At 68.2% G+C, this 57,671-nt stretch carries 39 protein-coding genes (2 of these 39 only partly in view); 20 read left to right on the forward strand and 19 right to left on the reverse strand.

Going from position 1 to position 57,671, the window contains the following annotated elements:
- The 7 genes from CRP45_RS05940 to CRP45_RS05970 form a co-directional block, all read right to left on the reverse strand.
- Positions 1-37, reverse strand: partial view of a 3-oxoacid CoA-transferase subunit B gene (locus CRP45_RS05940; RefSeq protein ID WP_097244113.1) — the 5' portion only. It extends 635 nt beyond the left edge of the window; only the first 37 of its 672 coding nucleotides appear in the window; the start codon lies at positions 35-37; its stop codon lies beyond the left edge, outside the window.
- 1 nt (position 38) lies between these two features.
- The gene (locus CRP45_RS05945; RefSeq protein WP_097244114.1) at positions 39-803 is read right to left on the reverse strand and encodes a CoA transferase subunit A; all 765 of its coding nucleotides are present in this window, start codon (positions 801-803) and stop codon (positions 39-41) included.
- Positions 800-1,393, reverse strand: coding sequence for an RBBP9/YdeN family alpha/beta hydrolase (locus CRP45_RS05950; protein WP_097244115.1), 594 nt, complete (start codon positions 1,391-1,393; stop codon positions 800-802). The genes CRP45_RS05945 and CRP45_RS05950 overlap by 4 nt, the downstream gene beginning before the upstream one ends.
- Before the next feature lie 24 nt (positions 1,394-1,417).
- Positions 1,418-2,758, reverse strand: coding sequence for an MFS transporter (locus CRP45_RS05955; protein WP_097244116.1), 1,341 nt, complete (start codon positions 2,756-2,758; stop codon positions 1,418-1,420).
- Between the two features lie 138 nt (positions 2,759-2,896).
- Entirely contained in the window at positions 2,897-3,949 is a 1,053-nt protein-coding gene (locus tag CRP45_RS05960) for a beta-keto acid cleavage family enzyme (protein WP_097244117.1), read from the reverse strand.
- A 45-nt stretch (positions 3,950-3,994) separates the two neighbouring features.
- Entirely contained in the window at positions 3,995-4,855 is an 861-nt protein-coding gene (locus CRP45_RS05965) for a TauD/TfdA dioxygenase family protein (protein WP_097244118.1), read from the reverse strand.
- Between the two features lie 73 nt (positions 4,856-4,928).
- Positions 4,929-5,903: a quinone oxidoreductase family protein gene (locus CRP45_RS05970; protein ID WP_097244119.1), complete on the reverse strand. Its 975-nt coding sequence runs from the start codon at positions 5,901-5,903 to the stop codon at positions 4,929-4,931.
- Positions 5,904-6,041: 138 nt separating this feature from the next.
- On the opposite strand from CRP45_RS05970, the gene CRP45_RS05975 reads away from it, so the two are divergent.
- Together CRP45_RS05975 and CRP45_RS05980 are read left to right on the forward strand one after the other, a co-directional pair.
- Entirely contained in the window at positions 6,042-7,070 is a 1,029-nt protein-coding gene (locus CRP45_RS05975) for an AraC family transcriptional regulator (protein WP_097244120.1), read from the forward strand.
- Between the two features lie 137 nt (positions 7,071-7,207).
- Complete coding sequence (locus tag CRP45_RS05980; protein ID WP_143861357.1) at positions 7,208-7,918, forward strand: hypothetical protein; 711 nt, start codon at positions 7,208-7,210, stop codon at positions 7,916-7,918.
- Here the strand turns inward: CRP45_RS05980 and CRP45_RS05985 are convergent.
- Positions 7,899-26,078: an amino acid adenylation domain-containing protein gene (locus CRP45_RS05985; RefSeq protein WP_097244122.1), complete on the reverse strand. Its 18,180-nt coding sequence runs from the start codon at positions 26,076-26,078 to the stop codon at positions 7,899-7,901. The genes CRP45_RS05980 and CRP45_RS05985 overlap by 20 nt on opposite strands.
- Positions 26,079-26,809: 731 nt before the next feature.
- Between CRP45_RS05985 and CRP45_RS05990 the strand changes: the two genes are divergently transcribed.
- Entirely contained in the window at positions 26,810-28,645 is a 1,836-nt protein-coding gene (locus tag CRP45_RS05990; protein WP_097244123.1) for an acyl-CoA dehydrogenase, read from the forward strand.
- A 109-nt stretch (positions 28,646-28,754) separates the two neighbouring features.
- On the opposite strand, the gene CRP45_RS05995 is transcribed toward CRP45_RS05990, so the two are convergent.
- Positions 28,755-28,958, reverse strand: coding sequence for a cold-shock protein (locus CRP45_RS05995; RefSeq protein ID WP_040741190.1), 204 nt, complete (start codon positions 28,956-28,958; stop codon positions 28,755-28,757).
- Between the two features lie 157 nt (positions 28,959-29,115).
- Positions 29,116-32,307 (reverse strand): ATP-binding protein, encoded by a 3,192-nt coding sequence (locus CRP45_RS06000; protein ID WP_179830770.1) that lies wholly within the window; start codon positions 32,305-32,307, stop codon positions 29,116-29,118.
- 27 nt (positions 32,308-32,334) lie between these two features.
- On the opposite strand from CRP45_RS06000, the gene CRP45_RS06005 reads away from it, so the two are divergent.
- Positions 32,335-33,039, forward strand: coding sequence for a hypothetical protein (locus CRP45_RS06005; RefSeq protein ID WP_097244125.1), 705 nt, complete (start codon positions 32,335-32,337; stop codon positions 33,037-33,039).
- Positions 33,040-33,044: 5 nt separating this feature from the next.
- Here CRP45_RS06005 and CRP45_RS06010 read toward each other — a convergent pair whose 3' ends face one another.
- On the reverse strand, positions 33,045-33,719 hold the full coding sequence (locus CRP45_RS06010; protein ID WP_097244126.1) for an ArsR/SmtB family transcription factor: 675 nt from the start codon (positions 33,717-33,719) through the stop codon (positions 33,045-33,047).
- Between the two features lie 108 nt (positions 33,720-33,827).
- On the opposite strand from CRP45_RS06010, the gene CRP45_RS06015 reads away from it, so the two are divergent.
- From CRP45_RS06015 to CRP45_RS06045, 7 genes are all read left to right on the forward strand, one after another.
- Complete coding sequence (locus tag CRP45_RS06015) at positions 33,828-35,093, forward strand: MFS transporter (RefSeq protein ID WP_097244127.1); 1,266 nt, start codon at positions 33,828-33,830, stop codon at positions 35,091-35,093.
- 468 nt (positions 35,094-35,561) lie between these two features.
- On the forward strand, positions 35,562-36,386 hold the full coding sequence (locus tag CRP45_RS06020) for a hypothetical protein (protein ID WP_245909938.1): 825 nt from the start codon (positions 35,562-35,564) through the stop codon (positions 36,384-36,386).
- Positions 36,387-36,509: 123 nt separating this feature from the next.
- Positions 36,510-37,898, forward strand: a complete 1,389-nt coding sequence (locus CRP45_RS06025; RefSeq protein WP_425436915.1) for an MFS transporter — start codon at positions 36,510-36,512, stop codon at positions 37,896-37,898.
- 351 nt (positions 37,899-38,249) lie between these two features.
- Positions 38,250-38,729, forward strand: coding sequence for a hypothetical protein (locus CRP45_RS06030; protein ID WP_143861358.1), 480 nt, complete (start codon positions 38,250-38,252; stop codon positions 38,727-38,729).
- A gap of 149 nt (positions 38,730-38,878) precedes the next feature.
- Positions 38,879-40,114 carry a tryptophan synthase subunit beta gene (gene trpB, locus CRP45_RS06035; RefSeq protein WP_097244602.1) on the forward strand — a complete coding sequence of 412 codons (1,236 nt, stop codon included), beginning with the start codon at positions 38,879-38,881 and terminating at the stop codon, positions 40,112-40,114.
- An 80-nt stretch (positions 40,115-40,194) separates the two neighbouring features.
- Entirely contained in the window at positions 40,195-41,322 is a 1,128-nt protein-coding gene (locus CRP45_RS06040) for a metallophosphoesterase (RefSeq protein ID WP_097244129.1), read from the forward strand.
- A gap of 243 nt (positions 41,323-41,565) precedes the next feature.
- Complete coding sequence (locus CRP45_RS06045) at positions 41,566-43,020, forward strand: SDR family oxidoreductase (RefSeq protein WP_097244130.1); 1,455 nt, start codon at positions 41,566-41,568, stop codon at positions 43,018-43,020.
- Between the two features lie 3 nt (positions 43,021-43,023).
- Here the strand turns inward: CRP45_RS06045 and CRP45_RS06050 are convergent, their stop codons facing one another.
- Positions 43,024-43,995, reverse strand: coding sequence for a MerR family transcriptional regulator (locus CRP45_RS06050; RefSeq protein WP_245909939.1), 972 nt, complete (start codon positions 43,993-43,995; stop codon positions 43,024-43,026).
- A 154-nt stretch (positions 43,996-44,149) separates the two neighbouring features.
- Between CRP45_RS06050 and CRP45_RS06055 the strand changes: the two genes are divergently transcribed.
- The 3 genes from CRP45_RS06055 (at position 44,150) to CRP45_RS33690 (ending at position 45,381) form a co-directional block, all read left to right on the forward strand.
- Positions 44,150-44,809, forward strand: coding sequence for a fasciclin domain-containing protein (locus tag CRP45_RS06055; RefSeq protein WP_067783889.1), 660 nt, complete (start codon positions 44,150-44,152; stop codon positions 44,807-44,809).
- Positions 44,810-44,874: 65 nt separating this feature from the next.
- Positions 44,875-45,093, forward strand: coding sequence for a hypervirulence associated TUDOR domain-containing protein (locus CRP45_RS06060; protein ID WP_097244132.1), 219 nt, complete (start codon positions 44,875-44,877; stop codon positions 45,091-45,093).
- Between the two features lie 132 nt (positions 45,094-45,225).
- Positions 45,226-45,381, forward strand: coding sequence for a hypothetical protein (locus CRP45_RS33690; RefSeq protein WP_179830771.1), 156 nt, complete (start codon positions 45,226-45,228; stop codon positions 45,379-45,381).
- Positions 45,382-45,463: 82 nt separating this feature from the next.
- Here the strand turns inward: CRP45_RS33690 and CRP45_RS06070 are convergent, their stop codons facing one another.
- Positions 45,464-45,991 (reverse strand): L,D-transpeptidase, encoded by a 528-nt coding sequence (locus CRP45_RS06070; RefSeq protein ID WP_084482780.1) that lies wholly within the window; start codon positions 45,989-45,991, stop codon positions 45,464-45,466.
- Positions 45,992-46,357: 366 nt separating this feature from the next.
- Between CRP45_RS06070 and CRP45_RS06075 the strand changes: the two genes are divergently transcribed.
- Entirely contained in the window at positions 46,358-47,680 is a 1,323-nt protein-coding gene (locus CRP45_RS06075) for a family 1 glycosylhydrolase (protein WP_097244133.1), read from the forward strand.
- Positions 47,681-47,752: 72 nt separating this feature from the next.
- Here the strand turns inward: CRP45_RS06075 and CRP45_RS06080 are convergent, their stop codons facing one another.
- Positions 47,753-49,240: an alpha/beta fold hydrolase gene (locus tag CRP45_RS06080; protein ID WP_245909940.1), complete on the reverse strand. Its 1,488-nt coding sequence runs from the start codon at positions 49,238-49,240 to the stop codon at positions 47,753-47,755.
- A 409-nt stretch (positions 49,241-49,649) separates the two neighbouring features.
- On the opposite strand from CRP45_RS06080, the gene CRP45_RS06085 reads away from it, so the two are divergent.
- The 3 genes from CRP45_RS06085 to CRP45_RS06095 all read left to right on the forward strand — a co-directional run bounded on the left by CRP45_RS06085 (position 49,650) and on the right by CRP45_RS06095 (position 53,218).
- Positions 49,650-50,054, forward strand: coding sequence for a Fur family transcriptional regulator (locus CRP45_RS06085; protein ID WP_174554798.1), 405 nt, complete (start codon positions 49,650-49,652; stop codon positions 50,052-50,054).
- A gap of 33 nt (positions 50,055-50,087) precedes the next feature.
- Positions 50,088-52,319, forward strand: a complete 2,232-nt coding sequence (katG, locus tag CRP45_RS06090; protein ID WP_097244134.1) for a catalase/peroxidase HPI — start codon at positions 50,088-50,090, stop codon at positions 52,317-52,319.
- A gap of 74 nt (positions 52,320-52,393) precedes the next feature.
- Positions 52,394-53,218, forward strand: a complete 825-nt coding sequence (locus CRP45_RS06095; protein WP_218841087.1) for a hypothetical protein — start codon at positions 52,394-52,396, stop codon at positions 53,216-53,218.
- Positions 53,219-53,233: 15 nt separating this feature from the next.
- Here CRP45_RS06095 and CRP45_RS06100 read toward each other — a convergent pair whose 3' ends face one another.
- Entirely contained in the window at positions 53,234-53,956 is a 723-nt protein-coding gene (locus tag CRP45_RS06100; RefSeq protein ID WP_097244605.1) for a hypothetical protein, read from the reverse strand.
- A 187-nt stretch (positions 53,957-54,143) separates the two neighbouring features.
- Between CRP45_RS06100 and CRP45_RS06105 the strand changes: the two genes are divergently transcribed.
- Together CRP45_RS06105 and CRP45_RS06110 are read left to right on the forward strand one after the other, a co-directional pair.
- The gene (locus CRP45_RS06105) at positions 54,144-54,641 is read left to right on the forward strand and encodes a TetR/AcrR family transcriptional regulator (protein ID WP_097244135.1); all 498 of its coding nucleotides are present in this window, start codon (positions 54,144-54,146) and stop codon (positions 54,639-54,641) included.
- Positions 54,642-54,662: 21 nt separating this feature from the next.
- Positions 54,663-55,016: a hypothetical protein gene (locus CRP45_RS06110; RefSeq protein ID WP_097244136.1), complete on the forward strand. Its 354-nt coding sequence runs from the start codon at positions 54,663-54,665 to the stop codon at positions 55,014-55,016.
- A 126-nt stretch (positions 55,017-55,142) separates the two neighbouring features.
- On the opposite strand, the gene CRP45_RS06115 is transcribed toward CRP45_RS06110, so the two are convergent.
- The 4 genes from CRP45_RS06115 to CRP45_RS06130 all read right to left on the reverse strand — a co-directional run.
- Complete coding sequence (locus tag CRP45_RS06115) at positions 55,143-56,009, reverse strand: SDR family oxidoreductase (RefSeq protein WP_067783096.1); 867 nt, start codon at positions 56,007-56,009, stop codon at positions 55,143-55,145.
- Positions 56,010-56,048: 39 nt separating this feature from the next.
- Positions 56,049-56,774, reverse strand: a complete 726-nt coding sequence (locus CRP45_RS06120; protein ID WP_143861359.1) for a TetR/AcrR family transcriptional regulator — start codon at positions 56,772-56,774, stop codon at positions 56,049-56,051.
- Between the two features lie 81 nt (positions 56,775-56,855).
- Positions 56,856-57,431, reverse strand: a complete 576-nt coding sequence (locus tag CRP45_RS06125; protein ID WP_097244138.1) for a P-loop nucleotide/nucleoside kinase family protein — start codon at positions 57,429-57,431, stop codon at positions 56,856-56,858.
- A gap of 60 nt (positions 57,432-57,491) precedes the next feature.
- Positions 57,492-57,671, reverse strand: the 3' portion of a protein-coding gene (locus tag CRP45_RS06130) for a hypothetical protein (RefSeq protein WP_097244139.1). It continues 48 nt past the right edge of the window; the window shows 180 of its 228 coding nt (coding positions 49-228); its start codon lies off the right edge, out of view; its stop codon occupies positions 57,492-57,494.

Consider the following 57,671-nt stretch of genomic DNA (forward strand, 5'->3'; position numbering starts at 1 on the left):
TGCGGGACCAGCCGCGAACGGTGATTGCAGTAGACATGTCAGCGCTCCTCGGCGACGGTGCGTTTCTCGATGTGTTTGGGTCGCGCTCCGGTATGCACGACGCGGTCGACGAAGATGCCGGGCAAGTGAATCTGTTGCGGGTCGAGATCACCTGCTGGAACGAGGTTTTCGACCTCGGCGAGGCAGATGCGTCCGGCCGTGGCGGCGAGCGGGTTGAAGTTGCGAGCCGACTTGTCGAACACCAAATTGCCCTCGGTGTCGCCGATGAGCGCGTGCACCAGTGCGTAGTCGGCGGTGAGAGCCTCTTCGAGCACGTAGCGCCGATCGCTCCACCGGCCGCCGAAGGTGCGCACCTCCTTCGGCGGCGAGGCGACGGCGACCGAACCATCGGACGCGTATCGCCAGGGCAGGCCACCCTCGGCGACGGGGGTACCGACGCCGGCGGGTGTGAAGAACGCCGGGATGCCTGCCCCGCCAGCCCGCAGTTTCTCGGCGAGCGTGCCCTGCGGAGTCAGCACGACCTCGAGTTCACCGGACAGGTACTGCCGCGCGAACTCACTGTTCTCTCCCACGTAGGAGGCCGTGATACGGCGGATGCGCTTGTCCGCCAGCAGTATTCCCAGACCGTGCTCGTCGGTGCCGCAGTTGTTGGAGATGATGTCGAGGTCGGTGACGTCGCGGGCGGCCAAGGCCTCGATGAGTGCGTCCGGGATGCCACACAACCCGAAGCCGCCGACCGCAAGACACGACCCGGAGGCGATATCGGCGACCGCCTCCGCGGCGGAGGTGACGATCTTGCTCACCGGGCGGCCTCCGCGCCGGCCGAGGCGACGGCCGTCAGCTCGCGCAGTAGTTCTTCCGCGCGCGGCCAGTAGCCGTAGCCGGAGGCTGGATTGAGGTGGCCGACGTCGCCGAGATCCACCATGCGACTCCCCCACGCCTCGGCCATGCCCGCCACCCGCCGATGCGAGGCGAGCGGGTCGGTGGTGGAGGCGGCCACGATGCTGGGGAACGGCAGTCGGCGTCGTGGAATCGGATTCCAGCCACCGGCCTCGAGTTCTTGGAGCGTCGGATGGTCCTGCGGCAGCGGCGTTTCGAGGTCAGGCGGGGTGGCCAGCAGAGCGGCGTGCACAGGTCGGGTGGGCCGCTGCGCCCAGTGGACGGCGATCATGACCCCCGCGCTGTGCGCGACCAGCACCACGGGGCCTTCGACATCGGTGAGGACGCTGTCGAGCGCGGCTACGCGAGCGGCGAGCGAGAGCCGGTCGTGCTCGAGCGGCGCGACGGTGCGGACGTCGTCCAGTCGTTCGGCGAGCAGAGTCTGCCAGTGTTCGGGCACGTGGTCACGCAGCCCTGGCACGATGACGACGGTAGGTTCGGCGGTGTCGTTCATAGTGTGCGGCAATTCCTTTCGAGATCAGTGCGAGGCCGCGGGGTCGACGGCCGCGAGGCGGCGGAGTCCGGCGGGGTAGACGCGTTTGCCAAGCAACAGGGCGGCGATGGCGGCCAGGTAGGCCAGTGGCGCCAGGCGCAGCGCGGTCGCCAGACCGAGGTGATCGGCGAGGACGCCGACGACGAAGGGACCGAGGGCGAGTCCGAGCAGGCTGTTGGCCAGGGTCAGGGTGCCGAAGGCCGACGCACGCACCGACGCATGGGTGAGGTTGGCGACCATGGCCGCGGTGGGTCCCGACGAACCGCCGGAGAAGAAGGCGCCGATACCGATCAGCACCAACTGCACGGGACCGGTTCCGAGACTGAAGCCCACCGCGAGGCAGACCAGTGCGATCGTGCAGAACACGATGGCGGCGGACCATTTTCGGGACATGTCCGCGCGGCCGACCCGGTCGGTGATCATCCCGCAACTCACCATCCCGGCTCCGACGAGCAGCACGAACACCGAGGCGATCGCGCCCGCTCGGTCCGGGGCCAGACCGTAGTTGCGGTTGAAGAAGCTCGGCATCCACGACAGCAGGACCGCGGCGGTGAAGATCTGCATGGCGCTACCCAGATAGGCGCACAGGACAGCGGGGTTGGTGAACAGCGTCGATACCGGTACGCGAAAACCTTTGCCGCCCGGACTTGCTCGCTGCGGCGGGTCGTAAGCATGCCGTGCGAGCTTCGCCTCGGTCACCACGGCACGGAACACCAGTGCCAGGATCAGGCCGAAGATCGCCATGGTGGCGAAGGACCAACGCCACCCGAGCTGCACGGCGATGATGCCGCCCAACCCGACGCCCAGCACCGATCCGAACGAGCCGCCCGCCATGAACGCGCCGCTCAGCGCGGCGTGCGCCCGCGGGGCGAAGGCGCTGAGCACCACGGCGATGCCGACGCTGCCGTAGGCCGCCTCTCCGACGCCGACCAGAAAGCGGGCGGCCAGCATCTGCCCGTAGCCGACGGCGACCGCGCACAGCAGCGTCGCGGCACTCCACAGAACGGCCATCAGGACCAGGCTGCGTATTCGTCCCCAGCGATCTGCCAGTACCGACAGCGGAAGGGTGAGTATTCCGACCATCAGCGCGACGACGCTGGTGAGCGATGCCAGTTGCGAATCCGACAGTGCCCATTCGCTTTTGAGGAAGGGAAAGACCGCGCTGAGGACCTGCCGGGACATGTAGTCGGCCAGCAGCAGACCGAATGCCAGCGCGAAGACCACCCACGGGTACCGGCGAACGGTTCGCGGTGCGCGGGCGGCCGCCGAGGCCGGGGCGGTGACCGTGTGGTCCTGCGCCCCGGTGGCGGTAGTGTGCAACTCCATTGGTGCTCCTACGAATCCGGTGCGCCGAGACGGTGGTGCGGCGCACCGGAGCTGAGGGGAAGAAGGAGGGCGCGCGACCACGGTGACCCGCGCCCCGGAATCGGTCGGTGACCGAAATCCCCGCCCGTAGTTCGAATCTCAGGCGTGGTGGGTGAAGCCGACCTGGCCGGGGCGGCGATTCGGGGCGTAGCCGAGGCGGGCGAGGGTCTCGTCGGCGTCGGCGTAGGAGGTGCCGATCTTGTAGATGTCGCGCGCGTCCTTGGCGGTGGCGACCTCGCGGCCGAGTTCGTTCGCGACGCGGACGAGCTGCTGGATCTGCTGGACCGATGTCATCTTCTGGCCCTTGCGGCCCCAGAGGGTGTCCTCGTTGCCGCAGCGGGTGTGCAGCCCCATGGCGATCGCCATCGCATTGACCGGCAGCACCGAGCGCATGAGGGTTTCGAGGGTCAGGCACGCGCCGTCGGGGACGCGCTGGACGAAGTTCATGATGTTGTACGGGTTCGGGCCGTCGAATCCGCCCCCGATGCCCACCCAGGTCAGGTTCAGCGGGCCGGTGTACACGCCACGGCGGATGAGCCGCTCCACCGTCTCGAGCTGCGGAATGCTGGACAGCTGGAAGTGCGGCTGGATCCCGGCGGCCTGGAGCCTGCGCAGGTGCTCTTCGACCCACTCGGGGCCTGCGGGCACCGTCATCTCCCGATACGCCGCCGCGAGCTCCGGACGCTCCATCGAAGTGCCCGCGATGTCGTCCGCGGTCATGAGCTCCATGATGTTCATCTGGCTGGTGTTGATCGCGATGGTCACCTGGTCCGGTTTCGGATCCAGCTCGGCGAGCATGTGCCGGGTGTCGTCGGACAGCCACTTCGCGTCGGCGCCTTCACCTTCCGGCGCGAACGAGATCGAGCCGCCGACCTGCAGGATCATCTCCGGCACCGCCTCCCGCAGGCCCGCGAGGAGTTCGTTGAACTTCGACAGCCGCTTGGAGCCCTTGCCGTCGAGTTCACGCACGTGGATGTGCAGTACCGTCGCGCCGGCCTCATAGCAGTCCACGGCCTGCTGGACGTGCTCTTCCATCGTCAGCGGCAGGTCCTCGCGGAAGTCGTCCGGCTCCCACTCCGGACCGTAGGGGGCGCAGGTGATGACCAGCTTGTCCTGGTTCTCCGGGAACAACGCGTCGTCGTGGAAATGCATGGATTCTCCGATTCGAGGTCGAATAATGTTGGGAATGAACGTTTTTCAGAAGGGCCGGTCGCCGATGATCCCGGCGCGCTCCATCTTTCGGACCGCGGGCCAGTAGTCCTGGACCGCGTAATGCTGGGTGGACCGGTTGTCCCAGATGGCGAAGCTGTTCTTCGTCCACCGCCAGCGGACCTGGTACTCGGGGACGGCGGCCTGTCGCATCAGGTAGTGCAGCAGTTCCGCGGCACCCGGCGCGTAGTCGAAGCCGAAGCGCACGTTCTCGGGGGTGTGATAGTTGGTCAGGTGGGTGGTGAAGGAGTTGACGAACAGGATTCGCTCACCGGTCTCCGGATGGGTGCGCACCACCGGGTGCTCGGCGTCGGGGAAGCGTTGCGCCAGCTCGAGGCGCTCGGCCTCCGGCATGGCCGCGCCGAAGCTGGCCTCGATGCTGTGCCGCGCCCGCAGACCCGCGATGCGTTCCTTGACGCGCTCGGGCAGTCGCCGGTACGCCTCGGCCATATTCACCCAAATGGTGTCGCCACCCACCGGTGGCGTCTCCACACAGCGCAGCACGCAGCCCATGGGCGGGTTCGCACGCCAGGTGGCATCGCAGTGGTAGGCGTTCTCGTAGTGTTCGGGCGGGCTGTCGAGGTCCTTGTAGATGCGGACCAGACCGGGGTGGTCGGGATCGCTGCCCGCCACCGGGTGGTCCTCCAGCAGGCCGAAGCGCTGCGCGAGAGCGACGTGGTCGGCGCGGCTGATGTCCTGGTCGCGGACGAAGAGCACCTTGTACTCGAGCAGCAGCGCGCGCAGCTCGGCGAACAGGGTGTCGTCATGAGCCGCTCGTGCGAGATCGATGTCGACGAGTTCGGCGCCGATCGTGCAGGTCAGGGGTTCGACCGTGATCGAGCCGCGCACAGTCGAATCACCTACTGGGGCAAAGGTTGTCACGAGTTCCTCCGAGAGGTGCGGTCCGGCTGGTGGCCGGGTGTCAGAGAGTGAAGACAGAGGAGCCGATACTCCGGCCGGATTCCAGGTCGCGATGCGCGCCCACCGCGTCGGACAGCTCGTAGCGCTGGTTGATCTCGATGCGGATGCGCCCCGCCGCGACATGGGCGAACAGCTCGCCTGCCAGTTCGGCTCGCTCGACGGGATCGGCGATGTAATCCGCGAGCGCCGGGCGGGTGACGAACAGTGAGCCGTTGACCGCCAGCCGCATGGCATCGATGGGCGGGGTCGGCCCGGAGGCGGTGCCGAAGCACACCAGCAGCCCGCGCCGCGACAGCGAATCCAGTGACGTGTCGAAGGTGGTCTTGCCGATGCTGTCGTAGACCACCGGCACGCCCGCCCCGTCGGTGAGTTCCCGCACCCGCGCTGCGACATCCTCGCGGGTGTAGATCACCACGTGATCGCAGCCGTGCGCCCGGGCGATCTCGGCCTTTTCCTCGCTCGATACCGTCCCGATCACGGTGAGCCCCAACAGCTTCGCCCACTGCGTGAAGATCAGCCCGACCCCGCCGGCGGCCGCGTGCAGCAGAACGGTGTCCCCTGCGCGGAGCGGATGGATGCGGCGCAGCAGGTAGGCCGTCGTCAAGCCCCGCATCGTCATCGCCGCGGCGGTGTCGAAGCCGATCTCCGCGGGCAATCCGATCAGATGCTCGGCGGGCATTACCCGCTCAGTGCTGTAGGCGCCGAGCGGGCTGCCGGTGTAAGTGACCCGGTCGCCGGGGCGGAAGCCGTCGACCCCGGGACCGACGGCCTGGATCACACCGGCCGCCTCGACGCCCATACCCGCGGGCAGCGGGGCCGGATACAGGCCGCTGCGGAAGTAGGTGTCGGCGAAGTTCAGCCCGACCGCCTCGTGCCGGATGCGCACCTGGCCCTGCCCTGGCTCGCCCACTTCGACCTCCTCCCAGCGCAACACCTCTGGGCTACCGGTCTCGTAGAAGCGAACAGCTTGTGCCACAACAGATCTCCTCTTCATCCCGGCGCGCATCCGCTGATCACGCTCGCTGTGATGAGACCCACAGTAGGTCGCAAGGCGGCACGATGCTTATCCTTGCGGGACAGAAAACTGTTCACTTCGGGACGGCAGGAGGATGCGTTGAAGCCGCTGGCCCGCTATGCCGCGCTGCACGGCTACGTCGAACTGGGCCGCTCGTTGGGCCTCGACCCGATCACGCTGCTCCGCACAGCCGGACTCGACCCGGCCGGCCTGAGCTTGCAGGACCGGTGGGTACCCGCCGCCGCCATCGCCGATCTGCTCGAACGCACCGCTGCCGCCGCCGGGTGCGAGGATCTCGGGCTACGCCTTGCCGAACGCCGCCGATTCGCCAACCTCGGCCCGCTCAGCGTGGTCATCCGCGAGGAACCCGACGTCCGCAGCGCCCTGCGGGTCCTTTCCCGCCACGAGCACATGTACAACGAGTCCCTGCGCACCCGGCTCACCGAGCACAACGGCATCGCCGCCATCCGCCTGAGTCTCGATCTCGGCAGCCCGGGCGAAACCCGGCAAGCCATCGAACTCGCCGTCGGCGTACTGCACGGACTCCTGCGCGGATTCCTCGGAACCACTTGGCAGCCGGCGGAAGTCCGCTTCACCCACCCCGCGCCGCGTGACCGCCGCACGCACCACCGCGTCCTCGGACCACAGGTCGCCTTCGAGCAGGACTTCAACGGAATCCTCACCTACACAACCGATCTCGACGCACCGAACGCCATGTCGGACCCGCAGCTGCGCGCCTACGCCCAGCAGTTGTTCGACTCACCCCGCGACACTCGCGCGGCCACCACGCTGGAACGCGTCCGGGAGCTCATCGAACTGCTCTTGCCCACCGGACGCTGCTCGGTCGACCAGATCGCCAGGAGCCTCGGTGTCGACCGCCGCACCGTTCACCGCCACTTGGCCGCCGAAGGCGAGACCTTCACCACCCTGCTCGACGCGACTCGCGCCGAACTCGCCCGGCACATGGTCACCAACGGCCGCCACACGCTCACCGAGATCGCCGAGCTGCTCGCGTTCTCGTCACCCGGCAACTTCTCCCGCTGGTTCCGTCGACGTCACGGCCGCAGCCCAAGCCAATGGCGCGCCGCCGCGCACAGCTCGGCGGACGGACCCTCTCCCCGCAGCTGAGCAAACACGCAACCGACACGGGACACGGCAGTTCTCCCTGGTCCTGCCGTGCCGACCGCTTAAGCTGTCTGCGCCGCAACGTGCGACAACACTCGAGGTCCATAAGCGCTAAGAGGTAGACGTCCAGGAGGTGCGGAATGCCGGAAGCCGGTCGTCGGTCGCGTCCGATGGTGATCGCGAGCATGTTGCCGCTCGCGGTCCTGCTCGGAACCGGAGTCGCCAACGCGTCCCCGGATGCCACCGCACAAACACCCGCCACGCCGGCAACGCACCACGAGCAGGGGCGAGATCCCCTTGCGTCGCAGAGCTTGATCGTTCTGCTGACCCAGCCGCCGGTCGACACCGCACCGGCAGCGGACACGCGCCCCGGCGCCATCGGCACAGCGAATCCCCTCGCCGACAGCCGGAATCGAATCGAGACGATCGACGCACCGGACGCGCCTCCGGCCGTGAATCAGGAGCAGCTCCAGGCGTTCTGCGCGCAAATCCCCGTCGATCCCCAACGGTGCACCGTCACCACCGTGGACGCGGGCGTCGGCGCGGCGATCGGAGCAGGCATCGCCGCGGGACTGTCCGCGCCCGTCGCGGTAGCCGCCGCGATGGCAGGCGCGGCCGCCGGGTTCATCGTCGGTATCCCGTTCCTGCCGACCGGCTTGGTCGTCGGCCCGCTCCTCGGCGCGGCCGTCGGCGCCACCGTCGTCGCCATCCCCGCCGCCGTGCTCGGCGGGGCGCTCGGAGCGTCGATCGGGGCGCTGGTGGGAATCACCAAGCCCCTCCCGCAAGAGGGCAACCGAACCGAGGAATCCGACGCATCCACGAACGCGGACCTCACTCCAGTCGCGCGTTGAGGATCCGGGCGATCTGAGCCATCGCATCCGGTTCGGTCATCCCGAGGTGGGTCGCATCGATGTCGAACGCCGAGATCTGTCCTCGGACCACCCGCGTCCATCCCTCGTGACCCGCGGCGTCGGATCGCCGTTCCCGTGTCGCGGTGAAATAGAGCATTTCACTGTCCAAGACCGCGGGCCGCCACGCACTCACCGCTCGAATCGCCAGGTTGTAGGCATCGGTCAGGCGCTCGATCCGTGCGGCGTCGACACCGAGACCGCGCCCCAGGTGCCGTTCGATCAGATCGGCGGCCTCTTCGGCGGTCGCCTCGGCGTTCACGAAATCGACGCCGAGGACCGGACCGAGATTGCTGATCAGTTCGCCCGCGGTGACCGCGGGCAACGTCGGCTCCTCGACGCCGTCCACCTCGGCGTCCAACAGGGCAAGCAGTGCGACATCTTCACCGGCGGCGCGCATCTCGACCGCGACGGCGTGGGCGATCACACCGCCCAGCGACCAGCCGAGCACGTGATAGGGGCCGTGCGGCTGCACCGCGCGAATCTCGTCGAAGTAGCGCCGGGCCATGTCTTCGATCGAGGTCGGGCCGGGGACCTCGCCGCCGATTTGCGGCGCCTGCAGGCCGTAGATCGGTCGGCCGTCCGCGAGATACCGGTCGAGTGTGCGGTAGCACCACGACAGGCCGGCCGCCGGGTGGATGCAGAACAGTGGCGGTCGCGCACCGTCGGTCCGGATCGGCAGCAGCACGTCGAAGCCGTGATCGGTCCGCTCGACGGCGGGACCCGAGCGCATGCCGGATTCGATCCGCTTCGCCAGGTCGGCCGGGCAGGGATCCGACAACATCCAGGCGATCGGAACCTCGTAGTCGAGTTCTTTCCGCAACTCGTTCACCACTTGCACCGACTTCAGCGAGTTACCACCCAACGCGTAGAAGTCGTCGTCGGCGCCCACCCGATCCGCGCCGAGTACCGCCGCGAAGGCCCGGGCGACCGCCCCTTCCAGCGGCGACGAAGGCTCCCTGAACTCCCCTACCGCGAGCACCGGCTCCGGTAGCCGGGTGTGGTCGAGCTTGCCCGACGCGGTCAGTGGCACCGCGTCGATCACCATCATCGCGGTGGGCATCATGTAGTCCGGCAGTCTGGTCGCCGCGTGCGCCGAGACGGCCGCGGTGTCGACCGTGGCGCCCGCGACCGGAACCAGGTAGCCGACGAGGTGCTCCACCGCGCCCGCGGAGCGCACCGCGGCGATCGCACGGGCGATGCCGGGGTACTCGGCGAGTACCGCCTCGATCTCGCCGAGTTCGATACGCAGCCCGCGCAGCTTCACCTGGAAATCGGTGCGGCCCAAGTATTCCAACTCGCCGGTGTGGCGGCGGCGCACCAAGTCACCGGTGCGGTAGAGGCGACCGCCGTCACCGTACGGGTCGGCCACGAACCGTTCCGCGGTGAGGCCCGGTCGCGACCGATAACCGCGGGCGAGCTGCACGCCCGCCACATACAACTCCCCGGCGACACCGGGCGGTACCGGACGCAACCGGTGGTCGAGGACGTACGCCCGCGAGTTCCATACCGGTGTGCCGATCGGCATGTTCCCGCTGTCGGCTTCGGTCACCCGATGCGCGGTCGCGCACACGGCGAACTCGGTCGGACCGTACAGATTGTGCAGCGCGATCCCGGGGACCGTTCGCCGCACCGCGGCCACCACCTCGGCGCCGAATGCCTCACCGCCCACCATCAGCGTCCGCAGCGACTCCAGCGACCGCGCGGGCGCCGCGTCCGCGAATACCGCCAGCATCGACGGCACGAACGCGGTGACCGTGACCCGCTGGGTGGCAATGGTTTCGGCGAGATAGGCGGGGTCGGCATGCCCGTCGGCTCGCGCGATCACCATGCGCGCTCCCACGGCCAACGGCGCGAACAGTTCCCACACCGACATGTCGAATGTGGCGGGGGACTTCTGCAACACCACGTCTTCCGGCGTCAGCGCACAGCGTCCGCTGAACCAGCGCACCTGGTTGACCACCGAACAATGCGATATGGCAACACCTTTCGGCCGCCCGGTCGACCCGGAGGTGAACAGCACGTAGGCGACGTTGTCCGGTCGCAGCGGTGCGGGCCGATCCGCATCGGTGACCGGCGTATCCGCGAATTCGGACAGCTCCAGCCCATCGAGGGACGACAGCTCCAGCACCGGTGCCGCGATCGACAGCATGTACGCGATACGGTCGGCGGGAAGATCCGGATCGACCGGCACGTACCCACCACCCGCGGCGTGCACCGCGTACATGGCGGTGACCTGATCCAGGGAGCGCCGCATCCGCAGCGCTACCAACGACTCCGGCCCCACGCCGCGAGATATCAACCACCGCGCCAATCGGTAGACGCGCGAGGCGAATTCCGCATAGGTCAGCATCTCCTTGCCGAATACCACCGCGGGCCGATCCGCGTGCGCCCGCACGGAGCGGGCGAAAATCGAAGCCAGCGTCTCGCCGGGCGGCAGCGGATGTTCCGTCGAGTTCCACTGCGTCAGAACCGCTTCCCGTTCCTCGGCGCCGAGCAGATCCACCTCGTGCACCGGCTGCGCCGGATCGGTCGCCAGTGCGCCGAGCAATCGCAGCAGGCGATCCACGATCATGGTCACCGTCGTCGCGTCGAAGAGGTCGCTCGCGTAGGTCACCGCGCCGGTGACGCCCGCCGGGGCTCCGGTGGGGTCGTAGGAATCCGAGACCGCGATCTGCAGATCGAACAGTGCGGTGTCGTTGTCGGCCGTCATGGCCGACGCGGACAGCCCCTGCAGTTCGAACTCGGCCCCACCGACGTTCTGGAAGGCCAGCATCACCTGGAACAGCGGATGGTGGGCGTGCGACCGCACCGGGTTCAGCTCCTGCACCAGCCGCTCGAACGGAACATCGGCGTGCCCGAACGCGGCCAGATCGGTTCCGCGCACTTGCTCGAGCAGCTGGGTGAAGGTCATCCCCTCGGTCAACCGGGTCCGCAGCACCAGTGTGTTGACGAACATGCCGACCAGATCGTCGAGTTCCGGCTCGCCACGTCCCGCGTACGGTGTGCCGATGGCGATGTCGTCCGTATCGGCCAGCCGGGCCAACGTGGCCGCCAGGGCGGCGTGGAAGACCATGAACAGCGTCGTGTTGTGCGCCCGCGCGACCCGCTGCAATCCCGCGTGCAGATCGGCGCCGACGGTGATCGGTACGCTCGCGCCCGCATGGGTCTGCACGGGCGGACGCGGCCGGTCGGTCGGCAGCTCCAGCAGAACCGGTAGGTCCGCCAATTCGACTGTCCAGTAGTCTATCTGGGCGCGCAGCAGCGAGTCGGGATCGTCTTCGGTCCCCAGCACGGCCCGCTGCCAGATCGCGTAGTCGGCGTATTGCACCGGCAGCGGCGGCAAGCTCGGCGTCTCCCCGGCCAGGCGGGACGCGTACGCGGTCATGGTGTCTCGGGCCAGCGGGGCGAGCGATGACCCGTCGCAGGAGATGTGATGCACCACCACGGCCAGGACCCAGTCGTTCGGCCCGAGTTCGAACAACCGGATCCGCACCGGCGTCTCGACCGTCAGATCGAACGCCGTCGAGACGAACGCCGACAAGGTTTCGGCCAGTTCATGTTCCGCGATCGGGATCGCGGTCACCGGCGCGACCGCCTCGGCGGCGGGCAGGACGACCTGCGTCGGCTCGCCCTCGCCGTACGGGTACACGGTCCGCAGCACCTCGTGCCGGTTCAGCACATCCTCGACGGCCGCGCGCAGCGCGTCGAGATTCAGCTGACCGGACAGCCGCAGCGCGATCGGAATGCTGTAGGCCGCCGAGCCGGGCTCGAGCTGGTTCAGGAACCACATGCGCTGCTGCGCGTAGGACAGCGGAATGCGCTGCGGCCGTTGCTGTGCGGTCAGCGCCACCCGACCCGTGTCGACCCGCGATTCGGCGCACGCGGCCAACCGCGCGACAGTCGGCGCCTCGAAGATCATCGACGCCGGGATGGTCGCGTCGAGCGCGGCCCCGATCCGCGCGGCGACCCGGATGGCCACCAGGCTGTTGCCGCCGAGTTCGAAGAAGTCGTCGTCGGCGCCCACCGGACCGTCGATGCCGAGGACGTCGGCGAAGACGCCCGCCACGATTTCCTGCACCGGTGTCGCGGGCGCCCGGAAGCGCTTGGCCTGGACGACGGGCGCGGGCAGCGCCGCGCGGTCGAGCTTTCCATTCGGCGACAAGGGGATCGCGTCCAGGATCATCACCGCGGCGGGCACCAGGTACGACGGCAGCACCTCGGCCAACGACGCCCGCAGCTGTTCACCCGACAGGCTCGCCCCGGCTTCGGGCACCGCGTAGGACACCAGCAGCACCGGACCGTTGTCGTCCCGCCGCGCCACGGTGACCGCGTACGCCACCTCCTGCCGCGCGCTCAACACCGCGTCGATCTCGCCCAGCTCGACCCGATAACCACGGATCTTCACCTGGGAATCGTTGCGCCCCAGGAACTCCAGCGCGCCGCCGGTATTCCAGCGCACCACATCGCCCGTGCGGTACATGCGACGCCCCGGTTCCCCGAACGGATGCGCGACGAACCGTGCCGCGTTCGCCGCCGGCCTGTTCAGGTATCCGCGCGCCAGCGCGGGGCCCGCCAGATACAGCTCTCCGGCCACCCCCACCGGCACCGGCTGCAACCGGGAATCCAGGACCAGCGCCTGTATTCCCGGCAGCGGCGTACCGATCGTCGGCCGGTCGTCCGGTCCCAGCGCACCCGTCGCCGTTGCGGCGATCGTGGCCTCGGTCGGACCGTACAGCACCTGAAACTTCCGCGCGCCCGCGAGATCGGTGCCCGCCCAACGGCTCACCAGATCCGCGGGCACCTCCTCACCGCCGGACATCACCAGCCGCAAGTCGTCCAGCCCGGCCGGATCCACCGACGCGAGCGCGGCGGGGGTCAGGAAGGCGTGGGTGACCCGCCGCACGCGCAGGAATTCGGCCAGCTCGCCGCCGCCGTAGATCCCGTTCGGCGCAACGACCAGTGCGGCGGCCCGGCTGACCGCGATCAGGATCTCCATCAGTGCGGCGTCGAACGACGGCGACGCGAAATGCAACACCCTGGGCGTGTGTCGAAGCTCGCGGTCGGCGCGCCACACCGAGACCAAGTCGGCGATGCCGGAATGGGTCACGGCGACACCCTTGGGCACCCCGGTCGATCCGGAGGTGAAGATCACGTAGGCGACATCGGCGGCCCGCAGCGGCCGCGCTCGCTCGCCATCGCCGATCGGACCGCTCGCCGACGCGTCGATCCACGCGGCGAGGGCCGGGTCGTCGAGCACGAGCCAGTCCACCGAATCGGGCACTTGGGTACGCGACGACGACACCGTAATGCCCGACGTCGCACCGGAATCCGAGACCATCTGCTCGATCCGGCTCGCGGGATAGCCGGGGTCCACCGGTACGTACGCGGCACCCGTCTTGGCCACGGCCCACCACGCGACAACGGATTCCATCGACCGCGCTGCCGCGACAAGCACCGCATGCTCGGGTCCTGCGCCACAGCCGATCAGGACCCTGGCCAGCCGACTGGACCGCTCGTCCAGCTCCGCGTACGACAACGTGGCATCCCCCGCGACAACGGCGATGCCGTCGCCGTTGTCGCGGACGGCCGAGGCGAGCACGTCCGGCAGCAATCCGGACGACTCCGGCGCCGTCATGGTCCGTGTCCCCACCCGCGACATGAGCGCCGCGCGCTCGTCGGCTTCCAGCCAATCGATATCCCCGATCACCACGGCCGGATCGTCGGCGACGGCTTCCAGCACCCGCACCAACCGTCGGACGATCGCCGCCGCGGTCGCCTCGTCGAACAGATCCCGCGCGTAGCTCAACGTTCCCGAGATGCCTTGCGCCACACCGGCGCTGCCGAACGAATCGGACAACACCAGTTGCAGGTCGAACTGGGTCGCCCCGGTGTCCACATCCGTTCGCACGACCCGGACGCCGGGCAGCGCCAAATCGACCGTCGACACGTTCTGGAACGCCAGGACCACCTGGAACAACGGATGCCGCGCCGTCGATCGCTCCGGGCTCAACGCCTCCACGACCCGCTCGAACGGCACATCCGAGTGCTCGAACGCGAGCAGATCCGTCTCGCGAGCACGCATCAGCAAGTCGGTGAACGGCTCGCGCGTGTCCACCCGGGTCCGCAGTGCGAGGGTGTTCACGAACATCCCCACCAGATCGTCCAGCGCGGGCTCGCCGCGCCCCGCGACCGGGGTGCCGATGACGACATCGTCGCTGCCACCGAGCCGCCCCAATACCGTTGCCAGCGCGGCGTGCATGACCATGAACAGCGACGATCCCCGCGACCGTGCCAGCCCGAGCAGCCGCTCGTGCAGCCTCGCATCGATCCGCACCGGCACCCGGCCGCCCGCCAGCGACGCGACGGCCGGACGTGGTCGGTCCGTTGGGAGTTCCAACCGGTCCGGTGCGCCCGCGAGCGTGGAGCGCCAGAACTCCAGCTGCGCGGACATCAGCGACGCCGGATCGTCCTCGGCGCCGAGCAGCTGCCGTTGCCACCACGCGAAATCCGCGTACTGGACGGCGAGCGGCTGCCATTCCGGGGCGCGCCCGGCCAGTCGCGCGGCATACGCCGTCATCACATCACGCGCCAGCGGACCCATCGACTGACCGTCGCCCGCGATGTGATGGACGACCAGGACCAGCAGGAATTCCGTTGTGTCGCTGTCGAGCTCGAACAATGCCACGCGCATCGGCACGCGGGCGGTCACATCGAATCCGCGCCGGACGAATTCGCCGACCACCACCTGGACCGAATCCGCGGGCACCCGCATCGGCTCCATCGGCACCGCGGGCTCGTCGAGAACGACTTGCCTCGGCTCACTGGAGACTTCCGGATATATCGTCCGCAGGACCTCGTGACGTGCCATCACATCCGCGAGCGCGGCCGCGAGCGCCGCGGTGTCGAGCTGTCCCGACAGCCGCAGCATCACCGGAATGTTGTATGCGGCGGAGTCCGGCTCGAACCGGTTCAGGAACCACATCCGCTGCTGCGCCAGCGACAGCGGCACGGGGTCGGGACGTAAGCCGGGCAGCAGGGGCAACCGGCCCGCACCGCTGAGTGTCCCTGCGAGCGCGGCCAATTCGCCGACCGTCGGCGCCTCGAACACCGATCGCACCGGCACGCGCACGTCCAAGGCCGCACCTATGCGGGCCACCACCAGCGAGGCGCTGAGCGAATCGCCGCCGAGCGCGAAGAAGTCGTCGTCGGCTCCGACCCGGTCCACGTCGAGCACCTGCTCGAATGTTCGCGCGACCAACTCTTCCAACCCCGGCGACGGCGCCCGGTACTCGCGCGCGACGGCAGCCGGTTCGGGCAACCGGTCGCGATCCAGCTTCCCGTTGGCGGTCAGCGGCACCTCGTCCAGCACCACCACCGCGGACGGCACCATGTACCGGGGCAACGCCTCGGCCAGCGCCGCGCGCAACTGCTCGCCCGATACCGCCGCGCCGGTCGCGGGCACGACATAGGACACGAGCAGCGTCGGTCGCCCGTCGTCGCGGCGCGGCACGGTGACCGCGTACGCCACGTCCGCGCGCGCACCCAGCACCGCGTCGATCTCCCCCAGCTCGATCCTGGTGCCGCGCACCTTCACCTGAAAATCGTTGCGCCCCAAATATTCCAGCTCGCCCTCGGCGGTGCGGCGCACGATGTCACCGGTGGCGTACATGCGTTGCCCCGGTTCGCCGAACGGGCATGCGACGAATCGCGTCGCGGTCAATGCCATCCTGGCGACGTATCCGTCGGCGACGCCGGGGCCGAACAGGTACAGTTCGCCCGCGACACCGGGCGGCACGGGCCGCAACCAGGTATCCAGGACTATGGCCGCGACCGTGCCGACCGGCCTGCCGATCGTGATCGCGGCACCCGGTACCAATGCGTCGCCGGAGGTCGCCCAAATAGTGCATTCCGTCGGCCCGTAGACATTGACCATGGCGCGCTTCGGCGCCCACCGCTCGACCAGTTCCGGCCCGACCGGCTCACCGGCCGCCGCCAGCACGCGCAGCCCGCCGAGACCATCGGACGGGACTGTCGCCAGCGCGGACGGGGTCACTATCGCATGCGAAATGCCCTCGCGCCGCATCAGATTCGCCAGCTCGGGCCCGGCGTAGATATCGGCGGGCGAGATGACGAGCCGACCGCCCGATCCGTGCGCCATCAACAATTCGAAGATCGAGGCGTCGAAGCTGGGCGAGGCGACCTGCAGCACCACCGATGTCGGGTCGACGCCGAGCATTCGCCGCTGCGCCGCGACGATCTCGGTCAAGCCGCGATGGCTGACGAGAACGCCCTTGGGCGTTCCGGTCGACCCGGAGGTGTAGCTCACGTAGGCCGTCTGATCCCGCCGGATCGGCCCGCCGCGTTCGGCATCGGTGATCGGCGTGGCAGGGACCGAGTCCCAGGCGTCGTGCGTCTGCTCCGTGTCGAGGACCAGCCAGTCGACACCCTCGGGAAGACCCTTGCCGGTTGACGTATCGGTCAGTCCGACAACTGCTTTCGAGTCCGAGAGCAGAAACTCGATACGCTCCGCCGGCAGGATCGGATCGATCGGCAGGACGGCGGCACCGGTCTTGGCCACGGCCCACACGGCGACCGTCGCCGCGAGCGACCGCGGAAGCACCGAGGCGACGACCCGCCCCCGCCGGGCGCCGTGCTCCAGCAGGATCCGAGCCAGACGTGTGGATCGCTCGTCGAGCTGCCGGTAGGTCATGGCCGCCGCACCGCACCGCACGGCGATGGCGTCGGGTTCAGCGGCGGTGGACGCGGCGAGCATGCGGTCCAATGTCTCCGGAATCGCCTCTTCCGCAACGGAAACCGGCCACAATGGCGCCGATTCCTCGGCGAGCGGCAGCTCGCCGAGGCGCAAGTCCGGGTTCGCGGCGATCCGGCACAGCAGCTCGACGAAACGATCGAGGATGCGGCGCGCCGAGGCGGTGTCGAAGGCGCGCTCGTGGAATCGGAGGACGATCCGCAGACCCTTCGCCTCGCCGTCCTCGGATTGCTTCGGTTCCACGGCCAGGCTCAGCGGGTACGGTGTCGCGTCCACACCGCTGAGTTCGTCCACCCGCAGGCCCGCCGAATCGACGAGTTCCTGCAGCGCTGCCCGATCGATGGGGAACGACTGGAAGGTGATGACGGTGTCGAAGAGTTCGGGCAGGCCGACGCTGCGGTGAATCTCGGGCAGGCCGATATGGTGATGCTCCAGCATGCGGGCGTGCCGCGCCTGAATCCCGCTCAGCAATTCGCGCACCGTCACGGCGGGTTCGAGCGGGACTCGCACCGGAATCGTGGTCAGGAACATGCCGAGCGTCTGATCGACCAGCGGCAACTCGGGGGGCCGCCCGGACACCGCGGCGCCGAAGATCACATCGGTCTCACCGGTCGAGACGCGCAGATTCAGCGCCCATGCCGCGGCCACCGCCGTATTGATGGTGACGGCCGTCTCCGCCGCAATTCGACGAAGATCCGCGAAACGATCCGCCGTGAGTTCGGCCGTGACCTCGGCGGCGGATACGGAGCCCGCCGCGGCGGTTTCGCGGGACACACGGGTGGGCGCCGTGACATCCGAAAACTCCTGCGCCCATGCCGCTTTGGATGCGACGCTGTCCTGCCGAGCCAGCCAGGACAGATAGTCGCGGTAGGAGGGCGCGGGACCGGCGGAGTCGATGTGTTCGGGAGATCCGTAGTAGTCGAGCAGTTCTCGCATCAGCAACGGCATCGACCAGCCGTCCAGGATCGCGTGGTGATTCGTGACGAGCAGGCGGAAGGAGCGTGTCTCGAGCCGGATCATTGTCAAGCGTAGGAGCGGAGGAGCCGACAGGTCGAAGCCCGCCGCCGCGTCCGCCGCGGCGATCGCTTCCGGCGATCCGGCATCGACACCACCGGTGAGATCGATTTCCCGGAAAGGGATTTCGGCATGGTCCAGCACGATCTGGCACGGCCCGCTTACCGTCTCCACGAAGGCGGCCCGAAGGATGTCGTGCCGGTCGACCACGGCCTGGGCGGCACGTCGCAGGCGCTCGCCGTCGACCGCGCCGGACAATCCGATCATCGTCTGGACGGTGTAGTTGTCCCCGGACTCCGGGTCGAATGTCGAGTCGAAGTGCATCCCGTATTGCATGGGCGACAGCGGCCACACGTCGGACAGGCCGCGGTACCGACGTTCGAGCCGATCGAGGTCCTGTTCGGTCAGCGTGACGAGCGGGGGCTCCGGCCTGCGATCCGCCGGCGTGCGTCGCGGTGGTTCCTCGATTGTCATCGGAGCCGCGACGTCGTCCGCCAGTGCGGCGAGGGCGGCAACCGTCTTGGCTTCGAACACCTCTCGCGGTGTGAGCGTGATCCCGGCCGACCTCGCCAGCGCCACCAGCCGCATCGACACGATGCTGTCACCGCCGAGCGCGAAGAAGTTGCTGTCGGCGGACACCGTGTCGAGGTGGAGCACATCGGCGAACAGTTGCGCCACGACCTGCTCCGTGGGCGTCGACGGCGGCCTACCGCCCGCCACGTCGGCGGCGAAGGGGCGCTGCCGCAATGCTTTCCGATCGACCTTGCCGGTCGGCGTGCGCGGCATCTCGTCGAGCCGCACGATCGCCGCGGGATTCATGTAGCGGGGCAGCCTGCCCGCGAGATCGTCGGCGATCGCCGCCACATCCACCACGGAGCCCGGCGCTGCGACGACATAGGACACCAGAACCGGTTCGCCCGCGGGTCCTCGCACCGGGACGGTGGCGACGCTCGCGACGTCCGGGTGTCCGGCGATGTGGGCATCGATTTCCTCGGGCTCGATCCGCAGGCCGTGGATCTTGACCTGCTGATCGCAGCGGCCCAGGTATTCCAGTGCCAACCCGGCGGGTCCGCGCACCCAGCGCACGGAATCACCGGTGCGGTAGATCCGCTCGCCGCGGGTGGATCTCGGATCCGCGACGAAGCGCGACGCGGTCACGCCAGGTCGATCGATGTACCCGCGGGCGAGTCCTGCCCCGCCGATATAGAGTTCGCCCGCGACGCCGACCGGCACCGGTCGCAGCCACGCGTCGAGCACCATCGCCGACGCGCCGCGGATCGGTGCACCGATCGTCACCGCTTCGCCGGGTACGAGCGCGTCCGACCCCGTTGCCCAGATCGTGCACTCGGTCGGTCCGTAGTGATTCATCAGCCGTCGCCCAGCGCCCCACCGGTGCACGGTGTCCGGACCGGTAGCTTCGCCGACGACCGCGAGCGTTGTCAACGAAGGGGTCCGGGAAGGGTCCATCGTGTTCAGCACCGACGGGGTGAGGATCGCGTGCGAAATCCGCTGGGAACGAACGAGTTCCGCGAGGTCGGTGCCGCCGTACACCTCCGGCGGCGCCACCACCAGACAGGCGCCGCTGCCGTGCGCCAACAGCAATTCCGACAGGCAGGCGTCGAATCCCGGCGACGCGACCTGCAACACCCGCGAATCCTTGTCCACACCGAAGGCTTCGACGTGCGCCATGACCAGGTCGGCGAGACCTCGATGGCCGATCTGGACCGCCTTCGGTGTGCCGGTCGATCCGGACGTGTAGATCACGTATGCCGCGTTGTCGGCGGACAACCGGTCGTTCCAGGCCGGATGGGATAGATCGTCGTGAGCGTCCGACGCCGAAGCGTCCAGCAGCAACCAGTCGACCGTATCCGGAAGCCGCTGTGCCACAACGCTGGTGGTAACACCGAGACGCGCACGCGAATCGGACAACAACTCCCCGATCCGCGCGGCGGGATTGTCGGGATCCAACGGCAGGAAGGCCGCGCCGGTCTTCGCCACCGCCCAGATCGCGACGACCAGTTCGGCCGAACGGGGCACGGCCACCGCGACGATCGACTCGGCGCGCGCACCGTGGCCCGCAAGCAGACGAGCGAACGCGTCGGCGCGACGCTCCAGCTCGCGATAGGTCCACGCGGTGTCACCGCACCGGACAGCCACGGCATCCGGGTACCTCCGCGCGCTCCCCCACAGGATGTCGCGCAGCACGAGCGGGTCGGCCGGATCCTCGCCGCGTACCGTAAGCAGCTCCGTGCGTTCGGATTCCCGGCAGGGGGAGATCGCGATGACCTTCCGGCCGGGATCCGTGACGACCTGCCTGAGCAGCAGCTCGAACCGTTCGAGCAGAGTGCGGGCGTCGTCCGCATCGAATCGATCGGTGGCGAATTTCAGTGTCACCGTGTAAGTGCCGGGCTCGTCGGCGTCCGGTCGTCCGTCGCGGCCAGAACGCGGCGGGGTCACCTGCAAACTCAGCGGATACGGCGTCGCGTCGTGCGCGTCGATTTCGACCAGCCGCAATCCGGCGGCGGAAAGATTGCGTGCCAACAGTTCTCGGCCGAGTGGATAGGACTCGAGTACCGTCGCGGTGTCGAACATATCGGTGATACCGACGGCCCGTTGCAGCTCCGCCAGACCGATGTGCTGGTGGTCCAACATCGCTGCCTGCTCGGATTGCACCCGGACGAGCAGGTCACCAACGGTTTCGCCGGGCACGAGCCGGACCCGGACGGGCAGCGTGTTGACCAGGAGACCGACCATCCGCTCGATGTCCGGAAGCTGTGGCGGGCGCTGCGACATCGTATTGCCGAACACCACGTCCGACCGCCCGGTCATGGCGGCCACCAGCAATGCCCACGCCACCTGCAGGGCCGTGTTGGCGGTGACGCCGTGCGAGCGGCCCAGTTCGAGAAGCGCGGCGGTGGTCGCGGCGTCCAGGTTCAGGCCGACTTCACCCGCGTCCGCGGTGGCGGTCCGATCCGGCCCGCCCGCGACCCGCGTCGGACCATCGATTCCAGCGAGCGTCTCCCGCCACGCGGCGATCGCAGCGGCGCGATCCCGAGTTTGCAACCACCGCAGATACTCTCGGTACGAACGCGGGGGCGCGAGTTCGGCGGTATCGCCATCGGTGGCGTACAACGCGAGCAACTCGTGGATCAGCAGGGGCATCGACCAGCCGTCCAGAACCAGATGATGGTTGGTGACCAGCAACTGGAACATCTCGGCGCCGGTACGCACGAGATGGAAACGCACCAGCGGCGGGCGGGCCGGGTCGAACGGACCCGCAGCCGCCGTCGCTAGTCGCCGAAGTGCTTCCTTCTCCTCGGCGATATCGCTGATGTTCGACTCGCTCCACTCGACGCGGGTGTCGCGCAACACGATCTGCCGTGGCCCCTCGGCACTCTCGACGAACGCGGTCCGCAGACTGTCGTGGCGGTCGATGAGCAGCTGCGCGGCTCGCCGCATCCGCTCCGCGTCCACCGGCCCGGCGAAGGTCAGCGCCGCCTGGACGATGTAGCCGTCGTCGCCGTGCCGGTCGTAGATCGTGTGGAAAAGCAGTCCGGACTGCAGGGCGGTGAGCGGCCACACCTCGGTCATCGACGGGTATTCCCGCAGCCAGCAGTCGATTTCGTGCTGCGACACCGTGGTGAGCGGGAAGTCGGAGGGAGTGAATCCGGGTGTGGTGTCGGACCGGACGTGCTCGGCCAGCGCCGCCAGTGCTCGCGCCCACAGCCCGGCGAGTTCATCGACCTCGTCGCCACTCAACACCTGGGAGGCGAACTGCCAGGTCGCGTCGAGGTCGAGTCCGTCGCTGCCTTCCTCGGCGATGGCGTTGATGTCGAGCACGGCGGCCATCGCCATCGCCGGATCGCTCGTCGCGGTCAGCGCGGTGAATTCGGTGGTGGGCGCCCACGGCCCCGAGTGTTCACCGGCGCCCACCCGCCCGAGATAGTTGAAGCTGATCTGGGGTTCGGGCAGCTCTCCGAGCTCGGCACTCCCCTGGGAATCCAGACAGCGCAGCATCTGATAACCGATGCCGTTGTCGGGCACCGCACGCAGCTGCTCCTTCACCTGCTTGATCGCGCGTCCCGCGCTCGGCCCGCCGGCCAGCGCATCATCGAGATCGATATTGTCCCAGTGGATCCGGACGGGGAAGCGGGTGGTGAACCAGCCCACGGTGGCGCTGAGATCCGCGCCGGGCACGGCTCGCTCCTCCCGGCCGTGTCCCTCGAGCGAGATCAACTCTCCGGCGGCCGCCGCCGAACCGCGCCTGCGCCGCCACTCACCCAGTGCCAGTACCAGGGCAGCGAGCAGCGGTTCGTTGGCACTGCAGTGGAAGCGGTCCGGAATGGTGGTGAGCACCGCCTCGGCGATCGCCGCCGGGATGCGCTGACGGACCCGGCCCGCCGTGGCCCCGACGTCACGATCCGGAAGCAGACCGCGCGAGCCGAGGAGCGGAGCGCCACCCGCGAGTACGTCTTTCCACAGTTGGAGCTCCGACCGCCTGCCCGGCGCCTGCACGACGAGGCCGTGCACCCAGCGCCGGAACGACGTGGCGGCCGGGCCGAAATGCGATGCGCTGCTGGAGATTTGCGTCCAGGCCTGCGCGAGGTCGGCGAGGATGATGCGCCAGGACACCGCGTCGACGGCGAGATGGTGGATCACCAGCCACATCAGGTCGGGCCCAGTCCGGTTGCGATCCTGAATCCAGACGGCTTGCACGAGAACACCGCTGCCCGGGTCCAATCGATCCGCGGCCTTCTGCAGGTGGCGGTCGACCTCGGCGGCGTCGCGTCGATCGAGCCGAACGTCGACGAGCGCGGCGTCCGGGTCGACCGCCTCCCGATCGAGCACCTCGAGGTACCGGTCGACCGAATCGCCGCCGCGCAGCACCGCGCGCAACATGTCGTGGCGGTCCAGCAGAGATCCCACTACGCGCACGAGACCGGCTCGATCGACCCCCTCGGGCAGCTGGACGAGCACGGCCTGCGCGAACCGGTCGTAATGACCACGATCGAGCATGGCGCGCATGATCGGCGACAGCGGCATCGGTCCCACGCCCGCACCGGGCAACTCGGCCAACTCGCGGGTGTCGACGGCTTCCGTCGCCGTGGCCGCCAGGCCGGCAACGCTCTTGTGCACGAACACATCCTGGGTGGAGAAACTCAGGCCCTCCGCCTTGGCCCGCGCCACCAGCCGGATCGACAGAATGCTGTCGCCGCCGAGCGCGAAGAAGCTGTCGTCCGCCCCGACCCGCGGCACGCCGAGCACCTCGGCGAACAGCCTCGCGACGGTCTTCTCCCGAGCCGTGGCGGGCGCTCGGCCGACCGGCGCGGTCCCGAATTCGGGCTGCGGCAACGCGCGGCGATCGACCTTGCCGAAAGCGTTCGTCGGGAGAGCGTCCAACGCGAGTATCACGGCCGGGACCATATGCGGCGGTAGCGAATCGCGGGCGAAGCGCTGAAGTTCGAGCGGATCGAGGCGACGGCCGCCGACCGGGACGACATAGGAAGCCAGCACGGTCGTGCCGACGTTGTTCGACACCGGCACCGTGACGGCGAGATCCACGTCCTCGTGTGTGGTGAGCGCGGCGTCGATCTCACTCGGCTCGATCCGGTATCCACGGATCTTGATCTGAAAGTCGCTGCGCCCCAGCAATTCCAGCGTCATCTCGGCGTCGTCGCCGGTCCAGCGGGCGATATCGCCGGTGCGGTACATCCGTTCGCCTTCGTCGCCGTACGGATCGGCGACGAATCGGGCGGCCGTTTCGACGGGCAGCCTGCTGTATCCGCGGGCCAATCCCGGTCCGGCGAGGTACAACTCGCCCGCGGTGCCCTTGGGTACCGGCTGCAGCGTTCGATCAAGCACCATCGCCGAAACACCACGAATGGGGCCACCGACCGTGTGGGCGCGGCCGGGTCCGAGTACGGCGCCGACGGCCGTCACGGTGGTTTCGGTGGGACCGTATTCGTTGTACATGGACACCGAAGGGGTCCACCGCTCGATGACGTGCGGCGGACATACGTCGCCGCCGACCACGACCACTCGCAAGTCGGTCAACGGCTGGGGGTCCACGGTCGCCAGCATCGCCGGGGTCAGCGTCAGGTGGGTCACCCGCTCGTCGGCGAGCAGCCGTGTGAGCGGCGCACCGCCGGTCACCTCGGGCGGCACGATCACCAACGTGGATCCGCTCGCGAAGCAGGTCAGAAACTGTTCCAGCGACGCGTCGAAACTGGGCGAGAGTGCGTAGGACACACGGGATGTCGGGTCGATGCCATACGTGGCGGCGCGGTCGGCGACGAGATTCGCGATGCCGGTGTGGGTGACCTGGACGCCCTTCGGCTGTCCGGTGGATCCCGAGGTATAGGTGATATAGGCGACGTTGGACGGCCGTAGTGGGCGGAGACGGTCGTCGTCGGAGATCGGCTTGTCCGCAGCGTCGCATGCCCCCAGCGTCGCGGGGTCGTCGAGAACCACACGATGTATCTCTCGCGGGAGCCGCCCGCGCAGGGCATCGACCGTGATCGCCACTCTCGCATCGCTGTCGGCGATGATGTGGTCTGTCCGCTTCGGTGGATACTCGGGGTCCAATTGGACGAACGCCGCACCGCATTTCGCGATCGCCCACGTCGCCACCACCGATTCGACCGAGCGGGGCAACATGATCGCTACCGCCGTCTCCGGTCCACAACCCAGAGTCGTCAGATGCCGGGCCAATCGGGAGGATCTGCTGTCCAACTCGCCATATGTCATGGTCTGCCCGCCCGAGGCGATCGCGCACGCATCGTGATTCCGGCGCGCGCTCTCGCTCAGAATCTCTGGAAGCAGCCGTGTTTCGACCCCGCCGGGACCACGCACCGGCAGCAGCGCGGACCGTTCCTGCGCTTCCAGCAGCGGCAGACTACTGATCGGACATCCCGCTCCCCCGGCCAGGAACTCGTGCAGAAACATGAGGAATCGGCGATGGTGACCCGAGAGTTCCTCGAGGCTATAAACATTCGGATTGCCCTGGAAGTCGATATGCGTACTGTCTTTGCCCGCGCCCGGATAGATATTGACGAAAAGGTCGGCGGTCGGGCCCGAGGTCAGAACATGCAGGCGGCCGGTCGTGTCGCCGAGCACGACCTCGTTCTCGACCATCATGAGGTTCACGGCGGGCCCGAAGGATGCCGCTTCGTCGCGCGCGATCCCCATATCGCGGAATATGTCCTCTTGGCGATAACGTTGCCGCCGAAGCGCACTCGTCAACTCGCTCAGCACAGCGGCGATCAGCTCACCCACGCTGCGGCCCGCGACCCGCACGCGCAGCGGGACGACATTCGCCACCATTCCCCCGGAGCGGCGCAGCACGGCGGAGTGCCTACCCGAAACCGGAAGGCTCAGTAGGACTTCGTCGCTCCCGGTCATCCGCGCGAGATAAGCGGCGAACGCCGCGACAATGGTCGGTGTCACACTCGGTCCGTGCCCGTGCACGACGCTTTCCAGCAGATGCGCTGTGGCCTCCGGTAATTCGGTGCTCACCAGCGTCGGATGAATCGTGGCCTTGCCCGTGCGACTGGACAGGCCGACGACGGGAGGAGCGCCCGCCAAATGCTCCGACCAGTATCTGCGGTCGTTCTCGAAACGCTCCGAGCCCCGATACGCCAGGTCCTGCTCTACGACGACCGCCAGGTCCTGCGCCGCGCACGGCGGCGCTTCCTCGGACCTCACCCACGCGTTGTACAGCTCGGTGATCCGGTGCAGCATGGATACCGCGGCGAATCCGTCCAGCGCGATATGGTGCGCCCGCTGGTACCAGAGGAAATGGTTCGCGCCGACCTGGAAGACAATGCACACCATCAGGTCGTCATGCAGCAGGTCCAGCGGTGCGGAATAGTCCTGAACCATGATTTCGTGCGCAGTCGCAACCGGATCCGCGTGCCGGCGCAAGTCCACGACCGACACCCGACCGCCGCGTTCCTCGTCGATGAACTGACGCGGCTCTCCATCGACCTCGATCAGGCGCATATGCCCGGAGCCGAACTCACGACCGGCGGTTCGGCACGCCTCGGCGAGCAATTCCGCGTCCAGTTCGCCTGCGATCTCGACGTATTGGGCCACGGATATCGGCGACGATTCCGCTAGGTGCTGGGCGAACCAGATTCCCCGCTGGGCCGCGGTCAGTGGAAGGATGTCGGGCGACGGATGCCGCGCGGGTCCATTGCCGTTGGCGTGCGCCCCGGAATCCTCCCCTGAATCCGGGTCCTCGGAAGAACGGAATGAGCTGATATCCGACCGTTTCGAACTGTCCCGACTGTCATCGATGCCACGCTTTCGGCCCATTTCGACCTCCGACGATATCGTTCATTTCAGGAGCTCAGTTGTATTGCCGTAAGGTTGCCTATATCGGATTGTTAGAAGTTCGCAACATGGTTACGACAACCGGAATGCATGCTCAGGAAAATCATGGCGATCGGCACCCGATCGCCGACAGCGTCTCACCGGCCGGACGTCTCCGTCATCCGCCCCATTGTCAGGTCACCTGCGGCCAGAGGCCCAGGACTGAGGTCACAGTTTTGGATACGATACAGCGTCTCGCAGCAAATATAGCGCAGGATCTTGCCACAAGGTCAATACGACCGTAACCTGGCACGAAGTGTTCCCTGAGCCACCGATGAGCGGACGGCCGAAGAAGACAGCAATAGACTGGCTAACGCTTGTCATGATCGGACATGGCTACGCTGAGCCCCGCGCTCTCCCCTGCGCGGCGCCGATACATCTCGCGGTGAATTCGCAACCGCCCACCACTTCGTTCGTCACAGTCCGACGACGCCGGTACTCGCGGCGGCAGGTGATGGGTTCTCGTGCGGCCCGGCCCTATACCTCGACCTCCGTTCCGAACACCGAGAGGTACTCCTTTGGTTCGCGTGGCGGATACAAGTGATGCTCCTTAATAGCCAATCACTTACGACTGCCTCGCGAGCTTCCCGCCTGCCAGAATTCGGCTGGGCGTGATCACATGCGCCCGGCACATCTCGGTAACAAGACCGAGAATCGTCGGAAGGGCAGGGCCGGTGGGGCACTACAAGAGCAATATCAGGGACCTGGAGTTCAATCTCTTCGAGGTGTTCGGCCTCGCCGAGATTCTGCGCACCGGAGCCTTCGGCGACTTGGACGCCGAGACCGCGCGGACGATGCTGACCGAAGCCGCACGGCTCGCCGAAGGGCCGGTCGCCGATTCCTTCGCCGAGACCGACCGCAATCCGCCGGTCTTCGATCCGGCGACCCATTCGGTGCGATTGCCCGAGGCGTTCAAGCGGTCGGTGCGCGCCTGGTACGACGGCGAGTGGTGGCGCGTCGGCAAAGCCGAGGCGCTCGGCGGCTTTCCCGCCCCGCGCATGTTGAGTTGGGCCATCAGCGAATTCGTCCTCGGCGCGCAGCCTGCCGCGTTCATGTACGCGGCCGGACCCAACATGGCCGACATCATCGACGGCATCGGCACCGAAGAACAACGCCGTTGGGCCGCGCTTGCGGTACAACGAAATTGGGGCGCCACCATGGTGCTCACCGAACCCGACGCCGGATCCGACGTCGGTGCGGGCCGCACCAAAGCGATCCGGCAAGAGGACGGCTCCTGGCACATCGAGGGCGTCAAGCGCTTCATCACCTCCGCCGACTCCGACGACCTGTTCGAGAACATCGTCCACCAGGTGCTGGCACGCCCCGAGGGCGCCGATCCCGGTACCAGGGGGTTGAGCCTGTTCCTCGTGCCGAAGTACCTCTTCGATTTCCAGACAGGGCAACCCGGGAAACGCAACGGTGTGTTCGTCACCAACGTCGAGCACAAGATGGGCCTCAAAGCTTCCGCCACTTGCGAATTGACCTTCGGCGGTCACGGCATTCCCGCCAAGGGCTGGCTGGTCGGCGAGGTGCACAACGGCATCGCGCAGATGTTCGAGGTCATCGAGCAGGCACGGATGATGGTGGGCACCAAGGCCATCGCGACCCTGTCGACGGGGTATCTCAATGCGCTGGAATACGCCAAGCAGCGCGTGCAGGGCAGCGATCTCACCGAGATGGCGAACAAGACCGCGCCGAGGGTGACCATCACCCACCATCCCGACGTGCGTCGCTCCCTGATGACGCAGAAGGCCTACGCCGAGGGACTTCGCTCGATCTACCTGTACACCGCCGCACACCAGGATCCCGTAGTCGCCCACCATGTCTCCGGCGCGGATGCCGAACTCGCCGCACGGGTCAACGATCTACTGCTGCCGATCGTCAAAGGCGTCGGCTCCGAGCGCGCCTACCAATGCCTCACCGAATCACTACAGACCTTCGGCGGCTCCGGCTTCCTCCAGGACTACCCGATCGAGCAGTACATCCGCGACGCCAAGATCGACTCGCTCTACGAGGGCACCACCGCCATCCAGGCGCAGGACTTCTTCTTCCGCAAGATCGCCCGCGACCGCGGCGTCGCACTGGCCCATATCGCCGGAAAGGTCAGGGAGACAGCGGAATCCACCGTCGACAACGACCGCATGAAGGCCGAGAAGATTTTGCTCGCCACCGCCGTGGATGACGTGCAGGCCATGGCGGGCCGACTCACCCAGCACCTGCTCGACGCGCAGGAGAACCCGACCGAGCTGTACAAGATCGGCCTGGAATCCGTGCGCTTCCTCCTCGCCGTCGGCGACCTGCTGGTCGGATGGCGGCTGCTCGTCGGGGCCGAGATCGCCGTCTCGGTGCTGGATTCCGGCAACGGCGGCGCCGACCGCGCCTTCTACGAGGGCAAGATCGCGGTCGCGTCGTTCTTCGCGAAGACAGTGCTGCCGCGACTGAGCGCTGATCGAGCCGTCCTGTCCGAGATCGACACCTCGATCATGGAACTCGACGAAGCCGCCTTCTGAGGTGTCGCACTCCAAACCCGAAGCCCCGGTGGAACATTGCGGACGTTCTCACTGCCGGGAAAAGCAGAGCCCCGCATCCCGAAGGATGCGGGGCTCGTCTTCACGTCGCTCAGATCGCGCGAACGTCCTGCGCCTGCGGGCCCTTCTGGCCCTGACCGATCTCGAATTCCACGCGCTGTCCTTCTTCCAGGGACTTGAATCCCGAGCCGGACACGGCGGAGTAATGAACGAAGACGTCGGCGCCGCCACCGTCTTGTGCGATGAAGCCGAAGCCCTTCTCGCTGTTAAACCACTTCACACTGCCTTGAGCCATCTGCTTACTTCATCTTTTCTGTAGATGAGCCGAGCGAATCACGACGATAAGCCCGATCTCACTCGTCTACCCTCTCATAGATCTGCGGTTTTCCCGCCATGAATACCACGACGTGTGAGCTAACCGACAACGATGGCCCGGCCGATCTCCGTTCGGCTCAGGCGAACGGCCACTGGATCAAGCGGTCTGCGGCGCGTGATTCGTAGGGCCGCGCGCCGAGCAGACGCGCCCGGTGCCGCGCGGCGACGACCTCCTCGCGCGCGCCGGGCAGTCCGAGGATTCCGCGGGCGGTGCCGCGGTAGAGCCCGGACGGCCCGAGGCACACCAGCCCCGGCCACTGCACGAGCAATGTCTCCCCCCACCCCTGGGTGAACGGTTCGAGTTCGGCGGTGAGCTCGACCACCCGGTCGCGCTGTCGCGGCGCCCGCCGACCGACGGTGAGCAGCGCTTCGACCAGCAGTGGCACCCGCACGACCAGGCGCGGGCCGTGCAGTCTCCCTGGCAGGGCGATGATCGACTCGATCGTCGACAGCGCGCGCTCGTGGTCATCGATCTCCGCTGCGGCCATCGCGACCACGAGCGCGAAGTCCTCGTCGAAATCCTGTGCCATACGGTCCACTTCGGCGAGTGCCTCGCCGAGCCGTCCGCGATGCCACAGCTCGATCGAATTGCTGGTCAGCACCGAGACTTCGGCGAGCAGCCGGGCATGATCGTCGACCGCGCCGAGATCGTCGGCGAAGCGTGTCATCAGCGCCTGCGACTCCAGGTAGTTGCCACGCAGCACGGCCAGCATCACCTGCCACCACAGCTGGGTGGCCGCGAGGTCGATGTCGTCGGCGGAGGCGAGCCGGGCGAACTCGGCCGACAGTCGGCGGACCAGCCGCATATCGCCCGCTTCCAGGGCACAGACGCGGCGCAGGTGGACCGCCGTCGCCCGCGCCGTTCGGTCGTGGCCGGCGAGTTCCTCCAGTTCCTCGGCGATCTTGCGCCGCTCGGCGACGGTTGTGGGACCCCAGGTGCACAGGAACTCGGCAAGCAGTACCTGGGCCCAGGATCCGCCTCCGGGTGCGCTGCGCGCCCGTGCCTCGGACAGTGCGTCGAAATCCCCTGGCAGACCGTGGATCGCGCGGTCCGCGGCCTCGATCGCTTCCGCCTCGGCGACCAGCTCGGCGTCGAGCTCGAGGCGATGCGCGAGTGCCTGTGCCCGCAGCGCCGACGAACCCGCGTGCACCACACCGTATCCGGAGAAGTAGCCTGCTACGCCACGCGGTGCGGCCAGGAGCGCGGTCCGCGCCAGACCGGACCAGTCGCCGCGTTCGGCGCAGCGTCGACCGGCGCGGTCGAAGGATTCGGCGGCCGCGTCGTAGTGGCCGAGGCGGTGATGTGCCTGTCCCGCGAGCCGATCCAACTCGATCAGCAACTCCGCATCACCGGGATCGGCGTGCCGGAGCCCACGCGCGGCGAGTTCGGCGCACTCGGTGGGCGCGTCCCGCCGCAGCGCGTCTCGCGCCGCTACCGAACAGGCCTGCGCGGCAGCGAAATCCAGCGAATCGAGAGCCGCCGCGCTGCGATGCCGTGCCTGCGCCGTGAGCGCACCCGGTCGCAGCTCGGCCAGCGCGTCCGCGATTCGCTTGTGCAACAGGGCCATCCGCACTTCACCGATGGTGGCGAGCACCGCATCGCGCGTGAGTTCGTGTTCGAAGGCGACTGCGCCGTCTTCGAGCGAGACGACCCGCGCGGCGACGAGTTCACCGATCCGATCGTCGAACCGTGGTGCGCCGTCGGCGGCGGCGACCAGTCCGATCGACGCGCGCGTACCGATCACGGCCAGCACCTCGGCGAGCGCTCGCGCCGACGGGGAAACAGCGGACAGCTTCGCCGTCGTGATCTCGGTGGCTGAGCCCCTGACGTCCAGGGAGCCGCCCGCGCGGACGAGATCGCACAGTTGCGCCGCGACGAACGGGCTCCCGGCGCTCGACTCGATGATCCGGGCGCCCACCTCCGGATCGATCGAACCGAGCTCGGCGCGCACCAACTCCTCCACGGCCGCGGCGGACAGCGGCGGCAGGTCCACCACGACATGGGCGCCCGCGGACTGGAGCAGGCCCACCTCCACCGGAAGCGGCTCCGGACGAACCGTGAGAAACAGCAGGACGGGATGGGCACGCAGCACCCGCATGGCCGCCGCGATCATCCGAAGCGAATCAGGATCGGCCCACTGCACGTCATCGATGACCGCGACCACATGTCCGGTCTCCCGCGCGACGTCGGCGAACAACGCGGCGAGCGCACGCGGTGTCGGGATGTCCGGCACGGCGCGTCCGGCCAGCGCGGCCTGATCCAGCCACGGCATCAGTGTCGCCAACGCCGAGGCGCCGGTCCCACTGATTCCCGCGGTGAAGAAGGCCGCGTCGCCGTGGCGGCGCACGGCGTCCTCGACGACGGCCGTCTTGCCGATGCCGGGTGCGCCGCGCACCGTCACGACGGTCAGTCCCTGCCGGGACCGGTTCCGCGCACGATGCAAGACAGCGGCGACGTCGTCGCGTCCCACGAGCGCAGGGCGTTCCGCCGGGGGCTTTGCCGGATTGCGGATCTCGTTCTCGACCCGGACGGTGTCGGGCGCGGGATCGAGCCCGAAATCCTCCCGCAGCGAGCGCCGCAATCGAACGAGAACGTCGAGAGCCTCCGAGACACGTCCGCAGTCGCGCAGCGCCAGCGCCAGCAGTCGTGCCGTGCCTTCCCGCTCCGGATGCCGCTCGCATTCGTCGGTGAGCAGAGTGACCGCGTGCCGGGCACGGCCGAGCACGATCAGTCCCTCGGCGCACATCTCGACGAGTTCCGATCGCAGCTCGGCAAGACGCGCCCGTTCGGGAGCGAGTTCGGCGATGTCGTCGACATCGCAGAGCGCCTCGCCGCGCCACAGGCGCAAGGCGCGTTCGAGTAGATCGACGGTTCGTGCGACGTCGCCGTCGGCGTGTGCCGCGCGGGCGTCCCTGGACAGCACGTCGAGCAGGTCGAGGTCGGTGCCGGATCCGCCGCATCGCAACACGTAACCGTTCGGGCCGGTCTCGATCCGGAAGTCCGGAAGCGGCCCAAGCGTCCGGCGCAACCGTGAGACGTATCCCTGAAGGGTGACGAGGGCGCTCTCCGGAGCCCTGCCCCGCCAGAGCAATTCGCAAAGGTACGGCGCGCTGCGGGCGGTCCGCTCGGCCGCGAGGATGACCAAGAGCTCGGCGTGTTTGCGCGCCGGGATGGTGAGGCGGGCGCCGTCCGAGGTGCGCACTTCCAGGGGCCCGAGCACCGAGATGGCCGGGCGGTCGTCGTCGGACCCGCCGCGCACCAGCGTCACACCAGCGCCCTCGTCGACCCTTGGCTCATGACACACACGCAAGCACTCCTACCAACCCCGACCACCGGTGACACTCGGACCATCGGCCCTTCTCGCGAGACTGTACTGCGGATGTGCGGCGCCGCACTGGCCATCGCGGGCACCCTGTGCATCGCGGGCGGCACACTGCATCCGATCGTCGCGGGCAAGAGCCATTCGGTCGAGGCGCTCACCAGTCCCGGCGCGCCGCTCGCGCAGATCCTGCTCGGCATCGGAACCGTGCTACTGATCCTCGGACTGCCCGGGATGTACGCGTGGATGCGGCCTCGCCTCGGCACGGCCGGATTCGTCGGCCTGGTCTGCTATTTGCTCGCCAACGTCGTCACCGCAGGCGGTCATCTCGTCGTCGAACTGTTCTTCGCCTACCCGTTCGCGCACGACCCCGCCACCGCGCACCTGATCGCGGGCAACGACAACATGATCGACACCACCGCGTTCGAATTGTTCAACATCATCGGCGCCCTCGTCCTGCTCGCCGGGCTGGGGTTGATGGGTGCGAGCATGCTGCGCAATAACACCGTGCCCCGCTGGATCGCGGTCCTCACCCTGGTCGCCGGTCTCGGCTTCTTCCTCCCCGTTCCGCCCACCCAAGGCCTGACCGGATTCCTCTACGAGGCGCCGCGCGGCATCGTCGTCGCCGCCATCGGCGTGCTGATGCTGCGTTGGCCGGGCGGGTTGCGGCGGTGGATCTAGGGTTGCTACCGCGCCGCCGTCGCGGCCTTCTCGACCGGGAGTCCGGCCAACGTCCATTCCAGCATTCCCTCGTCGAAACGTTTGACCTCCCGCCCGGACTGCTGCGCGATGCGGATCGCGTCGGGCGCCATCACGCAGTACGCGCCGCGGCAGTAGGCGACGATCTCCCGGTCGGCGGGCAGCTCGGCGAGCCGGGTCGCGAGTTCGGCGAGCGGAATGCTGATGGCGCCGGGGATGTGCCCGGCGTCGTACTCCTCGCGGGGGCGGACGTCGACGAGGACGATCTCCCCGGCGTCGCGGCGGCGGACGAGTTCGTCGCGGGTGATCGCGTCCTCCGGAGAGCCGAGGGCGGCGGCCGCCGCGACGGCGACGTCGGCCAGGTGCGCTTCGGCGACGCTCTGCACGAGCGCGAACAAGCGAGCGACGTCGGTTCCGGCGAGCCGGTAGTGCTGGCGGGTTCCGTCGCGTCGCGCCTCGACCAGGCCGCCGGCTTTGAGCGTCTGCAGGTTCGCCGAAGCGGTGGTCAGGTTCATGCCGGTCGCGGTCGCGATCGCCTCGACCGTGCGCTCGCCTTGGGCGAGCAGATCGAGGATCTGTAGCCTGCGACCGTTGCCCAGGGCCTTGCCGACACGGGCGACCTGGTCGAACAGGGCGGCCTTGGGGCCGGAGGACTCGCTCACGCTTGCTTCTCCAATATTCTTTGGAATATCTTATTCCACAGTTCCTTGGAACAGCAAGGAACATGGCGATTGTATTCGCCACCGCTTGCTGACCAGGAAGACCTTCTCGTGGCCACCGGCACCACCCGCAGCACCTCCGACATCCGGCTCCCCGATACCGCACGAGCACAACGCCGCGTCCTGCTCGTCCTGGTGTCCGCGCAAGTCCTCAGCGGTGCGGGACTGGCCGCCGGGATCACCGTCGGCGCGCTACTGGCCCAAGACATGCTCGGCTCCACCAGCCTGGCCGGACTGCCCAGCGCCCTGTTCACCGCCGGTTCCGCGCTCGCCGCCGTCGCCGTCGGTCGTCTTTCCCAAGCTCGCGGGCGCCGTCCCGGCCTTGCCGCGGGGTATCTCACCGGCGCGATCGGCAGCCTCGGCGTGATCGCGGCCGCCGTCCTGGACAATCTGGCGCTGCTGTTCATCGCGTTGTTCGTCTACGGCGCGGGCACCGCCACCAACCTGCAAGCCCGATACGCGGGCGCCGATCTGGCCACCGCTTCGCACCGGGGCCGTGCCGTGTCCACCGTGCTGGTCGCGACCACCCTCGGCGGTGTCATCGGCCCGAATCTCGCCGCACCGACCGGCGGATTGGCCAGAACCTTGGGCATTCCCTACCTGGCCGGGCCGTTCCTGCTCGCCGCGGCGGCCTACGCACTTGCCGCGCTCGTGCTCGCGGTGTCGCTGCGGCCGGACCCGCTGCTGCTGGCACGTGAACTGGGCGCGACGGACGCGGCAGGCACGCAGACCACCACACAGCCGACGCCTGTCGACGATTCCGGCAAGGGCATCGCCGCGGGCGGCTTGGTGATGGCGCTGACGCAGCTGGTCATGGTGGCGATCATGACCATGACTCCGGTCCACATGCTCGACCACGGCCACAGCACCGCCGCCGCCGGACTGGTGATCGCCATCCACGTCGGCGCCATGTACCTGCCCTCGCCACTGACCGGCTGGCTCGTCGACCGCTACGGCCGCCTGCCCGTCGCCGCCGCGTCGGGGGTGACGCTGCTCGCCGCGGGAGTCCTCGCGGCCGCCGCGCCCGGCGACTCCGTGGTGCTGCTCGCGCTCGCGCTGGCGCTGCTGGGATTGGGCTGGAATCTCGGGCTGGTGGCGGGCACGGCCATCATCACCGACACGGCGCCGCTGGCCACCCGCGCCAAAACGCAAGGCGCGGTGGATGTCTCGATCGCGGTCGCCGGAGCCACCGGGGGGATGGGGTCCGGGTTGATGGTCGCCGCGACCAGCTATCCGGCTCTTGCCCTCCTCGGCGGCGCGCTGGCGGTGGCGGTCGTACCGATCGCGGCGTTCACCGGGCGCGGACGAAGCGCGTGACCACCGCCGTCGTTCAGCTCTGCGCTTCGCGGTCTTGGCGAACAGCTCCAGCAGCGTGCTCCAGCCACCGCCGCGCTCGACGATGGTCTCCGCGATGGCCTTGCCGTCGACCAGGCGGTCGAGGTGGCGGTGGTGCCGTCGATGCCTCGTTCGAACCAGCGCCCACCCTCGCCTGGCTCGAGAATCGCATCGGCCATCTCGGCCGCACCGATGTGATAAGCCGCGGACCACCAACCGCCGAACGACTCGGTGAAGAACGCGAACGCCCGCTCCAGCAGCAGCGCGACGCCAGCCTTGCCTTGCAGGACAGGAAGTTCCGGGGTGATGCTCATGGATTGCGGCCATCGACAGCTCCGACACCAGCCGAAGACGGAACGCTCTGCGCGATGGATCACAAGACGTTGCGTATACCCCCCTGGGGTATTATCTTGTTCCATATCGGAGCAACAAGATCGAAAGGCGGAAGCGATGACCACGCAGACTCACACCACTCACGGCGGGGCGCACGGAGCGCACACGGGGCACGGAGCGCATGCCGGCCACGGTGACCACGCGGCGCACGGAAACCACGCCGCCGACTTCCCCGGTGGGCTCCAAATCACCCAGGACGGTTACACATTGGCGCTCGCGGAGCCGATCGTCGGGACGGGCGAGGTCGACTTGCGGTTCCGGATCCTCGGTCCCGATGGCGAGCCTGTCACCCGCTACGACGCCATCCACGATCGCGAGCTGCACTTGATCGTGGTGCGGCGTGAGCTGACCGGTTTCTGGCATGTACATCCCGAACTCACCGCCGACGGAACCTGGACCGTGACGCTGAACCTTCCGGAGGCGGGGGCGTACCGGGTCTTCACCGATATCGCCCCGCGCGCGTTGGGCAAAACCATCACCCTCGGTGCGGATCTCGCCGTCGCGGGCGTGTACGAACCGCGGCCGACGCCACCCGCCACGCGCACCGCGCTCGTGGACGGATACGAGGTGGCCCTCGACGGCGATCTGGTGCCGGGCGCCGGACGACTGCTCACCCTGACCGTTCGCAAGGACGGTCGGCCAGTCACCGACCTGCAGCCATACCTGGCCGCGTACGGACACCTGGTGATTCTGCGAGCGGGAGATCTGACCTACGTCCACGTTCACCCCAACGGCGAGCCCGGCGACGGGGTGACCGCGCCCGGACCGGACATTACCTTCCACACGGTCGTGCCCGGCCCCGGAACCTACCGGCTCTTCTTGGATTTCCAGCACGGCGATGTCGTCCGCACCGCCGCCTTCACCCTGCCCACCACCAGCTGAGCATCGAAAGTCGATGAGCGGGCGAAAGTCTCGCCCGCATTCGAGAGGAGTCCGAGGTGTGCGAGTGCCGCTGTCGACGAACCCGTGATCCACCCCGAATTCGATCCCTAGGAAGTGTTTTCGATGCGTTCCACGATGACCTCGCTGTTCGGCAACCACGACTATCTGCGGCTGTTCACCGCTCAGGTGTCGGCCCTGTTCGGTACCGGACTGACCACGGTCGCTCTCGGCCTGCTCGCCTACGAGCTCGCGGCGGGCGACGCGGCCGCCGTTCTCGGCACGGCGCTGACGATCAAGATGGTGGTCTACATAACGGTCGCACCCCTCGTGGCCGCCTACGCCGACCGGTTCCCCCGTCGCTCGTTTCTGGTCGGGCTCAACGTCATTCGTGCCGCTGTCGTGCTGGCACTGCCCTTCATCGACCAGTTCTGGCACATCTACGCGCTGATCGCGCTACTGCAAACCGCCTCGGCGGCGTTCACCCCGACCTACCAGGCGGTCATCCCCGACATCCTGCCCGACGAACGCGAATACACCCGGGCGCTCTCGGCCGCCCAGCTGGCCGCCACCATGGAGACCCTGCTCAGCCCGATGCTGGCCGCGGCCGCGCTGGCTCTGATCAGCTTCCACTGGCTGTTCGTCGGTACCGCAATCGGATTCGCCGTCTCGGCGGTGCTGGTGATCACGACCAGGATCCCGAACGCGACCGCCGCCACCGAAGGCTCGTTCCGGGAACGAATCACGCTGGGCATGCGGATCTTCGCCGCGACACCGCGGCTGCGCGGGCTGCTCGGGCTGAATCTCGTGGTCGCCGCCGCCGGATCGGTGATCGTGGTCAACACCGTCAACTACGTTCGCGACACCCTCGGCGGCACCCAGTCCGGTGTGGCACTGTTGTTGGCGGCCAACGGGTTCGGCACCATGCTAGTCGCACTGTCGCTCCCCCGCGTTCTCGATCGCCTCGGCGCGCGGCCGGTCATGCTGGCGGGGGCGGCCACGCTGATCGCCGGGCTCGGTGCGGCCATCACCCTGTCGCTGGCGACCGCGGGTGACTGGCGGTGGGGAGCCGCGATCGCAGTGTGGGCCACCGTGGGCGCGGGCACCGCGGCGGTGCTCACCCCGACCGGTCAGGTGCTGCGGCGCTCGTCGAGCCCTGCCGATCGGCCCGCGCTGTTCGCCGCTCAGTTCTCGCTGTCGCACCTCGCCTGGTTGATCACCTATCCGATCGCCGGCTGGCTGACGACCGCCGCCGGTTTCACGACCACCTGGATCACGTTGGCCGCGCTCGCCGGTGCGGGAATCACCGCGGCGCTGCGCATGTGGCCGCGCCACGACCCGGAGGAGCTGACTCACCTGCACGAAGTCGGCACCATCGCCTCGGACCGGCTGGCCGATGCCGTGCGCGTGGACGACCGCTTCTACCGGCACACCCACGCCTACGTCATCGACGCCGAACACCGCCGCTGGCCGACACCGTCGGAGCGTCAGCTCGTATCCGCCGCCGCGGCATAGCGACGGTGTGCGCCGGCGGTTGCCGAGGGGATCGACCTCGGCAACCGCCGGTTCAGCCAGTCGGCATTCAGATCGCGAACCACTCGGGTGGCGTGGCTGCCCCTTCGACGGCCTCGCGCGACGTAGCTTGACCTCATGGACGAGCAGCCGTCTACGCCGGAGCGGCACCGAGAGTCTGCCGAGCCTGCCGCACCTTCGGCCTCGGCGTCATCGACCGACTTGGCGGCATTGCACCGCGATCTGCGAACGGCGACACGAAACGGGCGATACGCCCTCGTCACCGCGGTCGCGGCGGCGGTGATCTCGGCCGGCATCTCCGCGTGGGCATCGACCCACGTGAGCAGCACGGAAATGAATCGACAGGAGCGCCTCACCGCGGAGCAAACGATTCGGAAGGATCGCCGCGAAGCGTACGTGGCCTATGTCGCGTCCGTTATGGACGTCGCGGCCCAGCTGAATCGGATCCGGACCGCCCTTGCCACCGATCCACCGGACCGGACCGCGATCGCGTCGGAACTGAGCAAGCTGCAGGAGCCACTGCAATCGCACATGCGCGCGGAAGCCGCGGTACGGATCGTGGGCAGCGAGCTCGGCCCGATCCTCGCCCGCCGAGACCGCGCGCTGCGAGAACTCGTGACCGAACCCCGCCCCTCCTCGCTGTCGGCCGTCGGCGACCACCTCAACCGATCCCCCGATGCACTCACGGACGACGAGTGGCGCCGGGTGGCCACCGTGGGCATCTCGGCGATCGACAAGTTCCTGAACGACACCAGCGTCGACGAGATCGCCGAACGCGCACGCCAAGATCTGGGATCGGATCATCCCCGCTGAGCCAGTGCACCACCCACTCCCCACTGATTCGAACCAACCGAAAGATCAAGTCTGTTAACTCATTTGTTGCCGGTCTGTGGGATTGCGCTAGTGCGAGCGGAACAGACTGAACCGTCGGATCTGTGGCGGTGAAAGCGTTGGTGTTGACGATGATTGATCACGACGTGGCGGCGAGCGGTGTCCGGCACGAGATGTTTCCCGACGAGCGCGGACGATTCGGTGCTTTCGGCGGCCGGTTCGTGCCCGAAGGATTGATGGCCGCGCTGCTGGATCTCGAGGCCGCCTACGTTCTGGCGCAGGCCGATTCGAGCTTCGAGGCGGAGTACCGGGAGCTGTTGCGCGACCGCGTCGGCCGGCCGACGCTGCTGCATGGGGTGCGGCGGTTCGCAGAGTTGCTGAGTGTGCCGGGCGTGCGGGTCTACCTCAAGCGCGAGGACATGGCACACACCGGCGCTCACAAGATCAACAATGCGCTTGGGCAGGCGCTGTTGGCGCGGCGAATGGGCAAGCGACGGATCGTCGCCGAGACCGGTGCGGGTCAGCACGGCGTTGCGGTGGCCACGGTGTGCGCGATGCTCGGCCTGACCTGCGTGGTCTACATGGGGGCCGACGACATGCGGCGCCAGGAGTCGAACGTGACGCGGATGCATCTGCTCGGCGCCGGGGTGCGGCCGGTCGACAGCGGATCGCGCAGGCTGAAGGAGGCCATCAGCGAGTCGGTCCGCGATTGGGTGGCGAATCTGGACACCACGCACTACTTGTTCGGCACCGCGGCCGGTCCCGCGCCGTACCCGCGAATCGTGCGGGACTTCCAGACGGTGATCGGCGCCGAGACCAGGGACCAGATCCTGCGCGCCGAAGGCCGACTGCCCGATTATGTTCTCGCCTGTGTGGGCGGCGGCAGCAACGCCATCGGCCTCTTCCACCCGTTCACCGACGATCCGCGGGTCCGGCTGATCGGCGTCGAGGCGGCCGGACTCGGCGTCGACACCGGCGCGCACGCGGCGACACTGAGCATGGGCAGCCCCGGTGAGATCGACGGCTCCTACAGCTATCTGCTGCAGGACGAGGACGGCCAGATCGCGCGGACCCACAGCATCGCGGCCGGACTCGACTATCCGGGCGTCGGCCCCGAACTCAGCCATCTGAAAGACACTGGCCGCGTGAGCTATCGCGCGGCCACCGACGCTGTCGCGCTGCGCGGTATGCGGGCGCTCAGTCATACCGAAGGCATCCTCGCCGCGCTCGAATCGGCGCATGCCGTCGGGCATCTGCTGGAAATGGCCGACGGTGGAGAGATTGTCGAGGATTCCGTCGTCGTACTGTGCCTATCGGGTCGCGGTGACAAAGATCTCGCCGTCGCCGCCGAGCGCCTCGGCGTGTAACTCCCGCTGCTATCGTCGGAAGTGTTCATGGCGCCGGGAGAGGGACCGCGCGCTCCAACCGCGCGCGAGGACGAACCCTCTTGAAGTATGTACCCCGCCTGGTCCTGTTCCTGGCTGTTCCCGCCCTGCTGATCTCGCTGCCGTGGTGGACTTTGGTCGCCGCGCCGACCCAGGGAGCCGGCTCGCTGTTCTGGCTCGGCTCGGCGCTGTTCGCGCTGGCGTTCTGCTGTCTGCCCGCGGCGATGTATCTCGGCCACGGACCCGCGCAGTCGGATGCCGCCTCGATCGTCGGCGACACGCTGCTCGGCGTGCTGTGGGTGGTGTTCAGCTGGTCGGTGCTCGGCAACCTCGCGCGTCTCGGGCTCGCCGTTGCCGGTGTTGACGATCCGGCTCGCTCCCGGATCGTGGCCGCGGGCGTGCTCGCGGCCTCCACCGTGCTCACGGTGTGGGGCGTGGTCGAAGCGCGGCGGGTGCCGCGGGTGCGCACCCTGGAGGTATCTATCCCGGGACTCGGTCCGGCACTGGACGGCCTACGCCTGGTAGTCGTCACCGACACCCATTTCGCCGCGCTCGATCGACTGCGCTGGTCGGAGCGCGTCGTCGAGGTGGTCAACGCGCAACGTCCCGATATCGCTTGCCACGCGGGCGATCTCGCGGACGGCTCGGTGGCGAAGCGGCACGCGCAAGTCGATCCGCTCGGCAAGGTCGAGGCCGAGCTCGGCCGGTTCTACATCACCGGCAACCACGAGTACTTCGGCGACGCGCCAGGTTGGATCGACCACATGAGTTCACTGGGTTGGCAACCGCTGCGCAACCAGCATGTGACGGTGCGCCGCGGCGACGATCATTTGGTCATCGCAGGCATCGACGACCCGACCGGCGTCGGCTTGACCGGCCACGGCCCCGACCTTCCCACCGCGCTCGCCGGTGCGGACCCCGACGCGCCGGTCGTCCTACTCGCCCACCAACCCAAGCAGATCACCGACGCGGTGGCCGCCGGTGTCGCACTCCAGATCTCCGGCCACACCCACGGCGGCCAGATCTGGCCCTTCCACTATCTCGTCCGGCTCGAGCAGCCCGTCGTCGCCGGACTGAGCCGCCACGGCGACACCCAGCTCTATACCAGCCGCGGAACCGGCTTCTGGGGACCGCAACTGCGGGTCTTCGCACCGAGCGAAATCACAGTGCTAGTCCTGCGTCCGCGGTAGGGGGCGACAGGCCCGCTCCCAGCGTTCACCCACGCCGTCGGCGATGGCTGCGCCGACGTGTCCCACGACCGTTCCGGCCAATGGCATCGGGGGGCAGCCGGGACAGACCTCGCCCTGCGCCGATCTTCCTATGCACCTCTGCCAGGCGTACGCTGAGCGATGCGATTTCGATGCAACACCGACTTGCTGCAAGCGAGGCACTCGACGCACAAGCGGTGCACTCCGGAGACGCGAGGTGCGGACATGCGATGCGTGATATTCGGCGCGACCGGCTACATCGGCGGCCGCCTTGTTCCCGAGCTTCTTCGAGCGGGTCATTCCGTCCGGGTGGTCGCACGCAGCCCGGGCAAGCTCGCCGACGCGCCCTGGCGCGATCGGGTCGAGATCCTGCGCGGCGATGTCCTCGACGACGAGGACGTTCGCCGCTGCGTCGCCGACCAGCAGGTGCTCTACTACCTGGTCCACTCGCTCGACCGAGCGGATTTCGGCGAGATCGACCGCGCGGCCGCCACTCGCGTCGCCGCGGCGGCCGCGGCGGCGCGGGTGAGTCGAATCATCTATCTCGGCGGCATCACCCCGACGGGACAAGCCCTTTCACGCCACCTCGCCTCCCGCGCCGAAGTCGGCAGGATCTTCCTGGCCTCCCCCGTCCCCACACTGGTGCTGCGGGCCGGTGTGATCATCGGATCCGGCTCCGCGAGCTTCGAAATCCTCCGCTACCTCAGCGAGCGGCTGCCCGTCATGGTCACTCCGCGGTGGGTGCGGAACAGGGTGCAACCGATCGCCGTCCGCGACGTCCTCTACTACCTGGTGCGTGGTGCGGAACTGGCGCCGGACCAGACCGGCGCCTTCGACATCGGAGGCCCGGACGTCGTCACCTACGAAGAAATGATGCGGACCTATGCCGAGGTCGCGCAGCTGCCTCGCCGCGTAATCATCCCGGTGCCGCTCCTGACTCCCTGGCTTTCGAGCCAGTGGGTCAACCTGGTGACACCGGTGCCGCGCGCGATCGCCGTTCCCCTGATGGAATCGCTGATCAACGACGTCGCCTGCACCGACCACTCGATAGCGCGGCTCATCCCGGACCCACCGGCGGGCCCGATACCGTTCCGGGAGGCGGTCTCGTTGGCGCTCACCAGAATTCGCGACCTCGACGTTCCGACCAGATGGTCGGATGCCAGTCCCCCTCGGACGCCGTCGGATCCGCTGCCGTCGGACCCCGATTGGTCGGGCGGCTCCCTGTACCGCGATGTCCGCGAACTCTCGACTTCCGCGGATCCCGAGGTCCTGTGGTCGGTGATCGAGTCGGTCGGCGGCGAACACGGCTGGTACTCGTTTCCGCTGGCGTGGGCGCTTCGCGGATGGCTGGATCGACTCGCGGGCGGTGTCGGTCTCCGTCGGGGACGGAGGGATCCACACAAACTCCACCAGGGTGAGGCCCTCGATTGGTGGCGGGTGGAGACGCTGGAACGCCCTCGGCTGCTCCGGCTGCGGGCGGAGATGCTGCTTCCCGGACAGGCATGGCTCGAGCTGTCCGTCACGCCGACACCGGACGGCGGCGCGCGCTACCGGCAGTGCGCGGTGTTCGAGCCGCGGGGGCTGGCCGGACATGCGTACTGGCACTCGATCTCGCCCTTCCATGCCGTCGTGTTCGGCGGTATGGCCCGCAATATCACCGCGAAAGCCGAAGCGACATAAGGCTTATGGTCGGCCACGAGGACCGGCTATCCGATCGACGGCGTCGGCCAGCGTGGTCACCGGAGTCGCCTCGGCCGGAAGGACGACCGAGTCCCAGCCCGGTCCGCCGACGAACACTCGGGCGCCCGCCGCCGCGCAGGCGCGTACCGCCGATGTCAGCGCCGTTGACTCGTGCTGCGACCAGAGCACCACGTCGGGGCGGCACTCGGTGCGCGCGAGGGCATCGGCGAGGGCCGCGGTGGGCACATCGGCGCCGAGCATCCAGGCGCGAACGCCGCGCTCGGCGAGCGCGGCGCGCAGGGTCTCCAGCGGGAGCACATGGGTCTCACCGCCCGTGCATGCCAGCACCGCGGCCTGGGCCTTCGTCGGCGCGGTGGGTGGGACATAGCTGTGCAGGACCGCGGTGATCGACCACGACAGCAGGTGCTCGACGTCGACGCAGCCCTCGCCCGCGTGCTGCCGAGCGACGATCGCAGCGAAGACGGGGCGGCACAACAGGTTCCAGGTGTCGACCACACCGTACGCGAGCAGATGCGCGGTGAGCAGCATCGACACCGCCTCGGTATCGAGCGCGAACGCCGCGGTCGACAGCGGCCGCCAATCCCCGCGCACGGCCGTGATTCGCCGCCGCTCGGTCACCACGGCCGCCGCACCTGCCGGACTCACGCCCGCGCGGACCAGCGCGAGCATCCGCCGCAGTGCCGCGATGTCGGATTCGCTGTAGCGCCGATGCTTTCCGGGCTCGTGGCCGCTGGGGCCGATGTCGTAGCGGCGGTTCCAGCTGCGCAGCGTCGCTGTCGGGATGCCGAGGCGATCGGCTACCGCGCGGACCGAGTACCCGAGCACCTCGGGAGCGGGACCCGCGGGCACGAGCTCGCGCCGCCCGCCCGGCGTTCGGGCTCGGGACCCGCGGCCGGTCGGGGACGACGCGGCCGCGGCCGGGTCGAATCCGGGCATCGCACCGTTGGGAGTCACCAACCCTCCTCGCTGACAGGAACCGTCTTCTTCATTATGCATCGTTAGTGCATCGTTTAGTGGTACGGTTGGCCTGGAAGAAAGCGATGAACACGAGGGGAACGAATCGACGGCGATCGCGGCGACCAGCCGCCCGAGACAAGTGGTGAACGACATGAACAACACGAAAGCCGTATTGGCGACAATCCTGCTGACCTTCGCTGCCGCGGCGGCCTGCACCGACGACGACACGGACTCGGCGCCGACCGCGCAGCAGACCACCACCGCCATGCAGACGACGGCACCACCGGGAACAACGGCGCCCAGCGGCGACCCGGCCGCCGGATTGGTCGGGCCGGGGTGTGCGGCGTACGCCGAGCAAGTCCCGACGGGGCCCGGATCCATCGAGGGCATGGCGCAAGAACCGGCCGCGGTGGCGGCGTCGAACAATCCGCTGCTGACCACGCTGACGGCCGCCGTATCCGGACAGTTGAACCCGCAGGTCAACTTGGTCGACACCCTCAATTCCGGCGAGTTCACCCTCTTCGCCCCCGTCGACGACGCGTTCGCCGCGGTGGATCCGGCGGCGATCGAATCGTTGAAGACCGACGCGCAGGCGCTGACGACCGTGCTGACCTACCACGCGGTGCCCGGTCGGCTCGCCGCGGACCAGGTCGCGGGCACCCACAAGACGGTGCAGGGCGCCGAAGTCACCGTGACACGATCCGGCGACGACATCCAGGTCGCCGACGCCGAAGTGCTCTGCGGCGGGGTTCAGACCTCGAACGCGACGGTGTACCTGATCGACAAGGTGCTGATGCCGCCGACGAACTGACCACCAGCCGTCGCACAGCGTCGAGTGGGTGCGCCGGCGCACGCGATCGAGCGAAAGGCAGACCGATGAGTGAGCGCGAATTCCGCAAGGGCGAGCAGGTCGAATGGAACAGCCACGGCAGCACCGCCGAGGGCACGGTGGAGGAAAAGATCACTTCCGACACCGAGGCGGCGGGGCGCACGGTCCGGGCGTCCGAGGACGATCCGCAGTACCGGGTGCGCAGCGAGAAGTCCGACCGCGACGCGGTACACAAGCCCGACGCCCTACGTCCTCGCGACAGCTGAAGTTCCCCCGGACACGCGGCGGCAGCCGCGTACCTGCACCCGCTGGCCAAGGCGACACAGGTCGAGCACATCCTCGGATCGGCCGCCGACGCCGCCCGGGCGCTCGAGCTCGACGCCGATGACACCCAGAGCGTGGCCGCCGAATACATCGAGAAGACAGCAGGTTTGGCGAATCCCGTCGTGGTGGCCGTGCTCGCGCGTTACCCGAATGCCCCCGGTGGCGGCGGGCGCGCGGGCGAGCTCATGCGAGAGCTCGACGCGTCGCTGCGGCGGGCAACCACGCGCTGAGCGGATCACCGGTGTCGAATCGGCTGCCGTCGTGGTTGATTCGCGCGCAGTTCCAGGATCTGCGCAAGGGCCTGAGGCGTCGTTACGGCACGACCTCGATGATGTCACCGGGTGAGAGGTAGTCGAAGAATTCCCGCGCGCCGTCGGGTGTCATGCGGATGCACCCGTGCGACTCCTCTTCGATCGGGCCGATGTGGGTGGCGATGTCGCCGTCGAAGAACACCGCGTACTTCATCCAGACGTGGTGCATGGTGCTCCAATGGTCCTCGCGCTTGAAGTCGACGTCGAAGACGCCGACGCGGGTCCGGAAGCCAGGCCTGCCGTGCGAGATCGGGGTCGGGCCGTAGACGACCCTGCCGTTGTCCATCAGCCACGCCTCGTTCGTCGACAACCGCATACACCCGCGCGCCGCCTCGGCCGTGCACGGCGCCACCACCGGCGCGGGCGGAACCAGCGGGGGCAGGACCAACGGGGGCACGCCAGGGATGTCGGGTCCACCGGGCCACAGCGGTTCACCCTGCGCCGGGGCGGCGACGGCGAGTCCGGTGACCGCCGCGCCGATCAGCAGCGCGATCCGCGCCACGGGCCGAAGTCGTCTCTGGGACTTCATGAATCAGACCTGCCTTTCCCTCACCCGGTAGTTGGGACGTGCCGTCCGCGGGGCGAGGGGGCGCGCATGGGCGACACGAAAGTCCGAGCTGACCCGAAGGTGTTTTTGATCATTCTGAAGCGGCCCTCTCCCCCAACGTGGCAAATCGGGCACGACCGGTAGGCAACCGAGTCGATCTCGATAGCGTCGTGTGATTGCCATTTTCGGATTGTTGTGATCTGCCCGGTACCGCGATCAGCCGGGCGACACGGCGCGGCGCCCGTAAATCCAGCAATCCGACAGCTACGCTGACGGGCTAGCTATCCGACAGCTACAGTGACGGATCATCGGCACGACCGAGTAGTTCCGGACGGGGACAGGAGCTCCATGCGAACACGGAAGTGCGGATACGCCCTCGTCACCCTCGCCATGATCGCGACCGCGGTGCTCGCACCGGGGGCGACTCCCTCGGCGCACGCGACCGTCGCGCCGTTCGGCGACGAGTTCCTCTGGGGAGTCGCGTCATCCGGCTTCCAGTCCGAAGGACATGCGCCGGACAGCAATTGGACCCGATACATCGACTCGGGCGAGGCCGGAGACGAGTACCAGAATTCGGTCGACTTCCTGAACCGCCATCCCTCCGATATAGATCTGGCCGCCCGGCTCGGCGTTCAGGTGTACCGGATCGGCATCGAATGGGCCCGGCTCCAGCCGGAACCGGGAGTGTGGGACGCGTCGGCATTCCGGTTCTACGACGATGTGATCGACCGGATCGTCGCGGCCGGTATGCGACCGATGCTGACTTTGGACCACTGGGTCTACCCGGGCTGGGTGAGCGATCGCGGCGGCTGGCGCAATCCAGGGATCGTCGAGGACTGGCTGGCCAATATGCGAAAGGTGGTGGACCGCTACGCCTCTCGCAACCCCCTGTGGGTCACGTTCAACGAGCCCGCCGCCTATGTCGGCACCGAGCTGCGGATCGGCGCCATCACCGTCGACGAAGCGCCCGCGATGCTGGACCGAATGGCTCAGGCCCACAACACGATCTACGACATCATCCACCACGCCGCGCCCGACGCACAGGTCACCAGCAACCTCGGCTACGTGGCGGGCGCCGAGACCGAGGTCAACCAGCCGATGGTCGACCGCATCGCGGACAAGCTCGACTTCATCGGCGTCGACTACTATTTCGCGGTGCTGCCGGAGTCCGGTCAGTCGGTACAGGGTGGCTCGAACCAGGGTCCGGCCATCTGGGAGTTGCCGATTCGCACCGAGGGCATCTACTACGCGCTGCGGCACTACGCCCGCCTGTTCCCGGACCGCCCGCTGTACGTCGTGGAGAACGGCATGCCCACCGAGAACGCCGGCCAGCGCGCCGACGGTTACACCCGCTCCGAACACCTCCGCGATACCGTCTATTGGTTGCAGCGCGCCAAGGCCGACGGCATCGACCTGATCGGCTACAACTACTGGAGCCTCACCGACAACTACGAATGGGGTTCCTACACACCGCGTTTCGGCCTCTACACCGTCGACGTTCGCACCGATCCCACGCTCGCCCGCCGACCGACGGACGCCGTCGACACCTACCGCACGATCATCCGATCCGGCGGCGTCCCGACCGGCTACCGGCCCACTCGTCCCCCTGCCGAATGCGAACTGGTCGACCCGCCGGAAAGCTGCGACCAAACGGTCGGCCTACCCGACTAGACCGCGCGCTCGACCTGCTCGCGAGGGCACCGGCGCCCACGGCGAACGGCGCGGCGGTCACACCCGCAGCGGTCAGTCGAAGGGCGACTCGTCGACGGCGCAGACGGTGCCTTCCGGTGGGAGTTCGCCGGTGAACAGGTACTCCCGCTTGGTTCGCTCCGCACAGGTGCTCGCCACGAACATGCTGCTGTGCCCGGCGCCTTCGATCACCACCACCCGGGCCTCGGCGAGTTGGGCGGCGCCCGCGTAAGCGCCGGACAATGACGTCGCGGGGTCGAATCTGCTGTTGAGCACCAGGATCGGCGCGGCGGTGCGGCGGTTCCACGGTCCGGTGTACCGGTCGGCGTCGTGGCCTTGCCAGAACGCGCACGTGGTGTTGCCGAAGACGGCGATCCGACCGAAGTGCGGCACCCGCCGATCTTCCGATATCGCCGCGCGACTGTAGACGCCGGTGTCGGTCGGCACGACGCTGTCGGCGCACTGGATCGCGTGGTACGCCTCGGTGCGGTTGCCCAGGTAGGACTCGCCGCGCGCGACCGGAAGCACGCCGGGGACGGTGGTGCCCGCGTCGAACAACTTCTGCAACAGCGCGGCGAGGTCCGGATAGGTGGACGGCTGCGAAAGACCGGCCGCGGCATTGAGGACCGCCGCGTATGTCCAGGTCTGGCCGTCGAGCCTGATGGGCGCAAGGCGAGCCCGCTCCGCGAGCACCGTCCATTTGAGTCTCGGATCGCCGGAGGAGAACGCGCACCGCGGCCCGGCCGCCGAACACTGCCGCAGGAAGGCGTCGAAGGTGGCGGCGATCGCGTCGGCCACGCCCTGCCGAGTGTCCAGCGGAACCGTCGTGCCTTGCCCGCCATGACCGTTGACGTTGCCCTCGAAGTCCATCGATCCGTCGAAGACCATCGCCCGCACCCGGCCGGGATACATGTTCGCGTAGATCGCGCCGAGCTGGGTGCCGTAGGAGATGCCGTGGTAGGTCAGCTTCGGATCGCCGACGGCGCGGCGCAACAGGTCCAGATCCCGCGCGGTGTTGGCGGTCGAGGCGTGGTTCAGTATCGGGCCTGCGTGCCGCTCGCAACGGTCGGCGAACTCCTTGGACCAGTCGTAGAACGGCGCCTCTTCGCCAGGGGCCGTTGGCATCTCGGGCATGGCGCCGAGGAAGGCCGTTTGTTCGTCCACCGTCGGGAAACAGCGGGCCGCCGCACTGCGGGCCACCGCTCGGCTGTCCCAGGAGACCACATCGAACCGCGCGCGCAGCTCATCGGAGAACAACCACGGCCACCGCGCCCGTTCCCGCAGGCGGTTCACGCCGGACGGGCCGGGGCCGCCGAAGTTGACGAACAGGGTGCCGATGCGCCGACTCGGATCGGCGGCGGGCAGCTTGATCACCGCCAACTCGATCTGCTGTCCGTGCGGCTGGTTGTAGTCCAGCGGCACCTTCGCGGACGCGCACTGGAAGCCGTCCTGGCAGTCGGACCACCCCAGCGCCGGGGTGTTCGCGGCCTCGGACAGGCGGTCGACGTAGGAGTCGGCGACGTCCTCCGCGGACGCCGACACGGGTACACCGAGCACTCCGACCCCGACCGCGAGCGCGAGCACAGCACGCCGGATCCGATGAGATCTGTTGGGTCCCAAGCGTAGATCCAAGCGAAAGCCTCCTGCGCACAGCTCGACGAACCGGGCGATCTTGTCACACGCGCGGCGACGACTGCCACCGACAGAGAGCAGGGGCACAACGGGTTCGACGAATTTCGACCCGCGCGGTGTCGATGCACGCCGATTCCGAGGTCGGCGGCTAGGGTCGAGTCGGCCCGCGAACGTGGCGGCGTTTCGCGGCCGTCGGGGAAGCGGTCCGTCCTCCGCACGGCGACGTCGGGGGACGGACCTCCCGCCAGACAAATGCTTGACTCGTTCCAGAAAAGGGACAAGACTTTCGTCCGTGCACACTGCCGAGGAATTCCAGCAGATGCTGCAGGGAGCTTCGCTCCGCGTGACCGCTCCGCGAGTCGCGGTGCTTGGCGCGGTGCACGATCACCCGCACGCCGACACGGATTCGATCATCCGCGCCGTGCGGTCGCGCCTGTCGGCGGTGTCGCACCAGGCGGTGTACGACTCGCTGCGCACGCTCACCGCGGCGGGCCTCATCCGATGCATCCAGCCGTCCGGCTCCGTGGCTCGTTACGAGTCGAGGGTCGGCGACAACCACCACCACGTCGTGTGCCGGGCGTGCGGGTCGATCGCCGATGTCGACTGCGCGATCGGCCATGCCCCTTGTCTGACCGCATCCGAGGATCACGGCTTCGCCATCGACGAGGCCGAGGTCATCTACTGGGGTCTGTGTCCCGACTGCGCCGCATCTCAACGTCCCTGATCGCAGCCCGCACCTCATTCAGGAAGGAATGTCGTGACATCAGATAGTCGTCCACCCGCTCCGGACACCGGAACTCGAAGCACGAGCGAGACCGAGAACCCGGCGATCCCCTCCCCCACGCAGAAGACCGAACATCGCCCACGCTCCAACAAAGACTGGTGGCCGGAGCAGATCGATGTCTCGGTGCTGCACGCCCACTCGTCCAAGTCCAACCCGCTCGGCGAGGACTTCGACTACGCGGAGGAGTTCAAGAAACTCGACGTCGACGCCCTCAAGGCCGATGTCGCCGCGGTCCTGACCGATTCGCAGGACTGGTGGCCCGCCGATTACGGCAACTACGGTGGCCTGTTCATCCGGATGAGCTGGCACGCGGCGGGCACCTACCGCATCGCCGACGGACGAGGCGGCGGCGGGCAGGGCGCCCAGCGCTTCGCGCCGCTCAACAGCTGGCCGGACAACGCCAACCTCGACAAGGCTCGCCGGCTGCTGTGGCCGGTGAAGCAGAAGTACGGCAACAAGATCTCGTGGGCCGACCTGCTGGTGTTCGCAGGCAACGTGGCGCTGGAGTCGATGGGTTTCCAGACCTTCGGCTTCGGCTTCGGCCGTCCCGACATCTGGGAGCCGGAAGAGGTCTTCTGGGGCCCGGAGGACACCTGGCTCGGTGACGAGCGCTACAGCGGCGACCGCGAGCTGGCGAGCCCGTTCGGCGCGGTCCAGATGGGCCTGATCTACGTGAACCCGGAAGGCCCTAACGGCAGGCCCGACCCGGTGGCCGCCGCGCGCGACATCCGCGAGACGTTCGGCCGCATGGCGATGAACGACGAGGAGACCGCCGCGCTGATCGTCGGCGGGCACAGCTTCGGCAAGACCCACGGCGCGGGCGACGCTGGCCTGGTCGGCGCCGAACCCGAAGCCGCTCCGATCGAGCAGCAGGGCCTCGGCTGGAAGAGCGCCTACGGCACCGGCAAGGGCAAGGACGCCATCACCAGCGGCTTGGAGGTCGTCTGGACCGCCACCCCGACCAAGTGGGGCAACGGCTTCCTGCAGAACCTGTACGGCTACGAGTGGGAGCTCACCAAGAGCCCCGCCGGTGCGTGGCAGTGGAAGCCGAAGGACGGCGCGGGCGAAGGCGCGATCCCGGATCCGTTCGGCGGCCCCGCGCGGACCCCGACCATGCTGACCACGGATCTGTCGCTGCGCGAAGACCCGATCTACCGCGAGATCACCAGTCGCTGGTTGGAGCACCCCGAGGAACTCGCCGAGGCGTTCGCCAAGGCGTGGTACAAGCTGCTGCACCGCGACATGGGACCGATCAGCCGCTACCTCGGTCCGTGGGTCGCCGAACCGCAGCTGTGGCAGGACCCGGTGCCCGACGTCGACCACGAGCTGATCGACGAGCAGGACATCGCGACCCTCAAGGGCGAGGTGCTCGAGTCCGGGCTTTCGGTCTCCCAGCTGGTCAAGACCGCGTGGGCGTCGGCCGCGAGCTTCCGCAGCACCGACAAGCGCGGCGGCGCCAACGGCGCCCGTATTCGGCTGGAGCCCCAGAAGAACTGGGAGGTCAACGAACCGGCCGAGCTGGCAAAGGTGCTGCCCGTGCTCGAGCAGATCCAGCAGCGTTTCAACAGCTCGGCCTCCGGCGGCAAGAAGGTCTCGCTGGCCGACCTGATCATCCTCGCCGGGTCCGCGGCGGTGGAGAAGGCGGCCAAGGACGCGGGCCACGAGGTCACGGTGCCCTTCTCACCGGGACGCACCGACGCGACGCAGGAGAACACCGACGTGGAGTCGTTCGCGGTGCTCGAACCGCGGGCCGACGGATTCCGCAACTATGTGCGGACCGGCGAGAAGGCTCCGCTGGAGCGCCTGCTGGTCGACCGGGCGTACATGCTCGATCTGACGGCTCCCGAGCTGACCGTGCTGATCGGCGGCATGCGCGCCCTCGGCGCCAACTACGGCGGCACCGAGCACGGCGTCTTCACCGACCGGCCCGGCACGTTGACGAACGACTTCTTCGTCAACCTCCTCGACCAGGGCACGGAGTGGAAGGCGTCCGAGTCGGCGGAGAACGTGTACGAAGGCTCCGACCGGCGCACCGGCGAGTCCAAGTGGACCGCGACCGCCAACGACCTGATCTTCGGGTCGCATTCGGTGCTGCGTGCGATCGCCGAGGTGTACGCGCAGCAGGACTCCCAGGCGAAGTTCGTGAACGACTTCGTGGCAGCGTGGGTCAAGGTGGTCGAGAACGATCGCTTCGACCTCCGCTGAGTTGTCGTGGTGAATCCCAGGCCGACCTTTCGGGGTCGGCCTGGGATTCCTTTGCTCGAGCCGAAGGGACCTACTTGTCCACACCGTTGACCCGGTCGCGATCCGGTCGCGCACTCGGTGTGCTCGGCGCTCTCGCCGTGCTCCTCGCGGTCGGGTTCGTCGTCGCTCCGCGCATGCTGGCGGGGAGTTTCGAAGACGAACGCGCTGTCCGCGATGCCTTCCGCGTGGCGTTCGTCGAGTACTGGCGTTCCGGCGATCGGGAGTTTTCCCCGGCCTTGGAAAGCGTTGTGGATTACTGGTTTCGGTACCACGTGGTCAAGGGAGTGCTCGCCGCGCTCTTGCTGATCGTGCTCGTCTGGCTCGGCGTTCTGCTGTGGCGGGTGTTCCTCCGGGCCCGCGGTTCGGGTGCGGGGAATACTGCCTTCGCGTCGGCCGCGGTGATCGTCACGGCGCTCGCGGTGTTCTCGTTGCTGGCGGTGATGGCCAATGTGCAGGGCGCGCTGGCGCCCTATGCCTCGCTGTTGCCGATGTTGACGGGCGGCGACACCGACGGTGAGCTCGCCGAGACGCTCGATCAGGTCGGGCAGCGACTGGCCGAATCCTCGAGTGCGGGTGGCGAAACTCCCCCTCTGGCGGTGATGATCAGCGACTTCGCGCACTATCACGTGGCGATGGCCGTGATCGCCGCTGTCGTGGCGATCGTTCTGCTCGGCCTGAATGTGGTGGCATGGAAGCGATTCGCGAGAACGACGGACGCGCGAGCGAGGCGTGTGCACGGGTCGTTCGGTGTCCTCGCGACGTTGTCGTCGCTGGCCGCGATCCTTGTCGTCGTCGCGAATACGACCACCGCGGCGGATCCGGGACCGGCGCTCGCGGCGTTGTTCGACGGCGGATGGTGAGGGCCGGCGCCGCCGTCATGCGCCGGGGCGCGCCGCCTGATGCCGCGTCGCGTCGTACGGCTCGAAATACGTCTCGCCGACGGCGAACATGCCGCGTTGCGGCAACCAGAAATCACCCAGCTTCGCCTGCTCCGCCAGCGGCCCCGGCGGGCCGATATCGATTCCGCCGATGCGCGCGCGGCCGTTCTCGACCGGCCACAGCATCCGCGGATCGGCCCGGAACCACTGCCCGTTCGGCGAAGTGCCGCTGAGCCGCACCCGCCCGACACCCAGCGCGGGACCGGCGACGCGCGACATGAGCGCCAGAACGGCGGGCCGCTGCCGCCAGCTCGCGGGCATCATCCGGCCGAGACTTGTCATCGCCGCCGTCGCCGCGGACCGGCCGAGCTCGAGGTCCCACACGATGTCGTCCCCCACCTCGACCGTGAACGCCGACGGACCCGTCCAGGTCACCGAGATGTCCGCGACCCGCGCGTCTACGAGTGCCGCGCTGAAATAGCGGGCGCAGCTGGCCTCCGGGGCGACACTGCTGTAGATCACCCATTCCCCGGCCGGGTTTCGATACCAGACCGCGTCGTATCCGGCGCCGACCGAGCTGGCGGGGAAGTGCCGCAGCGCCAAATAGTGGCCGCTGGCGAAGGGCATCCCCATCACCCCGTAGCCGGAGAATCGCTCCCGGTCCGCACCCGGCGGGAGCTTGATGTCGCTTTCGGCGATCGATCGTGGGCTCTCGGTCATCGCCGCCTCCTCGTGGAGTGGGCTGGTAACGGTCATCTTACGTCCGACATTCGGCCCGATCGGCGCGCGTCCTCGACCGCGGTCCTGAGGAAAGCCCCCTGCGTTTCGGGCACCCCGAGAGATCTCCGCCCAAGTTTGGGAACAAACGTTCTTGACTGGATGTTCCCAAACCGGATAGGGTGGTGGCATGGCGCGACCGAGAACATTCGATGAGGTAGCCGTCGTCGAGTCGGCGGCGAAGCTTTTCGCTCGGCGAGGGTTCGACGCCGTGTCGATCGACGACCTCGTCGGCCACCTCGGCGTGCACCGCCACAGCCTGTATCGCACCTTCGGCAGCAAGCGAGGGCTGTATCTGCGGGCGCTGCGAGCGGCGCGCAAGCAGAACCTGGTCGAGATCGCGGCTGCCGACGATCCCCTGCGAATCCTCTGTGCCGCAGTGGTTTCCGAAGGCATCGGCAGTTTGGACCTGTTGCTGATGGCGGCTATCGAGCAGGGCGCGGCGGATCAGGAAGTCGCCGCCGAGGTGACGGGCGCCTTCGCGGAACTCGATGCGGTCACCGCCGCACTTGGCGACGGAACATTGTCGACCGCGACCTTGCTGGGACTTCGGCTACGCGCCCGCGCCGGTGACGATGTGGCCCGCATCGCCGACGAGTTCACCGGACGAATACAGACCGATCGATGAGTACGAACGAAGGAGAACGACATGGCAGTGATCAGCATCGACGGCGGGGATCTGGTGGTCCGCATCGAAGGCCTCGACAAGCTGTGGGCGTTGAAGAGCAGCCTGGTGATCCCGCTGGCGAACGTCCGCGGCGCGACCCTCGACCCCGGAATCATCAAGGAGCGCAAAGGTATCCGCGCGCCAGGCACGCATGTCCCCGGCGTGGTCACGGCGGGAACCTTCCACATCGACGGCGAACGAGTGTTCTGGGACGTTCGCGATCCCGACAAGGCCGTGGTCATCGAACTGGCCGACGAGCGCTACGCACGGCTGGTTGTCCAGGTGGACAACCCCGCCGCGGTGGTCGGTCTGATCGAAAAGGCCTGCGCGCGTTGAGGTTTTCCCGAGACTGACCCGCGGCCGGCGACGCCGAACGTGCTCGCCGAGGTGGTCTCCGAGCGGTTGAGGCGTGCGCGGAGATGACCACCTCGGCGAGCGACATAGCAGGCCGCGCGGCCCGGACTACACCGACGCCTGCATGTCGGCCACGATCTTCGCGACCCGATCGCTGGCCTGTGTCGCCCAGTCCGGATGGGTGGTGACGTAGAGACGGTCGGCCTCGACCGCCGACAGGATGATCTCCGCGGCACGCGCGGCGGGCATGGCCTCGTTCGCCAGCTGGGTGATGGCCCCGAATCCCGGTGCGAGACGCTCCCATTGCTCCGGGGTGAGCGTGCCCAACCACCCTTCGGTGGGCTGCGTGGGGACGTCGCCGTCGCCGAGCAACGCTCCGATGCCGTCGGTGAGACCGCGCAGCATCTGCGTGTCGACCGGGCCCGGGCACACCACCGTGGCACCGATCCCTGGCGCGAGTACCGCCAACTCACCGTGCAGCGCCTCGGTCAGCGAGACGACCGCGTGCTTGCTCGCGGTGTAGGGGGCGTTGAGCACACCGATCGTGACGCCCGCCAGGGACGAGGTGTTGACGACGTGACCGCGCCCCGCCGCGATGAAATGCGGGACGAAGGCACGCATCCCGTTGACGACACCCTGCACGTTGACCGCCCACACGCGCTGCCAGTCGTCGGGCTCGACTTCCCAGATCGGTCCACCGGCGCCCATTCCGGCGTTGTTGAACACCAGGTCGACCCGACCGAAGCGCTCCACGGTGACGTCGGCCAGGCGCTGAACTTGTCGCGGATCGGCGACATCCGTCGGCACCGCGAGGTGGTCCGGCCCGAGCTCGTCGGCGACCTTCGCGACGGCGTCGCCATCGATGTCGGCGAGCACCACGCGAATCCCGCGGTCGCACAGCGCCTGTGCCACGGCTCGTCCGATGCCATTGGCGGCGCCGGTCACCACCGCGACCTGTCCTGGTTCCAGTTTCATCGACTCCCTTTCGGTTCTACGATCATGGACGTTCCGATGTCACTCGGTATCGCGTACGGTTTCCGGAGCGGTCGCCCGATCGAACAACGTAACGAGTTGCGTCGCATAGAAATCGACATCGCTCACCTGCCCCTCGGCATAGCGGATCGCGATGGTGTCGATGGCCGCGCGCAGCGTCACCGCCATCACATGGGCGTCGAAATCGCCGAATTCGCCCGCTGCTCGGCCCGCGCGGAGGCCTTCCTCCAGCGGCGGCAACGGCGAGTCGACGCCCGCGTCGTCGAGGAACGGCTCGCCGATCGCCGCGCGTGCGTTGCTGTTCAGCTCGATCAGTGCCCGCAGCACGGTCGTTCGATCTCGCATGAACTCCATGTTGGCGGTGATGTACGCCGCCAGCCGCGCCCGATGACCGGACGCGGCCGAAATCCGCGGCTGAATGTATTCCACCGCAGCGTCTTTCGCCGCAACGACGACGGCGCGCATCAGGTCTTCCTTACCGCTGAAGTGATAGGAGATCAGCCTGGTGCTGCTCAGACCGGCATGCTTCGCGATCCTCGCGAACGACGTCTGCGCGTAACCGAATTCGGCGAGCACCTCCATCGTCGCGGCCACGATCTGCCTGCGCCGCTCCGCTGCCGCCGGGGACAGCGGTACGGTATTGCTCGTTACTCGCACAAGTAAGAAGTTACTCATCCAAGTAACACCACGCAAGAGACTTGGCGCCGAGGCCGCAGTTCGTCGCCACCTTCCGGCGCGACGTGCCACGCGCCGACATACCAGCAGCCGGTGTACGAGACGGCTTGTCGGGTATCTGAGCTCGACTTCGCGCGCCCCCACTTCGGGCGCTCAGGCGTCGAGCGTATCGCCGGGATTGGGTTGGGTCGCGAAGCGCGAGAGGGCCACGAGGCCGGGCTGATAGCCGTGGGTGGTGTCCACGGTCAGGGTGGGTAGCTCGTCGATCGCCGGGTCGAAATCCTCTTCGGAGGCCGTGTCGGGATCGATCCCCTCCATGAGCTCGTCGCTTCGGGCGCGACGGTGGGGGTTGGTCGCGATGCGCTGGGTGATGCGCCCGTGGACGATCGAGGTCGGCGCGGTGCAGCGCAGAATGCGGATCTCGGCGAACTCGGTGAGCGCCTCGAGGTGCGGATGCCACAGCTTGCCCGGCAGCGCGGCTTCGGCGACGAGGGTGACTCCCGCCCGGGCCAACGCGGCGATGACGTCGAAGAACGCGTCGAGGGCGGGGCGCTCGAAGGCTTCCCCGACGCCCGCCGTCCTGGTCGGCGAGTTGGTCAGAACCATGCCCTGGGTGATCTCGTCGTGGACGATCGCCGGGCAGCCGATCTCGCGTGCGAGGCTGTGGGCAAGGGTCGTTTTCCCGGTGCCTGGACGACCGGTCACCACGGTCAGGGCTGGCGAGGCCATACCCCATTGTCCCCTACTCGCCGGAGTCAGCACACGGACAGCAACCAGCGTCTAAGGGAGCTATCTCGACGCGCCGGCGCCCCGGGTGCTCACCGGGCATCCTGGGCCAGGTCGACCGGTCGGGCGTGGTTCGCGCAGCACGGACGCGAGGATCGCGCAGCCGACGGTGACGGCCAGCGGGAGCAGGGTGATCGGTGGGGCGGCGAGCAGGGAGAGCAGGGCGACGGTGCCGCACTGGCA

This window comes from Nocardia amikacinitolerans (assembly GCF_900215415.1).
Taxonomy (GTDB): Bacteria; Actinomycetota; Actinomycetes; order Mycobacteriales; family Mycobacteriaceae; genus Nocardia; species Nocardia amikacinitolerans.

Coding starts and splice junctions, on each gene's coding strand:
- CRP45_RS05960 (WP_097244117.1), bottom strand. CDS start 3,949: ATGCATTTCCACGACGACGCGTTGTTCCCGGAGAACCAGGACAAGCTG.
- CRP45_RS06045 (WP_097244130.1), top strand. CDS start 41,566: ATGCGATGCGTGATATTCGGCGCGACCGGCTACATCGGCGGCCGCCTT.
- CRP45_RS05985 (WP_097244122.1), bottom strand. CDS start 26,078: ATGGGCCGAAAGCGTGGCATCGATGACAGTCGGGACAGTTCGAAACGG.
- CRP45_RS06085 (WP_174554798.1), top strand. CDS start 49,650: ATGCTGCAGGGAGCTTCGCTCCGCGTGACCGCTCCGCGAGTCGCGGTG.
- CRP45_RS05980 (WP_143861357.1), top strand. CDS start 7,208: ATGCCGGAAGCCGGTCGTCGGTCGCGTCCGATGGTGATCGCGAGCATG.
- CRP45_RS06055 (WP_067783889.1), top strand. CDS start 44,150: ATGAACAACACGAAAGCCGTATTGGCGACAATCCTGCTGACCTTCGCT.
- CRP45_RS06030 (WP_143861358.1), top strand. CDS start 38,250: ATGAATCGACAGGAGCGCCTCACCGCGGAGCAAACGATTCGGAAGGAT.
- CRP45_RS06020 (WP_245909938.1), top strand. CDS start 35,562: ATGACCACGCAGACTCACACCACTCACGGCGGGGCGCACGGAGCGCAC.
- CRP45_RS06060 (WP_097244132.1), top strand. CDS start 44,875: ATGAGTGAGCGCGAATTCCGCAAGGGCGAGCAGGTCGAATGGAACAGC.
- CRP45_RS06115 (WP_067783096.1), bottom strand. CDS start 56,009: ATGAAACTGGAACCAGGACAGGTCGCGGTGGTGACCGGCGCCGCCAAT.
- trpB (WP_097244602.1), top strand. CDS start 38,879: ATGATTGATCACGACGTGGCGGCGAGCGGTGTCCGGCACGAGATGTTT.
- CRP45_RS06110 (WP_097244136.1), top strand. CDS start 54,663: ATGGCAGTGATCAGCATCGACGGCGGGGATCTGGTGGTCCGCATCGAA.
- CRP45_RS05995 (WP_040741190.1), bottom strand. CDS start 28,958: ATGGCTCAAGGCAGTGTGAAGTGGTTTAACAGCGAGAAGGGCTTCGGC.
- CRP45_RS06025 (WP_425436915.1), top strand. CDS start 36,510: ATGCGTTCCACGATGACCTCGCTGTTCGGCAACCACGACTATCTGCGG.
- CRP45_RS05955 (WP_097244116.1), bottom strand. CDS start 2,758: ATGGAGTTGCACACTACCGCCACCGGGGCGCAGGACCACACGGTCACC.
- CRP45_RS06105 (WP_097244135.1), top strand. CDS start 54,144: ATGGCGCGACCGAGAACATTCGATGAGGTAGCCGTCGTCGAGTCGGCG.
- CRP45_RS06100 (WP_097244605.1), bottom strand. CDS start 53,956: ATGACCGAGAGCCCACGATCGATCGCCGAAAGCGACATCAAGCTCCCG.
- CRP45_RS06005 (WP_097244125.1), top strand. CDS start 32,335: ATGACACACACGCAAGCACTCCTACCAACCCCGACCACCGGTGACACT.
- CRP45_RS06070 (WP_084482780.1), bottom strand. CDS start 45,991: ATGAAGTCCCAGAGACGACTTCGGCCCGTGGCGCGGATCGCGCTGCTG.
- CRP45_RS06075 (WP_097244133.1), top strand. CDS start 46,358: ATGCGAACACGGAAGTGCGGATACGCCCTCGTCACCCTCGCCATGATC.
- CRP45_RS06125 (WP_097244138.1), bottom strand. CDS start 57,431: ATGGCCTCGCCAGCCCTGACCGTGGTGACCGGTCGTCCAGGCACCGGG.
- CRP45_RS05950 (WP_097244115.1), bottom strand. CDS start 1,393: ATGAACGACACCGCCGAACCTACCGTCGTCATCGTGCCAGGGCTGCGT.